Raw genomic sequence first — 57,671 nt, 5'->3', positions numbered from 1 at the left:
TAACATACATTTGGAGGGAGGGATATAGAATGGCAGAAATCAAAGTTGGTAAAAATGAATCCTTAGACAGCGCACTGCGCCGTTTCAAGCGTTCTTGCCAAAAAGCAGGTGTTCTTTCCGAAGTACGGAAACGTGAACACTATGAAAAACCGAGCGTACGGAGAAAGAAAAAATCTGAAGCAGCACGGAAACGGAAGTATAGAGCATAATCGCAAGGAATAGAAAGGTGATATCATGTCTCTGAAAGAAGAACTGCTTCAAGATATGAAGACGGCAATGAAAGCCAAAGAAGCTGGTAAAACAGCTCTTTCCGTCATCCGCATGGTCCGTAATTCCATCAGGAACACGGAAATCAATGGCAAGTGCGAACTGGATGATGCTGGCGTAGCCGCTGTCATTGCCAAAGAAATGAAACAGCGCAAAGAATCGCTGGCTGAGTTTGAAAAAGCTGGCCGCAGCGACCTGGCAGACCAGACAAAGGCTGAAATGGCCGTTCTGGAAAAGTACATGCCAAAACAGCTGACGGAAGATGAAGTTGCGCAGATTGTCCGCGACGCCATTGCCGGGCAGGATGTATCGTCTCTTAAAATGGGCGATGTCATGAAGCTCGTCATGCCGAAAGTCAAGGGCAGAGCCGACGGAAAGCTGGTTTCCCAGACCGTCAGAAAAATCTTACAAAGCAAGTAGTGAATTTATCATAAATCGCTTGACAAATCCGCTGATTGATTGTAATATTTAACCATGATTTAGACAACAAAATAAGTCATGAATCAAGTCAAAGAAGACTTCAAACCAAATTTTGGGGAGAAGTCTTTTTTTATTTGTTAAGGAGGAATTGGGTATGGTAAAAGAAGATTTAGTTTATGTCATTCCTGCAGGTCAGTATGGTAAAGAAGGGGTATTGGCCCTGCTCGAACAGCATCCGGAAATCAAATTTGTATCGCTCGTCGGCGTCGATCTGGCTGGCAATGATACAGATGAAAAGATTCCTATTTCTACGTTCTTTGATGACTATGATGATTTCTTCAATGCAACGGCCTTCCAGACAGATGGTTCTTCCGTCGTCCTGCCGGGCATTGCAACGCTTTCCAACGCCCGTGTCGATATCAAAGCCGATCCCGGTGTAAACTGGTTTGTTGATTATAACGATGGCAACATCGACTATGCAACGGGCAAGCCGGTAGGTACCCTGCGTATTCCCAGCTTCCTGCGCCATGCGACGGGCTATATTGATTCCCGTTCTATTCTCCGCAACACGCTGAATTATGTAAACGACGAACTCCTGGCAGTCATCAAAAAATACGGTATCAAAGGCCTGACAATTAATACCGACGATATTGAAAAAATCGTATTTACGACGGCAACGGAACTGGAATTCTGGGTCAAGACCCCGAGCCAGGAAGTAGCTACCCGCAGCCTTTCCGTTACCCAGAAATTGCAGGAATCGTACTGGCAGCGTACTCACGGCGTAGTCCGTACGGCTCTGGAACAGGCTGTCGAACGTCTCCGTCTCTATGGTCTTGAACCGGAAATGGGTCATAAAGAAGTCGGCGGCATCAAAGCCCAGATTGATGATTCCGGTAATCTGATCTACGTTCTCGAACAGCTGGAAATCGACTGGAAATACACAGGCGATCCGGTACAGACGGCTGATAATGAAATCCAGGCCCGTGTCATCGTACGTGAAGTATTCCGTGAAAACGGCCTCGAAGTTACCTTCCAGGCTAAACCAATCCAGGGCGTTGCCGGCAGTGGCGAACATACTCATATCGGCATTGGCGCTATCATGAAGAATGGCAAATTCGTCAACCTCTACAACCCTGATGATATGTCCCAGGAATTCCTTTCCTCCCTCGGCTATGGCGCTATCATGGGTATCCTGAAACATTACGAAGTCATTAATCCGTTCGTTTCTTCGACAAACGATGCTCTCAATCGTCTGAAACCGGGCTTCGAAGCTCCTGTCTGCATCGTAACGGCTCTTGGTGGCGAAACACCGGCTGTACAGTCCCGTAACCGTTCGGTCCTCATCGGCCTGATCCGCAACACGATGAAACCGGCTGCTACCCGTTTCGAATTGCGTGCACCGAATGCTTTCACCAATACATACATTGCCATTTCTCTGTTATATATTGCAGCTCTCGATGGCATCAAATATGCCCTGTCCAGTGGTAAGACACCGGCTGAATTATGTGCCGAACTTTCGAAGAAACCGGGCGATGACGCTGATTACCTCGAAAAAGACCGCGCATACCGCAGCGAAGTCGATGTATTCGAAGCCTTTACCGATGAAGAACGGGCTGACATGTTCGGCAAGGCTCCGAAGACGGTCTGGGAAAACTTCAAGGCTCTCGACGAATATCCGGAAAAACTGGCAGAAATTACTAAAGGTGCCTTTGAAAAACGCTTCGTAGAATCGTTCAAACTGGGGGCTCTCACCCGTTGGGCTCTGGAACTCCAGTATCGTATTATTCCTGATAACCTGGAAAAAGTCATTGCCTGCAAACAGCTCCATACAGAAGCCGATTCCAATCCGCTGGAAGTTGAACGTTGGAAGACCATCAACACGCTCCGGACGGAACTGGGCCGTGATACAGAAAAGAACCTGTCTATCTTTTCCAAGATTAAAAAAGCCCTGGCTGTCAAAGATTATGACACAGCTTCCGACCTGATGGTCGTCATGAACGACAAGATGGATGAATTGCTGAACCTGTACTATGAATACAGTCACAATGCATTCTAAGTATTTCCCTGAATGATAATTTTGCAGTAGATTAATTGGAACTGCCCCATATGGTTAATGCCATCATGGGGCAGTTTTTTTCAGCAACGCCGGTCATAGTTGCTTTTTACAGAACAGCTATTCTGAAAATACATACAGACGCAAAAATATAGCTTATACATTCGCAAGGAGTATCGATAACCTGTATTAAAGTACAGGTTATTTTTTTTTGGAATTTAGTATCCTATAAGTAGATAAAAAAACGAACTGTATGTAATTACGAAAAAGTTTGTAAAGAATCCATGTATAAAGGAGGTCATACTATGGGTTTGATTAAAGCAGCAATGGGTGCAGCAGGCGGTGTCCTGGCCGACCAGTGGAAAGAGTTTTTCTATTGTGACAGTATGCCCCCGGACGTTCTCATGATGAAAGGGCAAAAACGGATCAGTTCCCACGGCCGCAGTTCCAATACGGGCGGGGAAGACAATATCATTTCCAATGGCTCGAAGATTGCCGTTAACAACGGCCAGTGCATGATGATTGTCGAATCAGGCAAGGTCGTAGATCTCTGCAATGAACCGGGCGAATATATTTACGACCAATCTACGGAGCCATCCATTTTTACAGGTGAACTCAGGCAGGGCCTTAAAGACATGTGGGGTCAGATGAAAGAACGGTTTACATTTGGCGGCGATACCGGCAAGGACCAGCGGGTCTATTACTTCAACATGAAAGAGCTCATCGGCAACAAGTACGGCACGCCACAGGAAGTCCCGTTCAAGATGAAAGACCCCGATACGGGCCAGATCCTCTTGATCCGCCTGCGCTGTTTCGGTGAATACAGCTATCACATCGTCGACCCGGTCCTGTTCTATACTAACGTGGCGAGCAACGTCGCCGACCGCTATGAACGCAACCAGATTGACAGTCAGCTGAAGTCAGAGCTTCTCAATGCATTACAGCCGGCCTTCGCCAAACTCAGTGCCCAGCGCATCGACTACGTGGAACTGCCGGGGCGGACCTTTGAAATCGCCGACGCCCTGAATGAAGTCCTGTCCAAACGCTGGCGGGAACTGCGCGGTCTGGAAATAGTATTTTTTGGTATCAACAGCATCAAGGCCAATGAAGAAGATGAAGCGAAGATTCAGAAAGTTCAGATGAGCAAGACCCTGTCGGACCCGTCGCTGGCCATGGGTGCTATGGCCGATTCCACCAGTGACTCCCTGCGCATGGCGGCCCAGAATGAAGGCGGTGGCGGTGCGGCTTTTGGCTTCATGAACATGAATATGGCCGGCAATGCCGGTGCCGGCATGTATCAGCAGATGGCCCAGCAGCAAGAAATGATGAAGCGGCAGCAACTACTGATGGACCAGAAGCAGTTGGAAGCAGAAATGGCCCGAGTGAAGGCGGAAGCAGAACGGGTAGTGGCTGCGCAGGCAGGCGGAGCGACGGCGGCCGGTACGGCAGACGGCTGGACCTGCCCGCAATGCGGCACGGCTAACCAGGGCAAGTTCTGCTTGAACTGCGGCACGAAGAAACCGGAACCTAAGCCGGCAGATACATGGGACTGTGACTGCGGCCAGACGGGCAATACGGGGAAATTCTGTATGAACTGCGGCAAAGCCAGACCCGAAAGGAAAGGGCCGGAAGCGGGATGGACCTGCCCCCAGTGCGGGGCCGTCAATCAGGGCAAGTTCTGCATGGAATGTGGAACGAAAAAACCGGCCGATGCCCCACTTTTCAAGTGCGATAAATGTGGCTGGCAGCCACCTGATCCCCATCATCCTCCAAAATTCTGCCCTCAGTGCGGCGATCCCTTTGATGATAACGATAAACAATAGCCAATGAAATGAGGTGAGACTATGGCTAATACCTCTGTGGGCTATACATGCCCCAATTGTGGAGGCCCTCTGGAATTTTCTCCTGGTACAGCCAAGGTAACCTGTCCGTATTGCGATACGGAATTCGAAGTTGCCAAAATCGAAGAACTTTTTGCCAAACAGGAAAAGATGGCGGCAGAAGCCCAGGCAGCAAAGGAAGCTAAATGGGATACGGCAAATACCGGCAGTGAATGGGGCGAAGACGAAGCAGCCCAGATGCAGACCTTCACTTGTTCCTCCTGTGGCGCTGAGCTGGTCAGCGATGGCAATACGATGGCGACGGAATGTTGCTACTGCGGCAACCCGACCATGATCCCCAGCCGTTTTTCGGGGATGCTCAAGCCGGATTTCGTCATTCCTTTTACAAAGACAAAAGAAGACGCTGTGTCGGCATTGAACGCTTTTTATAAGGGAAAACGTCTCCTGCCCAAAGCCTTTACGGCAGACAACCGCGTCGAAGCCATCCAGCCCATGTACGTACCGTTCTGGCTCTTTGATTCAGCAGTGACGGCTTCGGCTGAATTCAAGGTCGAAACCGACACGGTCTATGAAACGAAAGACGAACGCATCACCGAAACCAGCGTCTATCGTTGTGACCGCAAAGGGACCATGCGCTTTCAGCGTATCCCCGTTGATGGCAGCCAAAAGATGGATGACACGTATATGGAAAGCATCGAGCCTTACGATTATGATGGCATGATGGCTTTCAGCAGTGTCTATTTGACGGGATGCCTTGCCGATAAATACGATGTTGATGCCGAAGCAGCTGTACCCCGGGCAGACGAACGGGTCCGCCAGAGCGCCATCGGTGTACTCGAAGATACCGTCGAAGGTTATGACCGGGTAGAACTCAAAGAAGATGTCATCAGCAAAGACGAAGGAGCTGTGTCCTACGCCATGGCGCCGGTATGGATCCTGACGACGCGTTACCAGAATCAGCCCTATACCTTCATGATGAATGGCCAGACCGGCAAGATGATCGGCAGCCTGCCCTATGACAAGCAGAAAGCTAATCTGTACTGGGCCGGCAGCTCTCTGATCCTGACAGTGGTTTTTTATTTCATTGCCAAGTTGTTCGTATAAGGAGGGATAGCCATGAAAGAATATGTAACGAAGAGTATGCTGTTCTTTATCAGCCTGTTCTTCCTGACCATGAACGCTCTGGCCGCCAATCCTTCCAGCCTTGCTGACGGAGCTCAGCTCTTAAAGGGAAGCGAACGCATTGCCGTGATGAATGAAATCGGCAGTGTCGAAAAGAAATATGACGTGCGCCTGGCTATTGTCACGGTCGCTTCGACGAATCAAGTGAAAATCGGTGATTATGCCAATCAAATTCTGGACAGTACCTATAAGGACGGAAAGAATGGCAATATGGTCCTGGTCCTGGCCATGGACACACGCGATTACTACATCGCTACGGATAAGGCCATGCGCCAGCGCATTACTGATAAAGGCGGCATCCCGGCACTGGAAGAACAATTCCTGCCACTGCTGAAAGAAAAAAAATATGCCGATGCTTTCAAAGCTTATGTACAAGGAGCAGGTGAACAGCTGGCTTATTATGAAGCTAATGGCAAGGCCTACGATCCCCATGACCAGTTCAGTGTTACGGCCCTGGCCATCGCCCTGGTCCTTGGTATAGGCGGTGGCTTCCTCATCCGGCGCTATCTCATCAGTACTATGAGCAATGTCGCTCCGGCTCTTGCGGCTTCGGCCTACCTTGATAAAGACAGTTTTGACCTTGTCGAGAAAGACGATACCTTCCTGTTCATGAATGTGTCCCGCATAGCCAAAGCCAAAAAATCGGAGCGGCATGACAGTACTGACGAGAAGCACGGCGGTGGCGGCGGGAAGTTCTAAGCCGGATTATGAGGAGGCCTTGTTATGAAATATGGGAAGCGAATACTACTCATGCTGATGGCAGCCTGCCTGATTGGCACCAGTGCCTCAGCCTGTGAAGAAGGGCATCACCGGTCCGTGCGCCTGGAGTCTGATGAAGCCCAGCAGATTCACGTTTTTACGCAATGTTGGGATACCATTTACCCGATGGACGGGAACCCCTTAAAGGAATTTGCCGTCACCGACCTAGACGGCAACGGCCTGCTGGAAATCCTGACGCGGGCCCAGAAGGAGGGAACTGTTCCCCTTGTCTATGAAGTGAACCCACAGCGTCAGGGGATAACCTTGAAAAGCAAGCAATGGTATTACCGTCACGTCTTCCAACATGACATCGCCTGGTTCGTCATGCATCCTGAAACGGCAGCCGGTCCCTGGGTGGGCCGTACGGAAACTGTCGAATGGATGCTCCAGGACAGCTATGACATCTATATGGGACGTAAGAATGCGTTTGGTTAAGAATGATTGGTATGGGGAAAATTTCTACGAAAGGCATCATTGTCTATGTATTGAAGGCCTATTGAGAAGGAGGGAATGGGATGGCTTTTGGCAGAAAATACTGGTTGGCCCTGGCTCTCTGCCTGGCCCTGCATGGGTCGGGCCAGGTCCGCGCCGACCTCGTCGTCTTACATACCAACGACGTCCACTGTGGTGTGGAAAATCACCTTGGCTATGCCAAGGTGGCTCAATATAAGAAGGACTTGATGAAGAACCCTGACGATACGGTGCAGCTCGTCGATGCTGGCGATGCCATCCAGGGCGAACCCCTGGGTAGCCTGACCCGGGGACAGGCCATTATCGACATCATGAATGTCGCCGGCTATGATTTCGCCATTCCCGGCAATCACGAATTCGACTACGGCATGGCGCGCTTCCTGGAACTGGCGCCGCAGCTGAACGGCGGCTATTACAGCTGCAACCTGATTGATCTGCGGACGGGGAAACCGGTCTTCCCACCGTATAAGATGGTGACTTATGACGGTGGGAAAAAGGCGGCCTTCATCGGCGTGACGACGCCGCAGACCCTGATTTCCTCGACGCCCCGCTACTTCCAGGACGATAAGGGGCAGTTCATTTACGGCTTTTCCGAAGATGCGACAGGACAGAAACTCTATGAACAGGTCCAAAAGGCCATTGACCAGGCCTGGGACGAAGGAGCCCGGACCATCATCCTGGTCACTCACCTGGGCCAGAATGGGTCGCTCCCGGTCTGGACCAGCGAGGCCCTGGCTGCACATACGCAGAAAGTGGCAGCCATCATCGACGGTCATTCCCATGAACGCTATGAACGGCTGGTCAAGAACCGCAAAGGCCAGCCTGTCCTCATCGCCCAGACGGGAACGAAATTCCAGTCCGTCGGCAAGCTGGTCATCGATGACTACGGCCACGTGCGGGGCGAATTAGTGACCCGGCTGGATGGGTCCGATGCGGCGACGGAAGCTGTCGTGCAGCGCGGGATGGCTGTCGTCCGGGAACGGCTCCAGCAGCCGGTCACCACGTCACCGGTGGATTTCGTGACCGACATCGAGGGCCAGCGGCGCGTCCGCAACGGAGAAACGAATCTGGCCGATTTAGCTGTCGATGCCATCCGTTACCGCCTGCATACCGATGTGGCGCTCCTGAACGGCGGCTCCTTCCGGGCTCCGCTATCAGCCGGTGTCGTGACCTATGAATCGCTGTACCGGGTCTTTCCCTTTTCCAATCAGCTCGTCGTCTGCAGCGTAACGGGCCAGCAGCTACTCGATGCCCTGGAAATGGGGGCTTCGCGGTATCCTCAGGAATTCGGCGGATTTTTACACGTGTCCGGCCTGACCTACCGCATCGATCCGATGATTCCCAGTTCCGTCGTCCTCGACGATAAAGGCCGCTTCGTCAAAGTGGCCGGTCCGCGGCGGGTCAAAGACGTCAAAGTCAACGGAAAGCCCATCGAGGCCGATGAAGACTACCGCGTCGGCGGTACGGCCTACGTCCTGCGAAATGGCGGTGACGGCCAGACCAGCCTGCAAGGCGGCATCCTGCTGGAAGACACGGGATTGTCCGATGTCGACGCCCTGGCAGACTATCTCCGCCATAAAGGAGATGCCCTGGCTGCTGACTACGGAAACCCGGCCGGACAGGGACGGATTACCCTTGGCCCGTAAATTTTTATATGACTCCTTCTACTAAAAAGGGTTTGTCGTGTTCGCCAAGCCCTTTTTTCGCCTTCTCTCAACTGTCCTGACAGTAGAAATATAAAATCATGTCATGCATCATGACAGATTCGCAAAAGTCGATGATGCGGCTTTAAATGCATGAGTGATTGCAAAATATACATGAATATACTGTAATAAATTACAGTGTGCTTCCTTTTCCTTTTCCATATAATGAAAGCAAGAAGTTATCTAAAAATATAGTTTAAGAATAAAGGAGGCGTACATCATGAAGAGACGTCATCATTGTAAAACATCCCAGGCCAAAGTGATGTTGGCCGTATTGGCTCTGTGCGGTGTAACAGCTTTCTGGGGCAGTGTTGCTTGGGCTGCTGATGCTGGGCAGGCTCCGGTTCTTGTCCAAGACGGCACCCATTATTTCAGTGTCAACCCTGAGAATGGTAACCGCGACAAAAATTACAATAATGACGGTGCGGTTGGGAAGAATTCCCTGGCCGTCGGAGCTGGGGCCTATGCGGACGGAACCATGGGAGCTACGGCTTTGGGCAATGATGCCGTAGCCGACGGCGAACGGGCACTGGCCGTAGGAAACGGTTCGAATGCTACTGGTCTCGACGCCATTGCCATCGGCACCGGGCCCCAGGGAGAAGCTAACGGTATCAATGCCATCGCCATTGGCGAACAGAGCCATGCCAAGGGGATGTATACGACAGCGGTAGGCAGTTATTCCGAAGCCACTGCCGAAGGGGCCGTGGCCCTGGGCCAGCAGGCTAAGAGCAAAGAAGAGTGCAGTACCAGCATCGGCATCATGGCCAATGGCATGGGTGAGGGCGGAACTGCTGGCAAACATGCAACTGCAGTCGGGGCCTATTCTGAATCCTCTGGACTGGCTTCCTCAGCCTTAGGTAGCTTCAGCAAAGCTACTGAGAAATTCGCGACGGCTTTGGGCTATAGCAGTGGAGCCGGCCTTAATGGCACGGCCGTGGGCGCTGCCAGTCAGGCCGGCGGTCAAGGTGGGACAGCGGTAGGTATCTTGAGCAGTGCTTCCGTCTATGGTTCTGTCGCTCTGGGCATGAGTTCCGTAGCCGACCGGGAAGCGGGCTGGCAGGGATACCATCCAGTCTATGGTCAGATAGTAGATGTTTCTCCTGCCTGGCAGTCCTCGTGGGGTGCTATTTCTGTCGGGGCTGGGCCTTCTCAGGATAAAAACGGCAGAGTGATTTCCCAGCGGACCCGGCAGATCATCAACCTAGCCGCTGGGACAGAAGACACTGATGCTGTAAACGTAGCCCAGCTGAAGGAAGCTATGAGCGATGCCCGGGTTTCTATCCATGCCGGAGAAGGCATCATCGTTGAGAAATTGGGATCGGAGTACACAATCAAAGCGAATCTGAACGGATTGAGCAATACTCATGGGGAAGTCCAGATTCTGTCCAATCCGGAAGAATTTCCACAAAACCCGGATCAACAGGAAATATCTCCCAATCAGCCCAGACAGGCATCTGGGATACAGTTAGCTCGTTCCGTAGCGGAACCGGAAAGGGACGACGGCGGGCCCATTCATGTAGGATATGTGTCTAATGAAGTAAATTTTGCCACTGATGACGGGAATACGGCCAAGCTCAACGACGGAGGCACCGTCAATGTGCTGGGCGGGGACAATATCCAGACCGCATCCAGCTCTACTAAGAACGATAACGAAGTGGTCACCGATACTATCCATATCAATCTGAAGCCGGACATCACCGTCGATAGCGTCCAGATTTCCCGGAACGGACCGAAACTGGATGGAACCGGACTCGATATGGCCAATCAATCCATCACCCAGCTGGCACCGGGAGAAATCTCTGAAACATCTACGGATGCCGTCAACGGCAGCCAGCTCTACGCGACCAACCAGATGGTTCAGGAAAATCAGCAGAATATTACCCAACTTGGAAATTCCCTGAATAAACTGGATAACCGCATCAACCGTGTCGGCGCTGGTGCAGCCGCTTTGGCAGCACTTCATCCGCTCGACTTTGATCCGGACAGCAAGTGGGATTTTGCTGCAGGTTATGGTAACTATCGCGATGCCAATGCAGCGGCTGTCGGACTCTACTACCGGCCCAATGAAGACACTATGTTCAGTGTCGGTGGCAGCTTCGGTGGTGGTGAAAATATGGTTAACGCCGGCGTTAGTCTCAAACTGGGACGCGGCAGCCATGTTTCGAATTCCCGCGTAGCTATGGCTAAAGAAATCCGCGATATGCGCAAGGCTATGGCTGAACAGGCAGCTGAAATTGCAGAGCTCAAGGCCATGCATCATCTGGCTATCGATCCCAATAAGAGCATGCTCTTCCCGGATGTAGCCGATAACCACTGGGCTTACGAATATGTCACGAAACTGGCTGGCAATGGCATTATCGAAGGCTACCCGGATGGACTCTTTAAAGGCAATCAGGTAATGACCCGCTATGAATTTGCAGCGATTGTCTACCACCTGATGGAAAAAGGCATGGGACATACCGATCCGGAAATGAACCGTCTGGCCCGTGAATTCAGCAATGAACTGTCGTATATCCGCATCGACACCGTCCATCAGGATAAAGACGGGACCCCGACGGTACAGCGCGTCCGCGTAAAAAAATAAAAACTGTCTGTTGAACTCCCGATGACTGCCACATCAAAAAAATCCTGCATCCCTGAGGTGACAGAAATGGTGATGTCAGATTCTGGATATTGAACAAAGCAGGCTGTAACAAAATGCTCCTTTAAAATCATCTTGTTACAGCCTTTTTTTGCCTGAAGCAAAGTATGTGATTCTTTTGCAATATACTAGTTCTATGTCGTGACAGCTGTCATGTACACATGGTATAATAAATATAACAAAAAAATCAAGATACGCAGTTGCAATCGGCAGGTGAGACGATGATCAGGAAAAAATGGCTGACCGCATGTTGGATGGTTGTATTCTGGCTTGTATCTATGATGAGTCAGGCCGTTTCTGTCTTATATGATAATACCTGGAGCGACGCCTATGGCCAGGTACTGGAACATACGATACATCATCTGGAGGAATGTACCGGATATGACACCTCCTTGATGGAACTCTTTACTGATACGGATGTAACGGCGATAGAAGCCTATGATATACAGGCCGCTGTCTTCCAAAAAAGTACTCTTGATCCGTATTACTGGTATCCCCAGTATATGGCCACGGTTATACTGGCTGTCAGTGATGACTGTCCTTATGACGTCACAGGCTGGCAGAGTCTGGTTACCATGCCTGTATCGGTCTGTATGATATCGGCACGACCACAGTATTCTTTTTCCGTTCAGGCCATGAGTTATGGGCTAGGCCGGGATGTATCCGGCTGGCCGGCTGTACAGGCATTGAAGAAAATCCATGAAGAGGGGAGGTTCCGCCTGGATACACTCACGGGATTCAACATGATGATGCCCTACAGAAACCGCCCGGCTGCACAGGTCTATGTTCTCTACGATTATCAGGCACGGCAATGGCAGCGGCGCGGGGCTCCTATCCACATCGTTGTCCCTGATGAGGGAACGCTGGCATTCCAGAAAGGGCTCTTATCGAAGATGCCACTGGTAGTGGATGATGCCGCACTGACTGATCGACTGGCTGATGCCGCTTACCGGACGGAGCCCATGGAAGGAGCCGTCCGGGTATCCGACCAGGAATCCTTTTTCATCGGATCCAGTTCAATCAGCCAGCAGATGATGCTCCATGTCTTTCGTGTGTATAAAAAGAATCTCCTCACTGGTACGAATCACATGCTATGGTATATGGCTGCGCTGTTTGTGACAATCCTCTGGGGCTGCCGCCTGCGCCACCATGTCATACAGCCCCGCCTGCGCAATGCCTACGCTTGTCTTACTCTTACTCTTTGTGGATGGATCCTGTTTCGTATATACAAATTGATGATGCCGGAATATGCCGTGGATTTGATCCGCTGGAGCTGGTACGGATACTATCTTTTTTTCGGCCTCCTTGTTTCCCTCATTGTATGGATCGGCTATATGGCATCACAATCAGACTGGTGCCCCGATTGTCCGCGATGGCTGCGCCTGTTGTTCGGTTACAACTTGATATTGGCCGTACTCGTATGTACGAATGATATACACCAATGGGCTTTTATCCTGCCGGACATTGCTGCTGATGCTGATTCCCGTCATGATTATGGGCCGCTGTATTATTTATTGGCATCGTCATATGGTATCGAATTCCTGGCTGTCAATTTCTGTCTCTGTTATGCATCGTGGAAGCAGCATGTACAGCGTTCATTCCGTCTTGTCCTGCCGTTCTTGTGCTGTCTGTTCTACGGGGCATATATCGTTGGCTATATGATGAAAATTCCCTTCTGCCATCTTTCTGAACTAACCCTTATGACCGTATTATGGACGCTTATCTGGCTGGAAGTAATCATGCGTATCCGGATCATCCCGACCAATGAAGGATATATCGAATTTTTCCGTCAGTCCCGGCTGGCCATACAGCTTTGTGATGATTCGGGCCGTGTCGCATATGCATCAAAGAATATAGATAATCTGCCGCTGGCCGATATGGAAATCCAGACTATGCCTATACGGGGAGGCTGGGTACGCTGGTATCGTGATGTCCGCCATCTGCGTCAGCAGAAGAGAAAACTCTCCCTCGTCGCGCAGGCACTGGAACGGTCGTACCATCTGCTATTGCAGGAAGAAGAAATCCGGCGCCAGGTCATCCATCAGGAAGTCAGCCGCCGTATTTATGCCGAACTGGAGCAAATCATCAGCAGCAAGCGGGAGCATATTGCAGCCTATATGAAATCGCTGCAGTCCATGAAGCCTGGAATCGAAGCCGATGCCATGGTCAGCCGGCTCAACGTCATGGTCTGCTATTTAAAGAAGCGCTGTGTTCTGCTGCTCCGGGGAAAAGAAAATGGGATGCTGGAAATTCGTGAATTATCCCTGGCAGTCAGCGAATCCCAGCACTATATGACGGTTGCAGGACTGCATGGCATGGCAACATTTCTTATTTCCGGGATCATACCGGATAGTGCAGCGCTTTCCTTGTATGATATGTTTGAAGAAATAGGTGAACAATCTATTGCCCATCAGGAATCTTACTGGATCTGCCATTTCTTTGAAACCGATACGTCCTGGTCCTTATCGGTAACGTGGGAAGACAGGCCAGATGAGCCAGACTGGATTCCAGGGACACTGTCAGACAGCACACTGTTTGAGAAATCTTCCTATGACCGGCTGGAATATGGGCGCCGTTTGACCGTATCTATCGGAAAGGAGACGTGCCATGATTAATATATACACCCTTTCCAGTACGTTCTACATCTTTTGCATGACTACAGCCATCATCCTATTTATTGCCAGCAGCCTGCTTTACTATTTTTTAATGCCTCAACAGGAATTCCGCCACTTGGGCCGTAAATGCCTGGAAGGGAGCAATCTCGTTGTCCTGCTGGCAATCGCAACCATCCTGCATGAAGTCTTTGAAGATGGGGCAAGTGGCATCCTGTACATAGAAGCCATGGATGTCTGGCGTTACGGTATCATATTGATTTCACTGATTTCTACCCTCTATATGATGTATGATCGTCATGCCGGTGGCCAGTACCTGCTCATGGCTTCATTTCTTCTTCTCCCGGAATTAGACACGTGGCTTCCCTGGTCATTGCTACTAGCATTGTCATGCATTGCTCTGCGTCTCATCCGGGTTTTCCCAGTAGCATACCGCCAATACCGGGAGCAGCTGACGGCCCGTTCCATCCAGTCTGCCGTCGATTTTCTGGAAGAAGGAGTCCTGCTCAGTCTGGAAAAAGGAGAACCCGTGCTGGTAAACTACGTCATGTATGATGTCATGGAAAAGCTACTGGGCACGGTTATCCGCAATGCGAATATTTTCTGGCATATCCTGGCAAACTGGAACAATACGGAACGCCTTACCATGGAACGACAAGGCCGGGATTTCCTGTTCCGACGTAATGATGGCGTGGCGTGGCTGATGCAGCGGCGATACATCCGCTTCAGGAACCGGTCAGGATGGCAGATTTCGGCACTGGATGTGACGAATCTGGACCGTGTGAACCGTGAACTGGACCAGAAAAACCAATTGCTGGAAAAACGCAATGAAAAAATGAAATACCTCCTCAATCATCTGGTCGATATGCAGACACAGCGGACGACAGAGGAAATGCGTTATAAAATCCACGACCTCATGGGACAGCGTATCACTATTCTGCAACAGCTACTGAATAATAAAAACATGACAAACTACGCCGCAATCCTGCCACTGGTAGAGAATGTCCTGGCAGATATGCGCCGCGAAACCGTAGATAATCCGGCAGAACGACTGAACGTACTCGTCCGTACCTATGGCAGCCTGGGCATCGAGGTCACTGTGACGGGCAATCTTCCGGCTAATCAGGAAATGGCGGCAAGACTGGTGGGCATTATCCGGGAAGCATTGACCAACGCTATCCTTCATGGTAAAGCCAGCCGTGTCTCTATAGAGCTTCCTCCAACGGGGAAACGGATACTGACAATCCGTGATAACGGCATCGGCTGCCACGGCACGATACAGTCCGGCAATGGACTGCAGGGCATTGAACGAAGGGTCAGAAAAATGGGCGCTACACTCCACCTGACAGGAACTCCCCATTTTGTTCTGTCCGTAGAAAGAGAGGATGACTATGATTCGCGTACTCATCATTGACGATCAAAAAATTCTGCTCGAAGGACTGGCAACAATTTTATCCCAATGTGGTGATGTGGAAATCGTCGGCACGATTCCCTTCTCGGAACTAGCCGAGTCTGCCTGTACCCTGACACATCCGGACGTCATTTTCATGGATATCTGTATGGAAGGGAAGAACAGCGGCATTGAACTGACAAGGCGGATAAAAGAAAAAAATCCCGGTCAGAAAATCATCATCATGACCGGGTTTCAGGATATCAGTTTTTTGGAAATGGCCCAGGATGCAGGAGCCGACAGCTTTATTTATAAGGAAAGTTCAGCAGCCGTTTTTATAGACTGTATGAAGCGGACAGTGGCAGGGGAACGGTTGTATCCCGATGTGCAGGGAACCGTGAAATTTGGTATCCATGGTGTCACCCTGACCCAGCGGGAATTGGATATCCTGCAGCTCATCTGCCGTAACCTGTCCTATCAGGAAATTGCCAGCGAGCTGGGAATCAGCAAGCGGACCGTCAGCTTTCACATCAGCAATATGCTTACCAAGACAGGGCACAAAAGCATCGTTGGCCTCGCCGTCGAAGCGACGGATAAAGGATACGCATCGGGGCCTTAGAAATATGCCGTCAGACTGGTGCCGAGGACATATTCATGGAATGAGCCGGCAAGAGATGCGTCCTGACGATTTTTCAGAGAAAAACCTTCTACAGCCCAGACAAGGCCCGGACGGAGAATATAGTCCAGACGAATTCCCCAGCCACGGAAGCCCATGCGGCGGAAAAACGTCGTGTCGGCATCCATCGTATGATAGAGGATAGTCGATGATGGCTGATTATAATAGCGTATCCACGCTTCATAAGAGCCTTGTTTCCGCTCATCCAGCTCGCCGTAGATGAGGGAGGCGACAAATCCCGTTTCGGACTGACTGTATTGGTCTGCTTCATGACGCACCCAGGCGTGCAGCAATTCCAGGCTGGCCCTGAAATCCGGCTGGAACTGATATAATCCGCGCCATTGTAAAATGCGCTGCCGGTCAAATCCCCGGCCAGCCCGTTCAGGGTATATCCCATAAGCCGCTAATGATGGGAATGCAGGTGGCAGGTGGCTGGCGTTGCGGAAATCCAAAAATACCGTATCGCTCTGGAAGCGGCCGTTACGTTTGCTGTGGAAGAGACTCCAGCCTATTTTCCGATGCTCATCATCAGCCCCAGTCGTCTGGCCGGCAAAGAGAGTGATGCTGCCGGGGGACGTTCCCTTCTGGCCGAGGCGGAACCGCAGACCGTCTACCTTTTTGTCTATGACATTGCCATCGAGCAGATAATAATTGAAACGCCCTGCTTCCAGTTTCATTCGTTCAGTTTCGTGCTGGATATATAATCGCCCCAGGTAGAGATGATGATCCTGATTATGGTCTTTGTCATTCCGGTTATCTTCCAGCTGGGTACGTATAGACGTATGTTCGTTCAGATGGATGAAAGGAAAAATCCGCAGTCTGCGCGTGGCCAGATATACCGCTTCGTCATGACGGCGGCGGCCTTTTCCCAGTTGCTCACTATATGCGGAAAAACGGCCTTTTCCCCAGAGCCAGCGGTAATCACCGTGCACTTCGACATAGGGATAGGTACTTTTCTGCGTCCTCGGAATTTCTTCGTCTTCTAATGGATCCGATTGTACATCATCAGGGACAATCACAGGCAAAGTGGAAGATCTGGCTGCCTGGCTGGAGCCGCAGAACATGGGAATGGCTGTCAGGATAAACAGGAGCAACACGCATTTCAGGTTCATGGGGTAGTTCCTTTCATATGCTTTTTCACAATCATATCACAATTAATACATGAAAGGAACAATAGATTCGCAATAATGAATACATAGTGTGCATAGGGATGGAATTTTTCTGCATAAACGAAAAAAATATAGAATTAAATTCTAAATTTCTTGACAGGTGGAAAAATATAGTGTATTATTTCGGTATACATTAAAAACCGACGAATCAGGAGGTACCGGATATGAACAGAATGGACTGTATGTGTACAAATTCATAGCGCAGGTCTGATACAACAGAATGCGCGTCATCAAGAGCAGCGGAGGGACTGGCCCGGTGAAGCTGCGGCAACCTGCCGGAAGGTAAGGTGCCAATTCCAGCAGGATTAAACCTGGAAGATGAAACTGGCTAGGGGAGCAGCATCTTTCAGGATGCTGATTTTTTTTTTAGAGGGATACATGGAAAAAAACAGAGGGGGAGCATCGGATCAGGAAAATGCACTGACCTATGCACTGGATTTAATACAACAGACCTGTTCCGGAGAGATTGCCCTGGTCATCCAGGATTCCCGGCTGATCCAGCTGGAGCGCAATGAACGCATCGTCCTTTGTCAGGGACAGGGAATTTGCCGGAAACCACCGGACCGGAAAGGGATAGAACAACAGATCCGCTCATCACTGGGAAATCTGCAATACGGAAAACTAGTCGTCGTCATCAAAAAACATGAAATTGTCCGCATCGAACGGACGGAGAAAAAGCTGATCAGAAAAGCTGAAGGCTGAATCACCTGGTACGTATGCCATCAAGGAAGGCGTACCGGGTGCATTCAGCTTTTTTTATTGCCAAAGGGGGAAATGTTATGAAAAAAATATCAATTCTGTTTATTGTACTCTGTTTTCTTGTTCTGGGACTGGCGGGCTGTGGCAGTCAGATACCACCTATCTTTGCTTCACTAAGCAATAATGGCGGGAATTTCAAAATCGTCGCTATACGAAAAGGATCAACCTTGGATCAGGAACTGATTACAGGCCCGAAAAGCAAAGCATCTATTCATACAGTCGCCGACCTGAAAGGGAAAAAAGTAGCTTATGTCAAATCTACGACAGCCCAGTATTTCCTTTTTAGGCACGGGCACTGATTGGCCGGCCGCGGGTACTGTTGCTCGATGAACCGCTCAGTGCTCTCGATGCACTGACCCGCCTGCAAATGCAGCGTCTGATTGAACGGCTCTGGCAGGAACTGGGGTTTACTCTGGTTCTTGTGACACACGATGTCAGCGAAGCCGTCTATCTGGCTGACCGGGTTGTTCTCATAGAAGACGGGCATATCCAGATGAATCAGCCAATCGAACTCGGCCGCCCCCATAGAAAAGGACCAGAAACGATTCAGTATGAAAAACACATTTTAGACGGCATTATGAAACCACAGAAAAAAATTGTATGATCTATTGAGGAGGAATTTCACATGAAAATCACACAAGTAGAAATATTTTACGTTACTACACGTCCGCAGTCGGGACAACGTCCAATTTTAGTCAAGGTATCGACGGATGAAGGGATATATGGAATCGGAGAAGCCGGAATGGCCTACGGAAAAGGCGGCAGCGGTGCTGTAGGAGCTATCCGGGATTTCAGTTCCCTGCTTATCGGACAGGACCCCTTTGCCACAGAGAAAATCTGGGAAACCTTATTCAAGAAAACATTTTGGGGCCAGGGTGGCGGCACGGTCATTTTTACGGCCATTTCCGCGCTGGATATAGCCTTGTGGGATATCAAAGGAAAGGCACTCGGAGTTCCCGTCTATCAGCTGCTGGGAGGAAAAACGCATTCCTCGTTGCGGGCATACGCATCGCAGCTGCAACTGGGCTGGGGACCAGAACGATACGCGCGGGGAAAAACAGAAGACTATGTGGCAGAAGCACAGCATGCCCTGGACGATGGATATGATGCTATAAAGGTAGACGTCCTTTCCTTTGACCGGGAAGGCAAAACCATTCCCCGGGTAGAAGGTCCTTTACCTCATTGGGTTATTGCGTTAGGCGAAGAACGGGTACAGGCAATCCGGGAAACGATTGGTCCGGATGTGGACATAATCATTGAAAATCATGGCCGTACGGATATTACTAGTGCCATTCAATTTGCAAGGGCAATCGAAAAATATAATATATATTTATATGAAGAAATCAATACACCCTTAAATCCATCACTGCTCCGGATTGCAAAACATGATATACATATCCCCCTGGCATCAGGAGAACGGATTTACTCCCGCTTTGGCTATCTGCCATATTTTACAGACCGGTCATTGGATGTTATACAGCCTGATCTGGGGTCATGCGGAGGATTTTCTGAATTCCGGAAAATTGCAGATATGGCCCATGCATATGAAATCACCGTACAAGCCCACGTTGCCGGTACGGGAGTAGCAGAAGCGGCAGCGATTCAGGCGGAAGCGGCTATTCCTAATTTTATCATTCATGAACATCACCAGAAAACCTTACTGAAGGAATACAGGGAACTGGTCCAATACGATTACCAGCCTGTAAACGGACAGTATGCCGTTCCGGATCTCCCGGGAATCGGGCAGGATATTACAGAAGAGGTATACAAACAATCGGAGTACTTCCTGGTTAACTCGTAGTATACTAAAAGAAATGACGGAAAGAGGAGATGATTTCAATGTTAGGAGATTGTGCCAATTGTAATTGTAATCATATGTGTGCCAAATTAGGAAAAAGTTGTACGGGTGTACAACCAGAAGAAGTACTGGCATTATATAATGAGGAAGAACGGCGCATCATGGATGCCGCGGCTTATGTAGAAGCTACATATTATATGAAATATACACGCCTGCAGGAAACGGCAGCTTTTGCCAGAAAAATGGGTTATACAAAAATTGGTATCGGCTTTTGTATTGGCATTGCCGAAGAAGCCCGTCTGTTTGCTGCTTACTTGTCCAAGGAGTTCGAAGTGTATTCTGTCTGCTGTAAAAATTGCGGTGTCGAAAAAGACGTCCTAGGTCTGAAAAAAGTAAATCCCCATGCCCCTGTGGAATGCATGTGTAATCCAAAAGGCCAGGCTGATTTTCTCAATAAGCAGAACTGCCAATTATTTGTATCGGCCGGTCTCTGCGTTGGTCATGACGCGCTTTTTGCCCAGACTTGCAAAGGTCCTGTCACGACGCTGGTAGTTAAAGACCGCGTACTGACTCATAACCCCATGTCGGTCGTCTATTCCGGCTATTGGAAAAAGAAACTTGGCCTAGAATAGCCTGTACTGATAAACTCTGCCCGGTCCCGACAGATGGGATTGGGCAGATTCTGTAAATATGTCTATTATGGGCAGCCTTTAAATATGATATAATAAAAGAAATAGTAGTATACAAGGTGATGCCCATGATAGTACATAATCTTATAATCCGATGGAAGAGATGCGGTGTCCCCTTTTGGGCGTGTCTCTATTTTCTTATGGCATTTCCTGCTGCGTTCTTGTTTCCGCCGTGGGCCGGCTGGGAAAATGGGCCGCTGGAGATGTTGCAGAATATCGTCCTGGCCGCCGGAGCGGTCTGTTGTATTGCTCTTTTCCGCAAAGCCCGTGGATGCTACCATCATAGTCTGTGGCTGGCTATAAGCCTCTATTTTCTCATCCTACTGGGCAGAGAACTGAGCTGGGGCCGTGTCTTTATGCTGAAAACGATGACCAATCACGGACCTGTATTTGTCAGTATGCATTCCCTGCCACATCATGTAGTTATCCATGGCATCATTGCCGTGATCATTATGGTGACTATGCTGGCATTCATTGTGCTCATGCCCTGGAGGAGAATTTTCCTGGAAATCCCCGTTCCTGTTCCGGCCTTCTTCTTAATTATAGCAGCCGCAATCGTAGCAGCAATCGCTGATAAAGGACTCCTGACAGGCGGACCTTTTGATGAAAATCTGGAAGAGGAAATGGAATTTCTGGTATATCTGCTTCAATTGTATTTCGTCCGCTGGTATTATCGTGGACTGGAGCATGGGACGCAACAGCCCCAATGAAGGAAAGAAGGCTTAAGTATGGACAAATTCAGAAAAGTGTCTATACTAATAGTTAATAAGCTAACTAATTATAAAGGGATGACAATGATGAAAATAGAAGCGTTTCCGACAAGGGAAGAACTGGAACAACATGCCAGCCTGATGCCTGAAATCAATCCTCCGGCAGTACTGGCCATGCTGCGCATCATGCAGGCTGCCGAAGAAATACGATGCGATATCAATGACGTCTTGGAAAAGAAATATCAACTCAGCGAAGGTAAACTGCGGGTCCTCATTGTCCTGCACCAGCATCCGGAAGGCATTGCACCGAGTTACCTGGCAGAAAAGACGGGAGTGACCAAAGCGACAATCAGTGTCATGTCACAGCGACTGGTACGGGATGGATTAGTAGAAGCCCGGTCGAGCCAGGAAGACCGGCGGACAAAGAAACTGTTGCTGACACCAGCCGGGAAGGCCTATACAGAAAAAGTACTGCCCGGTCACTATCTGCGCATTACGAAGCTCATGGGACGGCTCACGGAACAGGAACAAAACGAACTCATCGGCCTGCTGAAGAAACTGACAGGATAAGTCTGCCTGACAGGACCTGTGTGATATCGTACATAATTAGTTAGCTAGCTAAATATATAGACAGGAAGGACTGTTTAGTATGGACGGACAAAATATGATATGGCGCAGAAAAGCGATGCATATGGGGATATTCTTTATCATCGTCCTCATTGCCGGCGGAATTCTGCTGCTGTATAAGGGAAATGATGCCGTCGCTCAGGGCATCATCAAAAAAGATGGTATCGTCACGGCAGAGCAGGTAAAAGTATCCTTTCAATCAGTCAGTGGCAAACTGATCCGGGAAGCCGTGAAGGAATCGCAGGAAGTAAAAGCCGGCGATATCCTGATGGAACTTGACAGTACCGATGTAGACCTCGATATCGCCAAGACCCGGGCCCAGATTGCTCAGCTCGATGCACAGATACAATCCATGGAAGGGTCTATACAGATTGGCTTTGCCCAGACCAATACGACAGAACAGGAAAGCCGGCGCCAGATAGATCAGCAGCGTGCAGCTATCGATTCGGCCGCGGCCACACTGGTCAATGCTCAGAGGGATTACGACCGTAAAATGGCCCTGTATAGTCAGGGAGCCATCGCCAAATCCGATATGGACGACTCGGAAGCAGCTCTATCTGTAGCCCAGGCTGCCATGAACCAGCAGCAGGAAGGCCTGGCTAAATTACTGGGCGGAGCCGTGGATACCGGTGATACGAATACCATGGTACTGCCGCAGATTGAAGAACAGCGCCAGACTGTAGCCAATAAGGGACATGACAGGGAATCCCTGGTCCAGCAGCGCAACCAGCTACGCGTACAGCTGCAACAGCTGGAAGTACAAAAAGACCGCCTGACCCTGAGAGCGCCGGAGGATGGTAAAATACTGAAACTGCTGGCCAAGAAAGGAGAAATGATTCAGGCCGATACGCCGGTCATCCTCCTGGAAAGCAAACGGAAATATTATGATATCTATGTCAGTGAAAAACAGGCTGTACGCCTTCACGAAGGGCAGGACCTGTCCGGTACGGCCATAACGGATGGACATCGTGTAGCCGGTACAATACGGTTTATCACCCAGGCACCGGGCTTTGCCGACCTGAAGGGCACGAGAGAAAAAGGACAGGCCGACCTTACGGCTTTCCAAATCCGCGTCTACACCAATCCGGAAGAAAAAGTACTGCCGGGTCAGACAATCGAGGTGACCGATCATGAACTCCCTTAAACGTGAGCTGGCTTTTCTCTTTTCCGGTATGGGCATGCCTTATGAAAAAGTGGCTATGGTCGTAGCTGTGGTCTGTGCCGTGTTATTTACAGTGCTCCTGGGAAATAACTATATACAGGATGCCCCGGTCGCCGTCATCGATCTGGATAACTCCAAATACAGCCATCAGGTCATCGACGAAATGGATGCCTCCCCGTATATCCGCATCGATACGGTCCTTCATACAGCAGTCAATCCCAAATCACTGTTTTACCGGGACCGGTTCGCTGCCGTTGTCTATTTCCCAAAAGATCTGGAAAAGAACCGTTACAGCGATGCTGCCGGGACCATTGGCGTATTTTATGACAATACGAGCATTGCCCAGAACGCAGATATCATAGAAGGACTCAATGCCATCGTGGCGATAGAAAATGAAAAACTGGCGGCTCCCACAACATCCCGGGCAGAACGGGGCATTACCCTGCGCGACCGGCTCCTGTTCAATCCACAAGGTTCCGCAGCCAACAATGGGGAAGTCCAGGGATTCCTCTTTTTCTTTTCTTCCATGTTCTTTACCTTTGCCACCATCGGTATGATACCCAGACTGCGCATGACCGGGGAACTGGCCCGGATCCAGCAGGAGGGAACTCCGTTTGCCATACTCGTCCGTCTCGTTCCGTATTGTATCTGCCTCATGACGGCACTTACCGTCGGCATGGTCATCCTTCATTTCCTGAATGACATGGCTTTCGCAGGCAGCCTGCTCCTGTTTTTCCTGACCCAGTGCTTCTATATCCCGGCCGTCGGAATGATGAGCCTGCTCTTTGGGTGGAATGCAGCCAACCCCGGCGTAGCTGCCAGCCGCATGATACTCTTTATTCCTATGGGATTTATTCTTGGTGGTGCCACCAGCCCGATTATGCAGCAAAGCCTGTGGGTCCGCTACTTTGCCCATTTCTTTCCCCTTACCTGGGAATATGAATTTACAAGAGACATTACGATCCGCGGTGCCAGATTCTGGGATATTGCTCCGGAATTTGGCGGATTCCTGATTTATTTCGCCTGCATCCTTATCGTCTTCTGCCTGGTCTTTTACGGGACGAGACAGAAAGAATTGGCCCGTCAGAAGGAGGAATTGTCATGAATGAAGAATTACAGCATATACTGGTACCGGTCGATGGATCCGAACCATCGAGGCGGGCCCTGGAAAAAGCCGTCTATCTGGCACAAAAATGCGGCAGCAGCCTGACACTGCTGACCGTAGTAGATATGAATAAAGAAATCAATTCCTTTGAGCAAGTCAGCACCGGTGGATATATACCGGGAGAACTGAAAGAAAAAGGATACAAACTGCTTCTGAAACTCATGCCCCTCATTCCCGATACGATTCATGCCGAAGCCGTCGTCCAGATAGGGGACCCGGCACAAAACATCGTAGCATACAGCGAAGAACATCCGGTAGACCTCATCATCATCGGCAACCGCGGCCTGTCAGGCCTGAAAAAAATACTCCTTGGCAGTGTCAGCAACTACGTCCTCCTGCGCAGCCACGTACCGATCCTGATCATGAAATAGCTGGTTAATGTTCCGATATCCCTCTTGATTTTTAGAAAAAAACAAGTATACTAAAGGTAAGAACTGGTTATAGGTTTCTCCGTTGGGAGGAACTGATCTACAGGTTCTTGACAGAGATTATTTGCAGGAGCTCGTATCAGGTGTCTTTAAAAGAGGCACTGGAATACGAGCTCCTTTGCATTTATTTACCGTATTTTAACCAATCATAAATTCTTATTAAACGACGAAAACCTGTCTTAAAACTTGATTTTGTTGTTTTAGAAAATATATTAGGATTATTCTCAATAATTTTTTTCAAATGGTCATATAAGCTGTTTGCAGTAATATTTTTTTCAGGCAAAAAACATATTTCCATGTTGACTTTTTCCACTAAATCTAAATTCTTATAATCCAAATTATGTGTTAGATCAATAATTGTATGATGGGAATAATCTTTTCTTGAACGATTTTTCTTTATTGTTTGGCTCAAGAAGTCATCATAACAATTAATATTAGTCTTTTGTCGTATTTCAGGGTAATCATGAGATGCTTTTTTTAAATATTTAAATACTACAAGCTTTTGAACTTGTTTAATTATTTTAGGATAAGCATAGGTGAGAATTTCATCAGCGGTATTATGTATCGTATCCAATAAGATATCTTTATATAGTTCGTCCGCTTCAATTCCTGTTAACCCTTTTGGTCCAAGCTGATCAGGAGAAGCAATAGCTAGCACTAAGTCTTCATCATCCACTCTTACATCATTTATGCCAGCAACATACAGTTTTTGAGTTGGTGTACTAGAAAGTATAAAATTATAAAATTCATTTTTAAACATTCGTAGCATTTTAACAGGCAGTGCGGAACGTTTTTCTTTTAACGCCTCATATAAATCTGCATAATTTGACATAGTTATTTTAGTCATTGGAATGATAGTTCCATTAATATCCATAGAATACGGTGATATAGTAGTTGGCCCATTGTCTCTATCATATTCCACCACAATGAATCTATTTTCTAATTTTTTTAAATTTTCTGTTGAAAGACAATCGGCGATAGAAAAAATAATATTTCTTATATTCTTATCACTTATTGAATAACCAATGAAAATAATTGGATTTTCTAAAAAAATAGTTAATAATTTAGCAGTTAGATAAGAAGCTTTTCTGTTAAATTTATCATAATCACTACTGGTAATGATGATACTATCAGGATTTGAAATTGAACCATGGATTTTATAAATTTCAGCAATATTCTGTATAGAATTAAAAAGTAGTTCTTCCTGACCTACAAAGGTAATATAGTCAGGTGCAATAATATTTAAAAAATTATCGTAGTTTGTTGTTATAAACCCTGCAATATTTCTAGCGGTCAGTGATTTCAAAATATCAATTTCATCTTTATAGGCCAAGTTTAGTTTAGAATTTAAGTCAATATAAGAGGCTATTTCGGCTTTGAATGGAGAACAATTCTCTTGTGTAACTTTTTGCATTAATTCAAAAGGCAATGTACGTATCGATGAATCAGTAAACCATCTGGCATCAAAATCAGCTTTTAGAGCTTCCGCAATATCTGCATAATCTGGTCCGAAAGATTGATAATATTTTGCCCATCCAATTGAATCTTGATTCGTTACAATATTAATAAAGTGTGTTAATAACGTGCGCCAGTCAGGCAAATTAAAATATCGTCTTGAAATACCAGACCCCACAAATAAAAATGGCGTTGTAGGCAATGAACGAATAAAATTATGTAACTCTTGATTCATGATTTCTCCTGCCTTTCCCCAATAAATATATATTTATGTAATAATTCTGTATAGCATTCAATTAATAAATATATTATAACATAAAAATTACGGTCTGAAAAAATTGTATTCTATATCTCCATATCGCCGTGCGGACTTTTCTGTGTTTACGATGTACTAGAGTAGATTTGATGGTACCATAATCGCTCAAAAAACAAATCGTTTTCTCATACTGACAAACTATGGCGGGTGTGTTAAAATGAAACAAGCTACAAACTAGGAGGATTCTGGGAATGAACGGACATGGTGACGTCATGAAAACATCCATTTCTATAAAAAATAAATACAGCACCGTCGTGCTGCCTCTGTTGTGGGTCGTAATCGATTATATAGCTGTCCTGTTGGCAGAACAGCTGTCTTTTTCCCTGCGTAATGCGCTCATTACCAATTCTGCCCTGCATATTTCCTGGCTCAGTTTTCATGTAATTGGGCCAGCTATTTTTATCCTTTTCATGCAGGTTCAGTCTCTGTATACACGGCGCATGCAGTTCTGGCGCATCATTTCCCGTATTTTCAAAGCCAATCTGTATGCCGTCGGTGTGATGATATTTCTCATGTATGTTCTGGAAACGGCCTCCCATACGTCGCGGTTATTTATCGGATTCATCTGGATATTTGCCTTCTTCTTTCTCGTATTATTCCGCTTCATCAGCCGCAAACTATTGAACCGTCTCCATATGCTGCAGCTTCCGGTCCTCATCATGGGGGCAGGAAAGACAGCTGCTATTGTGCTGAAATATTTCAAGGACGATTCCGGTCTTGCCTTTGATTTCATCGGTTTCCTGGAAGATCATAAACCAGAACCGGAAGTCGCCAGACTTATGCCGCATCTGGGAACCTTTGCCGACGCCGAAGCCGTTATCGACCAGACCGGCGTCCAGCACGTCCTGGTCATCGCGCCAGGCCTGAGCAATGATAAAGTACAGGATATCATCTACCGTCTGCAGCCCAAAGTAAAAAACATCGCCTTCATTCCCGATATGGGCACCATGCCACTAGCTACCCTCGATATGGAAACCCTCATCGACGGTCACATCGTCGCCTTCCAGATCCGCAATAACATGGCCCGGCGGTACAATCGTATCATCAAGCGCCTGTTCGATATAGTCTGTACCTGTATCGGCATTATCTGTCTGAGCCCTGTATTCCTGGCTATTTCTCTATGGATATACAAAGACTCGCCGGGTCCTATCATATTCAAGCACCGCCGCGTCGGCCGTCATGGAAAGGAATTCAACTGTTACAAATTCCGCAGCATGTGCGTCGATGCCGATGTCAGGCTCAAAGAACTCCTGGCCAAAAATCCGGAAGCCCGCAAAGAATGGGAGAAAGAATTCAAACTCAAAGACGACCCGCGGATTACCCGTAGCGGTGCATTCCTGCGCAAAACCAGCCTGGACGAACTGCCCCAATTATTCAACGTCCTGAAAGGAGAAATGAGCCTTGTCGGTCCACGCCCCATCATACAGGCCGAAGTTCCCAAATACGGCAAATACATTGAAGACTTCTACATGGTCCGTCCCGGTGTCACCGGCATGTGGCAGACCAGCGGCCGCAGTGACACCACATACGACGAACGGGTCCAGATGGATACCTGGTACGTCCGCAACTGGGATGTCTGGTTCGACATCGTACTCATCTGGAGAACCATAGGAGTCGTATTGAGGCATAAAGGCGCGTATTAGATCTGAACCTTACACGCTAAAAGCCGTCCCCGTGAGGGGCCTTTTTGGCCCAGCAGGTATCGACCAAAGGAAGATGCAGGCTGGTTGCCCAAACGGACAGCAGAAATGAAGCTGGCGCCGTAGGCGTCTGAAGGGGGGTTACTCAAATATAAATTTTATCTTGAATCCTTATAAAATATAGGAGATGATCGGATGAATCAGCATTTTATTACAAGCATATATATCGATAAAATACGGCACTTACAAAATATCACCATTCCATTATCAGAAACGACGTGTAAACATCTGATTCTGACAGGGAAAAATGGCAGTGGCAAAACCAGCGTCATTGAGGCACTGAGTGCGTATTTGTCTATATATACAGAAGATGCCCGTACTATTAATACACTTGAGTATTGCAAAAAGCAGTTGTTGGCGGACAAAGAAAAAATCAAATCATTAGAATTTTTGGATACCCAATATAAAGAGATTTCAGAAAGGATAAAGCAAGACCAAGAGTATATCAATCGCTTTTACCGAGGGATAACTGTCCAATTCAATGACGTAGAAAGCATGCAGTCCAAGGTATATACGGGCGAATACATCTTTGCATACTATAAAGCTGAACGTGAATATACGGCACATAATGAAAAAAACGTATCGAAAGTAGATTTAAAAGAAAAATATGCTATCCATGAGCATCCGGGCCAGGAGTTTGTAAAATATATCCTAAATCTCAAAACAATTGGAGCTATGGCAGAAGTTAGTGGTAAAGCGGAAAGAGCTGCTGAAATCAAACAATGGTTTCATAATTTCGACCATGTTCTGCAAACCATTTTTGACAATGATCAGGCCCATTTGGATTTTAATATTGAAACGTTTGAATTTCATATTATCGTGCCAGGCAGAGAACCATTTACCTTTGACACATTATCCAGCGGATATGCAGCCGTCTTGGATATTGTCGTAGATTTGATGATGCGAATGGAAAAGAAAGCCGGGAAGCGTTACGATTTGGAAGGTGTTGTATTGATTGATGAAATCGAAACACATTTACATCTAGAACTTCAAAAGAAAATCTTACCGATTCTGACAGGTATTTTCCCTAATATCCAATTTATTGTGACGACCCATTCTCCCTTCATCCTAAACTCCATATCTAATGCTGTGATATATGACTTAGCTAATCATACATTAGTAGATAATCCGGAAGGATTGTCTAACATCCCTTACGACGGAATTGTGGAAGGGTATTTCAAAGCATCCATGCTTTCTAATGAGTTAAAGAAAAAATACGAAAGATACAAACAACTAGCTCATAAACAGAATTTAACTGACGATGATTATACAGAAATTGCAGATCTTGAATATTATCTCGATGAAATCCCTGATTACCTGGGATTAGACTTTATGACCGATTACAAAAAACTAAAATTGGAATTATCGCAGAAGGAGTAGGTAAGATGGTAAAATGTGATAAATCCCCGATTGCACCAGCATCTCTGGAAATTGAAAAAGCAAAAGGTAACAGTGGCTCATATCGTAACGATGATGTCGTAACACAGCTGAAGACAGATTTTCATGATAAATGCTATATTTGTGAACTGAAAGGGCTTCAAGATCCTGAAATCGAGCATTTGATTCCACATAAAGGAAATCTTGACTTAAAATTTGATTGGAATAACCTTTTCTGGAGCTGTGGACATTGTAATAGCATAAAAAATCAAAGAAAGTACGACGGCAACATTATTAATTGTTGCCAGGAAGACCCGGAAAAACACATAAAATGTGAATACAAGGACAGACAAGTTTCTATTACAGCTCTAGACAAAGAGCCAACGTCACGCTTGACAGCAGAATTAATTTATGAAGTATTTAATTTAAAAAATACAGGAATGCGAATAAATAAATCTGAATACAGATTCAAAGCTCTACAAAAGGAAATGAATATATTTTATAATGAGTTGCAAAACTACGAAGAACATAAAACTACCATGAATAAAAGACGAGTGATGGTCCGCTTAAAAAGAGATGCTGCATTTGCCGCATTCAAACGAACTTACATACGCAATAATACAAAATATGCTGAATTCCAAGATGCTGTCAGTTTATAATCCCAGCCTACAACGCTAAAAGCCGTCCCCGTGAGAGGCCTTTTGGGCCCGCAAGGTGCTGACTGTAAGAAAGCGCAAGGTGGTTTCCAAAACGGACAGCAGAGATGAAGGAGGGCCACGAAGTGGCGGCAGGGGCTTTACTCACAGATAGAGTCCATATGATGAGTCAAAAAAATTTTTCTATCTAGCAAGAATTATCGTAATCAAATGATAATTCTTGCTATTTTTTTGCTATACAAATACCCCTAAAAATAGCTTAGAGCATTCTCTTAGAACCAAATCCATGTTACAATAATACCTGATTGTAAAAATACTGTAATGTATTTGTTAGATGATTATAAATAAAAGAAATAGAAGTAAGAAAATGCAATAAGAGGTGTTTGTCCTAATGAAAAAATTATGTTTATCAGGTATTGTATTATGGCTTAGTTGGATATTGGCCGTTATATCGTATGGCGAAAAAGAATGGTGGATGTTTTTTCAAACGATACCAGAAATAGTATTATTACTAACCTTTTTGTATTTAATACGTGTTATAAAAAATAAGTGGAAATACGTTGGTCAAGGTATTCTATTTATTTTATGTATCGTTTACTTTATACAATGCATCTATTATTCCCAGGTTGGTGAATTTATGTCAATTTTGGCATTAGAAAACGCAGATCAAGCTTATTTACTTATTCGTCCGGCCTATATTATATGTTTGCTTGTGATTTTAGGTGTTAGCTTTGTACTGGTACAAGGCAGAAAACTCTATTTGTCCAAGCGAAATTTATTCATCTCGATAGTTATCAGTGTATTGTCGGCAGGTGGAGTTTATATCCAGAATACAAATTCACACTTTAATTGGCCGCTCATTCAAAATGTACATAGGGGGGGGACACCAATTGTCTCACTGTCTAAAAATATTGTCAAAAGTATCATTCCTCTTACAAAACAACAGAAAAAAATTGCTGGATATCCTTTTGAAAAAGATTGGATTTATAAAAATCAACTTCCGTTTCCTGTAAAATCTGACAAGCACGTAGAACAGCCTAATATTATCATTATTTTTACCGAAGGTACTTCTGCACGGTTGCTAGACTGTTATGATGGAAAATTAGGAGACGTGACTCCCAATATAGATGCCTTTGCAGAAAAGAGTATGGTAGTAGATCGATATTATAATCACACAGCAGCAACCTTTAGAGGGACTCACGGACAATTGACGTCTTGTTATCCCCGCTACGGAGGTAATGAAAAAGGTGGCTGGGTTGGTAATAAAGCAGGATCCGGCGTATCCAAACAGCTGGCTCAACGTGATTACCAGTCGTTGCCCAAATTGCTAAATGAAAGAGGATATGACACCAGCTTTATCAGCCCACATATGCAAGAGGACCCTTATACGGATTTATTGAATATGTTGGGATTTCATCAAGTCTATACTCGTGATAGCGCAACTGAATTTTTACCTTATAACCCAGAATTCTGGCACAGTTCTCTGACAGACCAGGATATGTATACAGAACTAGTTCAAATATTAGAACACCAAACGACTTCGCAGCCTTTCCTGATAGCTATGTACACATTTGAAACACATACTAATGTAGATACTCCCAATGATGGCATCAAATATAAAGACGGAAGCAATGAAACGTTAAACACATTGCATAATGTAGATAACGCATTCGGATCGTTTTGGAAATATTTTATGCATTCTCAATATAAAGATAATACGATTGTTATTTTTACAGCTGACCATTGTCATTACCATGATAAGCCATTTATGTCACTCGTTGCCAATGATACCGATTATGTAAAATGCTTTCATGACAGGATTCCCTTTATCATTTACGATCCTGTGCATTCCCTGCCTGAACGATATGATGCCCAAAATAACACCTCTTTGGCATTAACACCAACTATATGTCAGCTTTTAGGAATCAATAACGAAAAAAATAGCTTTATGGGTACTTCTATTTTTGAACCTATGGACGCACCACCTATTTTAGCGACAGGACTTGATTTTTATAGCATAGAGGATAATCACGTAATACGGCCTGAGCAACTTGCTGAAAATGATAAAAAGGCTGTTCAACAGCAAATCGAAAAAATATCACTTTTTTATGAATGTGAAAAAGCAAATCACGTATTTCATTAAAAATACTTAACCTTGAGTATAAGATAAGACAAGCTGTTTATTACAGTTTGTATACAATTGAATTGCTGACAGCATGCATTGAATGTGCTAAAATAAAGAAATGCAGTAATGCACTATTTATAGGAGCTGGTTGAGTATAAATTGTCATGAATAATATAGAAATTATCATTCCTACATATAACGCTGGAAAGAAATTCAATGAATTGGCAGGTATTCTGAAACAACAGAAAAATATTACACCGAATAATATCCGTATTATTGATTCATCTTCGACAGATGATACAGTACACATTGCAAAACAAGCTGGTTTCCATGTCCAAATTATTAAAAAAGAAGAATTTGGACACGGTAGGACGCGGAACATGGCAGCTACCCAATCGCAGGCTGATTACCTTGTCTTTCTGACACAAGATGCCATTCCAGCTGCACCTGACGCTATCTGGAAACTGTGCCTGCCATTGATAGAAAATCCGTCAATCGGTTTAACCTATGGCAGGCAATTACCTGTTTCAGGCATTGGCATACTGGGAAATCATGCCAGGTTATTCAACTATCCTGCTCAAAGTTTATTAAAAACAAAAAGAGACATTCCCCGATTAGGCGTCAAAACTATTTTTTGTTCAGATTCATTCGCTGCATATAACCGAAAAAAACTATTAGAGTCAGGAAATTTCCCCGATGTAGATTTTGGTGAAGATACCCTGATAGCAGCTAAATTTATCAAAGAAGGATATGCCGTTTATTACAATGCTGATGCCTGTGTGTATCATGCCCATTCCTTTACCTTATCTGAAGATTTTCAGCGTAGTGTAATTATTGGGAAATTACATCATGACAATCAACCCGTATTTGATTCTTTCGGTGCGGTAAACGGAGAGGGTGTAAAGTTTGTTAAATCTGAACTTTACACGCTGATTTCTCATAAATGCATAAAACTTCTGCCTGTAGCGTGTTTCCATAACCTCGTTAAATTTCTTGGATACCGTCTGGGGAAAAGCAATATTCTATAATCAAGGAGGTTTACCTGGGTGCCTGATTCGTGCTTAGTTACGGTGGTAATGGCTTTATACCATCCCAATTTAAAATGGCTGAAAGAAGAACTTGCCTCTATTGAAAACCAAACATTCAGGCAATTCCAGCTATATATATGGAATGATGATCCTCACGATGAATATCCATATGAAGCCTTTTTCTCACTTCATTTAAAACATATACCATTTAAACTATTTCATGGTCCGAATAATATGGGATCAAATAAAGTGTTCGAAACTTTGACCACATTGGTCCATACTCCGTATATTGCGTATTGTGACCAGGATGATGTCTGGCTGCCAGAAAAATTATCTACTTTAGTGAGTTTGATAGCTCATGAAAATGTGGTGTTGACGTTTAGTGATATGTATGTTATGGATGAAACATCTAAGATTATAGCCGATAGCATAACAGATATACGTCCACGACAAATTATCTATTCTGATGATAATTTAGTTTCCCAATTATTAGCGAAAAATTTCATCACAGGATGCACCATACTGATGCAGACCCAGATTGCTCAAAAGGCTGTTCCTTTCCCTGATATTTTCTTTCATGATTGGTGGCTTGCTGTATTTGCAGCGTTATCAGGCAAAATAGAAAAAGCAGACCGGCCATTGATGAATTATAGAGTATATAGAGGAAATCAGTCGAAACCATTAGCCGGAATCCATTCTAAAGCAGAATATCTCGAAAAATACATCAAGCAATATAAACAATTTATAGATTTATTATCACGGTATTTTGCTGGAGATAAGCGACTTCAGCCATATAAAAGATGGAGTGAAGCGCGTATCTCCTATTTTCAGCGTCCAACATGGAAAAATGCCAGCTATTTATGGAAAAGAAAAAACTGGGCGCCCTCTACGACTAAACTAGAATTGCTCTTACCATTTATTCCGTCATCTATTTTTTCACATTTTCTTCGAAAAATTCAGTCATCACAATAGTTTAAAGAATGGAATGGAAATTATGAATGTAAAGTTAGCAGGTGTCGTCATTCTATATCACCCAGATATCGATGTATGGCATAATATTCAAAGTTATATTTCATCAGTTGAGAAGCTGTACGTTTTAGATAATACAGAACAACCTGATTCATCCGTTGTAAACCAGCTAAAGGAAGACCCAAAGATACAATATATTGCATTTTACGAAAACAGAGGGATTGCATACGCCCTGAATTATGCTCTCACTAAAGCGCAATCTGATGGATATACTTTTTTATTGACGATGGATCAAGATAGTTCGTTTACACAAAGCAATATCTCTGCTTATATAAAAAGAATAAGAGCGTCCGAAAATACGATTAATACGATTGTTTCTTATGCTATTAATTATGGTCCTTTAGACAAATCTAAATTAGAAAATCAAATTATTACATATTATATCACATCAGGATCTGTCCTCAATGTTGATAAAGCTATAGCTTTAGGTATGTTTGATGAAAATTTATTTATAGACCAGGTTGATAGTGAATTTGCCTATCGAGCCAGAATAAGGAAACAGAAAATTATCACTTTTTTTGATATTTACATGCAGCATCAGCTGGGAAATACGAAATGGTATCATGTAGGTGCGTATCAGTTTGCGGTATTAAATCATAGCCCAGTACGAAAATATTATATTTTTCGTAACTTGATATATGTAATGAGAAAATATCCATTTCTTAAATACGCTTACATCAAATATATCCTTAAAGAACTTGTCAAAGTTCTTTTTTTTGAAAAAGATAAATGGAAGAAACTAAAATATATTTTTTCCGCTTTTCAAGATGCCCATAATGGGAAATTCGGAAAATGTACAATCAATGGCTGAGGTGGATCATGAACTGGATTTTAAAAAATAATTTATTTAAATATAAATGGTTGTTAGAAGAACTGGTCATTCGTGACTTAAAAATCAAATATCGCCGATCTGTTCTTGGCTATTTGTGGAGTGTATTAAATCCTTTGTTAATGATGTTAGTACTTACCGTAGTGTTCTCTACAGTTTTTCGTTTTGATATTCCTAATTATCCAGTATATTTATTGACAGGGCAATTACTATTCAATTTTTATAGTGAATCAACGACGATGGCAATGGATTCAATATTAAATGGAGCAGCCCTAATTAAGAAAGTATACCTTCCTAAATATATTTTTCCTTTATCCAGAGTATTATCTACGTTCACAACATTACTCTTTTCATTATTGGCATTATTTATTGTCATGGTAGTTACTAGCACCAGTTTCCACATTACGTTGATTTTATTACCTGTTGTTTTTATATATATGTTGATTTTCTCACTAGGTGTCAGCCTGATTTTAGCCGTGTCAGTTGTATATTTTCGCGATATAAAACATCTCTACGGGGTATTTTTATCAGCATTGAACTTTTTGACGCCTATTTTTTATCCCACCTCGATTTTGCCAGAATGGTTAAAATCATGGATGATTTTTAACCCATTATACGATTACATAGAATTTCTGAGAGATATATTGCTTTATGGTAAATGGCCAACATGGGAAGAAAATTTACTATGTATAGCTTGCTCACTTGGCTTTTTAGCCGTAGGCATGTGGGTTTTTGAAAAACATCAGAAGAATTTTATACTTTATATTTGATTTGAGCGAGGATAGCCATGGAGAATGCAGTAGAAATAAAAGACGTGTCTATGCGTTTTAACTTAGCAAAAGAACGAGTAGATAATATAAAAGAATGGGTCGTTAGAAAATTAAAGGGAAAAGGTGTATCGTTCGATGAATTTTGGGCGTTAAAAGATATTTCTCTAACTATCCCCAAAGGAGATTCGTTTGCTCTGATTGGATCAAACGGCAGCGGTAAAAGTACCTTATTAAAAATTATTAGTGGCGTATTGACACCTACCTACGGTACCGTAACATTAAATGGCAGTCTTGCTCCCCTCATTGAATTAGGAGCTGGATTTGATATGGATCTCAGTGGCAGAGAAAATGTGTTTCTAAATGGTGCTATCCTTGGTCATAGTAAAAAAATGATGGAAGAAAAGTATGACGAAATCATGGATTTCAGTGAGTTAAAAGATTTTGAAGATGTCCCTGTAAAAAATTATTCAAGTGGCATGATGGCACGGTTAGGTTTTTCCATTGCTACCCTCGTAAAACCAGATATTCTGATTGTAGATGAAATCTTGTCTGTTGGTGATCACTCTTTTCAGGAAAAATGCTCAAAAAGAATGGAAGAAATGATGAGTGGAGGAACAACTGTAATTTTAGTTTCACATGATGAATCAATGGTAAAAAAAATCTGTCGTCATGCTGCCTGGATTAACAAAGGACATTTAATGTTTGTAGGAGATAGTGAAGTGGCAGTAGAGCATTATCTCTCTAGTATTGGATAATTGATGAGGAGCTTCTAATGTTTGAGAAAATCAAAAAAATAAAAAAGTTATCTATTTACGATCCACAAGCTGTAACTGCACTATCCGTTTTCTTAAATGGTCCCCGTACTTCTTTAAGAAAAATGGTAATACTATCTTTTAACTTGCTATATCATTTCGGGAAAAAAGCAAAAAAATATAAACATCGAAAAGATTTTTATCGAAATCAACAATTGGTCGAAACATGCTGGCCTAAACTCGATTGTGCGCCTAAAAATCATGTAGCTGTTATTATAGCAGAATTATCTATCCCTCAATGTAAGATGTATAGGGTTGATAATAAAAAAATAATTTTAGAAAATCTAGGATATACTGTATATATTATTGATTGGCATGAGCAAAGTGAAGCTATTAGCTATCTTCAAATTGCTGATTATGTTATTTTTTATCGAGTACCATATACTTCGATAGTTGCCGACTATTATAAAGAAGCTGACCGACTTCATTTAACGAAATTTTATGATATTGATGATTTAATTTTTGATATTCCGCTGTATAAAAAGTATTTAAAACAAGCTAAAATTAAACTTAATCATTTACAATTAAAACAATTATTAGAAGGAGCGCAATATTATAGAGAAGCTATCCTTCATGCAGATGTATTTTTAACTAGTACAAAACAAATTTTAGATGTATATAACAGCATTAACGAACAAAAAAAATCTTTTTTACTACAGAATGGAATGGTTAAGGATATTTTTAAATTTAGAACTACTAAAAAGAATTTTACTAAAAAAGATATTCGTATTTTTTATGGAGCTGGAAGTAATACGCATGATGCAGACTTTGATATGATTCACTTGGCAATATCTGATATTTTAAAGCGATATCCTAACGTACATTTATATGTAATAGGACAACTAACATTAAATCCAGTTTTTATGCAATATAAGAATCAAATACACCGTATTTCAAGATTATCTGCAAAAAATTATTTTAGAGAAATTGCAAAATACGACATTGCATTAATGCCATTAACAGATACTTTTTTTAACAATTGTAAAAGCAATATTAAATTTATAGAAGCTTCAATTTTAAATATACCGTCAGTAGCTTCTGATTTAATTGAATTTAATAATGTTATAGTAGATGGTAAAAATGGCTTTTTGGCGAAAAATAATTATAATGAATGGTATACAAAAATAGAAAAGTTAGTACTTGATAAAAACCTAAGAAACGAATTAGCAAAAAATGCATTCCAAAGTTGTAAATCTTTATATGGAATTCAAAAACAAACAAAGACTATGGAGGAAATATTACGAAAATGTAAAATCCCTTTGATTGATTATGACAAAAAAAATAATTCTCAATTAAATATATTACAAGTTAATTTATATTTTGGATTAAACTCATTAGGTGGGGCAACTATAGTTGTAGAAAATATTGCTGAAGAAATGGCTAAGATAGAAAATACTATTGCTGCTGTCTCTGTTTTTACCATTCATCAATCAGATCCCGCGGGCATAGGAACTATACGCAAATATAAGTCACATGGAAGCATGGTTTATTCTTGCTCAGCCAATCTGAATGAGTTTACTGAAATTGACAACCCAATTATTGATGATGCATTTCGATTAACGCTTAAAACTGTCAAGCCAGACATTGTGCATTTACATGCTGTACAGGGATTTGGCTATGGTATAGGTAAAATTTGTTCAGAAAATAATATTCCATATGTTATGACATTGCATGATAGTTGGGCTCTTTGTCCTAAATTGTTTATGGTGGATGATGAAGGCAATCACTGTATTCAATATGGAGATTCTATAGATATTTGTGAAAATAGATGCCACTTAAATGCTGATTGGATTGCTACAAGAAGAAATTATTTATTTAAACTGCTTAAAAATGCTGCCCAACTATATGTGCCGTCTTTTTATGCACAAAAAACAATGCAAGAATTGATTCCAACATTTCAATATTTGGTTAATAAAAATGGCATAGAGAATTTTGACGGAAAGAATCATAGAGAATCCAGAACAAAAATTAAATTTTTATTTGTAGCTGGGGAGGCCAAAGTAAAAGGATTCAATCTAATTTACCAGGCTCTAATGAAGTTATTAGATTATGATTGGGAACTTGTTCTTATCATGCCCTTTGGCTCACCAAAAACAAAATGGCCTAAAGATCGAATTAAAATTTTAGGACGTCAAAATAGAGAGCAAATGAAACAGCTTTATAAAGATGTTGATGTATTATTATTCCCATCACTTGGGTATGAAAGTTTTGGACTTACTGTTAGAGAAGCTATTAGTTCCGATTGCTTTGTTATCGTCAGTGACTGTGGTGGACCTGCTGAAGCTGTTGTAAATGGAGAAAATGGTACAATTGTTCCTAGAGGTAATTTGAAAGCATTGAAAAATGCTATTGAAGAAATTTTACAAAATTCTAGTAAATATATAAATTATAAGACTCAAAATTATGGAGATATTAGAAGCTACAAGGAACAAGCTGAAGAATTAATTGAAATGTATATGAGGATAAATTAATTAGTAATTCAATAACTGGTTAAAGCTTGAGGTGAATTAGTTGAGACGATATGCACTTTACTCATTATTTAAATTTTTTCACAAGATGCATCTTACTTTGTTTTCAGAAGTTGTAGCATATTATATTATTAAATTAACAAATTTGTTTGATAATAATTATTATCGATGTCAAAGAGAGGATCTTTTTCACATCGATAAACCATTATGGCACTTTGTAAGACATGGATATAAAGAAGGATTATCTCCCTGTCCTCTTTTCGATTGTAAATTTTATACATCTAAATATCCAGATATAAATTGTTCTTTCATTAATCCGTTAATTCATTTTATATTGTTTGGAGATAAAGAATATCGAATTCCACATCCTCTCTTTGATACATTTTTTGTTTATAAAAAATATTCTCAATCTATACCAAAAGGCCAAACTTCATTGGAATATTATGTAAATGTTGGGATAAAAGAAGGAAAAATATGTTCTCCGATTCTGTCAGATTCTTTACATGTAGGAGATTCTGTTTTTATTAATCCATCTATCTTCAAAGATCAGGAATGTCAGGTACAATTATGTAAGATAAGAGAAGCTTTAAACGATAATAATATAGTAAAAGCTGTAGAACTTTTTGAAATGATGACTAAAGACAGTGTATATATTAGTCAACTGAAGAAAAAAGTTGTTAAAATCGATTATGCATATAATCATGGGAAAACATTATACAAGAAGAATAATAATTATAATGGACTGACCGACAGTTCTTTCACTTACCCCAGAGAATATATTAACTTATATAAAGATGTTTGTGTTATAGGTGGATCACGTTATATATATAAGGATAACATAATATTTCATGATGAATTATCCGAATTTACTTCTTCAGACTATGGTGTAAAAAGATGGCAAATATTAGAAAGAGTATATGACAATGAGGAAATAAAGGGATTATTGTTTAATGTCACTAAAAAAAAGAACAATGTAATAGACAAGGGCATATTAATATCATGTGATCATGACAACAACTACTTTCATTGGCTAAATGAAACTTTGCCAATGGTTGTATTCGCATTAGAACATGAAGAAATTTATAGAGATTTCCCTTTATTAATACCAAAAAAAATTCATTATAATTTTAAATGCGCATTGCATGTGCTGCTGTCTCAATTAAAAAATAATAAGAAAATAATTGAATTAGAAGAAAATGAAATTTATAAAGTAAAAAAGCTTGTCTTACCTTCAGATTTATCACGAATATTAGATAGATATCATGGGGATACAAAAATCGGTACTGATATTATACTCAATCCAATTTATATAAAGAAAGTCAAAGAATTATTACAATTATCAACAAATCCCCTGTCCCCATCCCGAAAAATTTATTTGACGCGGAGAAGTGGTACATATCGAAAAGTCTTAAACGAGGAACAAGTTGAGATTTGCATGCTAAAAAGAGGATTTGAAGTCATAGACTTAGCGGGAGTATCATTTGAATATCAACAAACAATTTTTGCTCAAGCTAAAATTGTTGTGTCGCCTACGGGAGCAACTATGACAAACATGATTCTTTCTCCAAAAAATTCTATATATGTTGTCCTTTTTTCAAACCATCCACAAGAATTGCCTCAGATATACAATGGGCACAATGTTGACTTATGGAGTCAATTAGCTGATATCTGCAATATACATTTGATTGAATTTTTTGGACACCGGGCATATCATCGAGAAGATTTACATGATGATTTTGTCATTGACATTCCTGAATTGGAAAAATTATTGGATAAATTGGAGGAAAATAGCTAAATGTTACCAGATATATCTGTTGTTTTAACAACTTATAACCAGGGAAAATTTATAAAAAAAGCAATAGATAGTATTTTAAGCCAATCATTTAATAATTTTGAATTAATTATCGTAGACGATGGTTCGATAGACGATACAAAAAGAAAAATCGACCAATACTCAGATTCTAGAATTAAAAAGGTATTTAAACAAAATGAAGGGCCAAGTAGTGCTTCCAATGTTGGGATTTCATTGGCTAAGGGAGCATGGATTGCATTAATGTCAGGAGATGATATTTCACTGCCAGATCGTTTACAGGTTCAATATGAATTTGCCAATTCATTTAATTATAAGATTTGTTTTGGTCTTCCTATAATAATTGATGATGAAGATAATATTATTCCTGATGAAGATTTTCCTGTATTTTTTTCAGATCATTCTTTCTCAAATAGAAAAGTGTTCAAAAGGTTATTTGAAAAAGGAAATTATTTTTGTGCGCCTACAGCTTTTTTTCAAAAGGATATCATCGAGGAAAAAAATCCCTTTCTTATCTCATCGCTACAGCTTCAGGATTTTGCATGCTGGTTAAGTTTGTCAAAAAAATATGATATGCCCATTATTAATAAGAGATTAATTAAATATCGAAGGCATGCCAATAATATTTCATCAAAAAATAATAATGGACGCATGGAATTTGAAATGAAGATGATTTATAAAAATATATTGAATAATATGACTTGGGAGCTGCTTCATGAGATTTTTCCTAATCAGTTTTCAGTTGCATCAATGAACGATAAGAGATGCTTTGAGATTGAAAAGTCTTTTTTACTGTTAAAGCAATCTATAAAATCTGTTCATGAAGTAGGTTGTGAAAAAATATGGAATTATATAAATGATGACGTAATGTGCTCAATACTAAGTACAAAATATAATTTTAATTATCTTGATTTTTTTATGGAAACTGGTAAATTTAATACAAATGAAAGGGATGAATCAAATGACTGATAATAAAACTATTAAATTATTGGACTTTAAAATTCACGGAGATAATAGGGGGGGATTAATAGCTTTAGAGGAGAACAAGGATATACCTTTTAATATTAAGAGAATCTACTATATATTTGATACAAAAAATAATGTCATTAGAGGAAAACATGCCCATAAGTCATTAGAGCAGGTTTTAATTTGTGTTCATGGCGAATGTAAGATTTTACTAGACAATGGTACCAAGCGAAAAACTGTTACATTAGATAAGCCGGATAAAGGATTGTATATCTCAAATGCCATTTGGAGAGAAATGTTTGACTTCACGAATGGTGCGGTTCTATTAGTTTTAGCATCAAAATTATACGATGAATCAGATTATATCCGACAATATGATGAATTTTTAAAATTTATACATAAAAAATAATTTTATTGAAAGTGGGGATTTTAAAATGAAAGTACCATTTGTCTCGTTTTTACCTATGGAACATGAATTAAATGATGATATTCATCGAGCTTTTGAAAGAGTTTTTGATTCTAGTTGGTATATTGAGGGAAAAGAAGATGAACAATTTGAAACTGCCTTTGCCAAATATTTAAACATAAATTACTGTATAGGTTGTGGAACCGGATTAGATGCCCTAATGTTGAGCCTAAAAGCTTTAGGTATCAAAGAAGGGGATGAAGTTTTAGTACCCTCTAATACTTTTATTGCTACTGCTTTAGCAGTTACATATTCAGGTGCTAAACCAGTTTTTGTTGAACCAGATATTAATACATTTAATATCAATCCTAATGAAATTGAAAGTAAAATTACATCCCATACTAAAGCAATAATTATAGTTCATTTATATGGACAACCATGTGACATGGATCCTATTCTAGAAATAGTTCAAAAATATCATCTACTTTTAGTAGAAGATTGTGCACAGGCACATGGAGCTACTTATAAAAATAAGAAAGTGGGTACATTCGGTAATGCAGCGGGATTCAGCTTCTATCCTGGAAAGAATTTAGGAGCCCTTGGCGATGCGGGTGCCATAGTTACGAATGACAAAATAACTGCTTCTAAAGTACGAGCATTGGGAAATTATGGATCAGATTATAAATATCACCATATTTATCAAGGAAATAACAGCAGATTGGATGAATTACAGGCAGCTTTCTTAAGTGTAAAATTACCACATTTAGACCGTATGAATAAAGAACGTCAACGCATTGCTAGCAGATATATTAATGAAATAAATAATCCTCAAGTTATTTTACCTCATGTAATAGAAAACGTTAATCCTGTTTGGCATATCTTTGCTATTCGCTGTGCTAAAAGAGACGAATTAGAAAAATATTTGAACGATAAAGGTATAGGAACCAATAAACACTATCCCATTCCAATGCATTTGCAAAAAGCTTATAGTAATTTAAATATAAAAAAAGGTGATTTGCCGATTGCAGAAGAAATTAGTTCGACTGAATTAAGCATTCCTATGTTTTATGGCATGACAGATGACCAGGTTTCTTATGTAATAAAAATGATAAATAGTTTTAATAAATAAAAATCAAGGAGAAGAATCGTGAATACAATAGATGAAACAGCAAAAATTTGTGATGATGTCATACTAGGAAATAACATTAAGATTGGAAAAAATGTCTATATTGATCACCGAGTTATCATAAGAGACAACGTAACAATTGGCGACGATTGCTTCATTGATGCAAATTGCATTCTTGGTGAATATCAAATGGATTTTTATCAAACTCATGATCTAGGCAAACACCCATTAATAATTGGAAACTCTTCAATAATTCGGAGTGGCACAATTATTTATGGGGATACAACAATTGGAAATCATTTTTCAACCGGACATAACGTTACCATTCGTGAAAAGTCATCAATTGGTCATCATTGCAGTTTAGGAACTTTAGATGATATTCAAGGACATTGTACGATTGGCAACTACGTACGTATGCATAGTAATGTACATATTGGTCAACAATCGACTATAGAAGATTTTGTTTGGATTTTTCCGTATGTAGTATTGACAAATGATCCTACACCTCCATCTGAAGTAATGAAAGGTGTTACTGTTAAAAAGTTTGCAGTTATTGCTACTCAAAGTGTAATATTACCTGGAGTTGTTATAGAGAGCGATAGCTTAATTGCTGCTGGTGCAGTAGTTACAAAAAATGTTAATCCATTTGAAGTAGTGGGTGGCAATCCTGCTAAAGTTATTTCCGATATTCGCAAAATAAAAGATAGAAAAACTGGAAAACCCGTTTACCCTTGGAGATATTCTTTTAAAAAATATATGCCATGGGAAGATACTGACTATGATGCATGGATAAATAGCTTAAATAGGTAGTATAACATGCGCTTTTATTAATTATTCATTAATAAAAGCGCATGTATGATATTTATAGTAGAAAAATTTATATTTAAAGATTATTTGCTATTTTTTTACAATTGTTGTGTTTTTATAAATTTATAATTAAAGTTTTTACAGTAATGAATAACAAGTAAGTTTGCTCATATCGACACACTCTGTATTGTAATCAAACGAGGTTTATGAATGAATGATTCAAGCTATAATAAAAGTAAACAGAGAATTTATGCTTTTGATTTTATTAAAGCTGCTTCTGCATTAGGAATTATCTGTTTTCATTTCGGATGTCATGCTCAAAATTTAAATTGGTTAGTTTCCCTGCCTAACTATACTGGTAGTTGGGGGAGCGTTCTAGTTGCTGTTTTTTTCTTGACTTCTGGAGCGCTCTTATATTTACATCATAATAAAATCGACTCTGTATGGAGATTTTACAAAAGAAGATGGATAGCTATATTCCCTGCATTTTATTTAGCTTATTTATTTATATTTTTAGAAAGTCCAATACTTCATAATGCCACAATAGCGTTAAGACACCCTATAAAATATTATTTTTTTACATTTATAGGTATGGATGGGTACTTATTTGCATGGTTACAATTTCATACTTTTTATATTTTAGGAGAATGGTTTCTTGGTGCAATTATTATAGCCTATTTGACTTATCCAGTATTACTGGGGATAATAAATAAAAGTGAATTTTTTTCCTCAATGATAATTGTAACACTGTTTGTTGCAACTTATACATGGAACATGTTTTCTCAAGATCCATTTCGTAATGTTTTTAGTGTTATTTTTAGCTTTTATCTTGGTATGTTAATCATGAAGCATCAGATATTCTTAAGAGAATGGATATCTATTGTATCACTTGTTTTTTTGTTATTACTTCTTTTTATACCCGCTCAACGAGATAGTACGATTAGTGCACAAGCAGATGGATTATTACTTTTTTTCGTTTTTTATAGTATCGGTTCCAAGATTACAACGAATTCTATTTTGAAAAAAATTATAGTTTGGCTTAGCAATATATCTTATGAAATCTTTCTTCTACAACATGTTGTTATTTTATATATGTTAGAAATTTGGAATCCAAAAAATGTCTACTATGCGTTGGGATTATTAGGATTAACCATAGTAAGGATTGTCTTTGCTGCTTTTATTTTGCATTATGTAGTTAAGCAAATAGTATTTTTAGTAAATACGTATATAACTCCAAGAATATATCGTCGAATTAATTTAAATAAATAACATTATTTTAATTTAGTTAAGGAGTGATTTTTTTGAAAGGTATTGTATTAGCTGGTGGTAGTGGCACGCGTTTGTATCCGCTGACGATGGTGACATCTAAGCAGTTGTTGCCTGTGTATGACAAACCTATGATTTTTTATCCTTTATCGACGTTGATGCTGGCGGGTATCCGGGATATCCTGATTATTTCTACTCCGGTGGATCTGCCGAATTTTGAACGGCTCCTAGGAGATGGATCCCGCTATGGTATTCATCTGAGTTATAAGGTGCAGCCATCGCCAGACGGACTGGCTCAGGCCTTTATTCTCGGTGAAGCGTTCATAAATGGGGAATCGTGTGCCATGATTCTGGGAGATAATATTTTCTACGGTGCCGGACTGACAAAGCATTTGAGAAAGGCTGCTTCTAATACAGAGGGAGCTACGGTATTCGGGTATTACGTCGAGGATCCTGAACGGTTTGGCGTTATCGAGTTTGATCAAAATGGTAAGGCCATTTCTATTGAAGAAAAGCCTGAGAAGCCGAAGACCAACTATGCTGTTACTGGGCTCTATTTTTATGATGAAAATGTCTGCGACTATGCAAAGCAGGTCAAACCTTCTGCCCGTGGGGAACTGGAAATTACCGATTTAAATAAAATATATCTGGAAAAAGGCAATCTCAATGTCGTCACACTGGGACGCGGGTATGCCTGGCTGGACACGGGTACAATGGAAAGCCTGAGCGTAGCCGGGGAATTTGTCCGGGCCGTCGAAAACCGGGCAGGCATCCACATAGCAGCACTGGAAGAAATTGCCTATGGACACGGCTGGATCGACAAAGCCACACTCATGGAAAGTGCCATCAAATACGGCAAGAGCCCATATGGACAATACCTGAAAAAAGTAGCTGAAGGGAAGATTTTACCGGATTGATTTAATAGTGGCCAGTGGTTAGTGAACAGTGGTCAGAGAATAAAATGGTTGATGAAGGACATCCAGAGAATGTAGAGAGTTATAGTACTTGTAGGTAGATTGTTACCATGTATGTACTCGATACTGAATCCAGAGAGGTGATTGATATTTCCTTGAGATGTTTTCAAGATTTGATTGTTTGGCAGGAATCTATGCAATTGGCAAAAGAAATTTACAAATTAGTAAAGCTACTTCCGTCAGAAGAGCGATATGCACTGTCTGATCAAATGCGACGAGCTGCCGTTTCTATTCCATCAAATATTGCGGAAGGACAAGCAAGAAACTCGACCAAAGAATTTATTCAATTTCTTTATATTGCAAAAGGCTCTAATGCAGAATTGTTAACTCAGCTATTGTTATGTGCTGATTTTTCTTATGTAACGAATGAACAAACAGCAGAAGCAATCCTGTTAAGTAAAAAAGTTAATAGACTTCTAACTGGCTTAATACGTAGTTTAAAGAATAAATAATTTTTGTATTTACTGACCACTAATCACTAACCACCAACCACCGATTACACACCACTTGAAATACCGATAATGACTTATAATGGAGGAACCCTAGCATGAATATAATAATAACCGGCGGTGCCGGGTTTATTGGTTCGAATTTTGTATTTCATATGTTGAAGTTTCATCCGGAGTATCGGATTGTGTGTCTGGATAAGTTGACGTATGCGGGGAATTTGTCTACGTTGGCACCTGTTATGGATCAGCCAAATTTCCGGTTCGTCCGGGCGGATATATGCGATCGTAATGCTGTATATCAGCTCTTTGAGGAAGAGCATCCTGATGTGCTCGTCAATTTTGCTGCCGAATCCCATGTGGATCGGTCTATTGAAAATCCGTCGATTTTCCTGGAAACGAATATCATGGGCACGGCCGTACTCATGGATGCCTGCCGCAAGTACGGTATCCAGCGGTATCATCAGGTATCGACGGATGAAGTCTATGGAGACCTGCCTTTGGAACGACCGGATTTGTTCTTTACGGAAACGACACCGATTCATACGTCCAGTCCATACAGTTCCTCAAAGGCCTCGGCAGACCTCTTGGTACTGGCCTATCACCGGACCTATGGTCTGCCAGTAACCATCAGCCGCTGTTCCAATAACTACGGGCCCTATCATTTCCCAGAAAAACTGATTCCCCTTATGATTATCAATGCCCTTCATGACAAGCCTCTGCCTGTCTATGGAGATGGACTCAACGTGCGGGATTGGCTCTACGTAGAAGACCATTGCCGGGCCATCGACCTCATTCTCCAGAACGGTCGAGTCGGGGAAGTATATAACGTTGGTGGTCACAATGAAATGAAGAACATTGATATCGTCAAACTGATTTGCAAAGAACTGGGTAAGCCGGAAAGCCTAATCCATCACGTAACCGACCGCAAAGGCCATGACCGCCGCTACGCCATTGACCCGACGAAAATCCATAACGAACTGGGCTGGCTGCCAGAAACGAAATTCGCTGACGGCATCAAAAAGACCATCCAGTGGTACCTGGACCACGAAGACTGGTGGCAACCTATCATTTCCGGTGAATACCAGCAGTATTACCAGAAAATGTATGAGAACCGGGGATGAAGCCCCGGCGCAGGTCGCAGGGGTGAGCTGTCAGCAGCCAGTTGCGTCCATGGGCTTGCAGTCTCTGATGCTGAAAAATTAAGCAGGTGAATTGTCAGCGACGAATTTCTAGTTGCTAAAAAAGGGGGAGGTTTTAAGCAAACCTGGAATATGCTGTATTCTAGATAGGAGTTTACATGACGTTACGTTGTTACGAAGATTATACAATATGGCAGAAAGCGATGGATTTAGCTGAGGCTGTTTATGAGGTTACGTTAAAGTTGCCCGTTGAAGAACGCTTTGGTCTTTCAGATCAGTTGCGCAGAGCAGCGGTTTCGGTCCCCTCAAATATTGCAGAAGGACAGGCAAGACGAACTGATAGGGAGTTTTCTTATTTTTTGCATATTTCCAAAGGTTCTATTGCTGAAATTGAAACACAACTAAGATTGTGTGTACGATTTCATTATGTAGGAAAAGATGCAATAAGTGATTCCATGGAACTTTGCATGGAAGTAGGAAAGATGATTAATTCGTTGGTTTATAAGCTGAATAGATGAATTTGATAAATTACAGCGAGCCAAAGGCAATGCGCGCAGTGCAATTATTGGCTGCTGGCGGCTGACTGCTGGCGGCTGTTTTTAGGAGGAAAAGGCATGAAAATATTTGTAACCGGTGTCAATGGCCAGTTGGGGCATGATGTGATGAATGAGCTGGCATCCCGCGGCCATGAAGGGGTAGGCAGTGATTTGGCACCGCTCTATAGCGGGATAGCCGATGGAACAGCCGTAACCAGGATGCCCTACGTATCTTTGGATATTACTGATGCATCGGCAGTAAAACGAGTTTTAGAAGAAGTACATCCTGATGCCGTCGTACACTGCGCAGCCTGGACGGCTGTGGACATGGCAGAGGATGATGAAAATGTGGCCAAAGTCCGGGCAGTAAATGCTGGTGGTACACAGAATATTGCTGATATCTGCAAAGAGCTGGATTGCAAGATGCTGTATCTGAGTACGGATTATGTCTTTGATGGACAGGGTACCGAACCGTGGCAGCCAGATTGCAAAGAGTATAAACCACTAAATGTCTATGGACAGACAAAATTGGAAGGGGAACTGGCTGTTTCCGGCACGTTGGATAAGTATTTTATTGTCCGCATTGCCTGGGTATTTGGCAAAAATGGGAAAAACTTTGTCAAAACTATGCTTAATGTAGGAAAAACACATGATACCGTGCGTGTCGTCAATGATCAGATTGGAACGCCGACATATACATTTGATTTAGCCCGTCTGTTGGTCGATATGATTGAAAGCGATAAGTATGGCTATTATCATGCAACCAATGAAGGCGACTATATTTCGTGGTATGATTTTACCTGTGAAATCTATCGGCAGGCTGGATATACAACGAAGGTAGTACCGGTAACAACAGCAGAATATGGCCTGTCTAAAGCCAAACGGCCGTTCAATTCGAGACTAGATAAAAGTAAACTTATCACCAACGGATTCAAACCGTTACCAGACTGGAAAGACGCCTTGCGGAGGTATTTGAAGGAACAAGGCTGAAACCTTGTTTGCAGACCGCAGTTTGCAGATTGTTAGTCGTAGGTAGTTCGTCGTAGGTCGAAGGGCATGATACGTTATGAATACCATGCTTCGTGAAAATGATTAACGGCTTTTAACAAAAAATCGATGAACGATGAACGACCTACGAAGAACGACAACTTTGACGAACGAACTACGATAAACGGATTTTATGAAGGGAGATAATACAATGGGTCAGATACAAGTTGAAAAGAATGTAGGTGGAATAGACGGACTATGCGTCATTACGCCAACAGTACATGGTGATGCACGTGGTTATTTCATGGAAACCTATAATCAAAAAGATATGGAAGACGCAGGATTTCATATCAATTTTGTTCAGGATAATCAATCTATGTCTACAAAAGGCGTACTGAGGGGACTTCATTTCCAGAAACACTTTCCTCAGTGCAAACTCGTCCGTGCCGTCCGGGGCAGTGTATTTGACGTGGCCGTTGATTTGCGCCAGCACTCACAGACCTATGGAAAATGGTATGGCGTGGAACTGACCGATGAAAACAAAAAGCAATTCCTCATTCCTGAAGGCTTTGCCCATGGTTTTCTGGTCCTCAGCGATGTAGCTGAATTCTGCTACAAAGTCAACGATTTCTGGCATCCCAACGACGAAGGCGGCATGGCCTGGAATGACCCCGAAATTGGCATCCAGTGGCCCCATGTAAAAGGCATTTACAAAGGAAACTGCTCTGCAGAAGGGTATACCCTGGACGATGGCACGCCGCTGAATCTCAGTGATAAAGACCAGCAGTGGCTGGGCCTGAAAGACACATTTAAATTCTGATATACGGTAGAATACGGCCTAAGACGAAAAGACCTGGGCCCATCATTCCGCGAATACCTAAAAGAGCTATAGGCATATAACATTCCAACCATATATCAAACATAAACCAAAGCCCCTGCTGCCAGATTTCCCATAACTCTGACTGGTAGGGGCTGATTCATAGCCAGCATAGTTGAATATTCAACTTATGCTGCATCTATCGTAGCGGGCTGATGAGTTATATGGGGAGATTGGAAATAACCGGGAATTTCTTCACATTAACCAACTCCCGATTTATTTATGCAATTATCATACAATTGTGGTATAATAAAAACAATATATATTTGCTTATTGGGATAATTCTCTCTGTGATTTTTCTTGGGTTAAGTATCACTCTTGATATAAAAATTCCTTTTTGTAAAAATATTTTATTAGATTTACAATTGAATTTAAAGGAGTGTGTTGCCTTTATGACAATTTTTCCCTTTACTCTTTTGGTGGGAAATGGTGTATGCGGGTGTGATTTCAACCATTTTAGAGATGCATGGAGAATTTCCTTTTGAATATAAGGTATACACGCCATTGGGTTCAAATCCCTACACACCCACCGCTTATTTATCTGAAAGATTGCAATTCTGCATGAGTTGTAGTTTTTCAGATTTTTTTCTGATATGTTTATGTATTTTCAGTAAAAAATTGTATCACGATCTTATATCTTCATAAATGGTTGATAGGAAAATGTAAACTAATCAAGGAGTTTAATTTGATTATTTTATATGAACTAATATGTTTATTGAAATATTAGTTATATGATTTTAGTATTTTCATTAGATCCAGTACCAATTTAATCGGATTGCTGTTAGTAGTTTTGTTCTTGGCTGAAATAAAGTATTTATACAATTATATGTAACAGCTAAAAACAGCTGTCAGTTCATATAAATAATGACTGAAAGCAATAGGCAAAAATTTTTATTATAGTTATGGTACATATGTGGAGAAACTAAAAATGAAAAAATATTATCAGTATTATCTGGATATAACAGAAGACAAGCTGTTTGAAGGCCTTTTAGGATATGGCATGTTTTCAAATCGATTGCCGCCTATTTTTTCTTCTGTTGATTTTTTCGAGAAAAGCAGTAAAATTGAACAATATTTACAATCAGATAAAAAATGTCATGATTATTTAAATTTTAATGTATTAAGAAATACTGGCGATTATAGAACAATTAATATACCTAACCCGATTGCTTATTATCATCTATGCTGCTTTTTACGGAAAAACTGGAATAAAATTCAGAATTACTTTAGAGAAACTACCAAAGATCAAAATATTAATATCAGTCAAATTCATTTACAGTATAGGGGTAATAAGAAAAGCCTTTTCGAAATGAAATCATATGAAGCAAAGTGTGAGTTAGATTCTGAAGATAGTTTGATAGTTGGGAAAAGATATTGTGTAACCGCTGATATTTCTTCTTGTTTTCCTAGTATTTATACTCATGCAATTCCTTGGGCATTAATTGGAAAAACCAACGCGAAGAAGGAAAGAAACGATGGCTGCTGGTATAATGGTCTGGATAAATGGTGTAGAAACGTTACTAATGGAGAGACGCATGGAATATTAATTGGACCACATTATTCGAATTTGATTTCAGAAATTGTTCTCACGAAAATAGATAAAAAAATCATATCCGACAAATGGCAGTTTGTTCGATACATTGATGATTTTCATTGCTATACAAAAAATGAAAATGATGCAAATGCATTTTTAATTCAATTATATAAAGCATTACAAGAATTTGGTTTAACATTGAATAGGAAAAAGATTTCAATTACAAGATTACCTCAAATTAATAAGGATGATTGGATTTCAGTACTTAACTCTGATGAAATTGTGGAGAATAAAGAGATAAATAGTTGTCGTAAATTAAAAGCTTTTTTTAATAAAACATTGAAATTACTTAATGAAAATGATGATAATATAGCCATACTTAATTATGCAATAAAAATTATATCTAGCAAAAAATTAGCATCTAAAGTGGAAAAATATTTTATTGAATATGTATTTCATTTAATTTTTATTTATCCCTATTTAATTACTATATTAAATAAATGTGTGTTAAAGAAGTATAAAATATCACAAATAAAACTAGAAAATTATATATCATTATTGTATAGTGAAGGAAGAGAGCAGGGCAATATTGAGGAACAATGTTATGCGATTTATTATGCTATTATTTATAACGTGCAAATAATTTCTCTTGAAGAATTATTTAAAAATATTCATGTGGAAATGAGTAAAGAATTAGATGAAGATAATAATGGGATACTTAATTTATTGATATGGTGTTATTTTAAAAACAAGAAACGAAATAATGCAATAAAAACAATAGAAGACTATGCAGCTACACTGGCAAATGAAAGGGTGGGGAATATAGACGATAATTGGCTGTTTCTTTATGAAATATTACCTGCAAATAAATTAAATCAACCTTATAAGGCTATGAAAAACGAATCTATTTCTTTTTTATCCCCTGAATTAAAGGAATATATAGATAACACGGGTACATAATTCTATCAAAAATAAAAAAATGCAGGACGCAAACGTTTCTTTATAAGCAACTGATAGATTCTGACAATAAAACGTATGTTAATTTGGAATTAGAACCGAAGATTAAGAATATGTCAAAGCTAAACCATATTTCTTATTGAGTCCTTAAAATTTTTAAAAAAATTGAGATGAACCTTAATGATCAGATGAATATTTTGTTGGTGAAAACGAAGTGGGGAAGAGTACTGTTTTAAATGCTATTAAGCTCGTATTGAATCAAGATTATTGATATGTAAGCCGTTCTTAAAGACCTGTTCAATGACCATGGGAAACGGGCTATTGAAGACCATTTCGACACCAATGTAGAACTAGAGCATGCCTTGTACCAAAAAGGGAAAGATCAGATGCTAAAGATGGTACAGGATATTTCGGCAATCAACATTCATTATATCCATCAAAAACATGTCCGTGGCCTGGGAGACGCCATCCTTTGTGCTAAATCATTCATTGACCATGATCTATTTGCCATCCTTCTCGGCGATGATATGATGTATAATGATCAGAATCCTGCACTACAGCAACTATTACAAGCCTATGAAAAAACAGGAACAACCATCATAGGATGTCAGCCAATGACGGAAGAACAACTGATACCCGTAGATGTTCTGGAGGGAAGCCAATGTGCCGATAGTGGACTCATACTTGTTCACAACATACAAGAACTGCACAAAGCACCTGAAGACAACCAAACCTACAATTGCCTGGGAAGATACATCTTTACCCCGGATATCTTTGAAATCCTGAACCGGGTAGAACCAAGGGAAGACGGAGAAATCCACTTGCACGATGCCCTGCGCCTCATGCTGGACCGACAGACTATATACGCCTGCCCAATACAAGGCAAACGATACGACACAGCCAACAAACTGGACTACCTAAAAGCAACGGTAGAATACGCCCTAAGACGAAAAGACTTGGGCCCATCTTTTCGCGAATACCTGAAAGAGCTATAGGCGCATAACATTCCAACCATATATCAAATATAAACCAAAACCCCTGTCACCAGATTTCCATGAGTCTGACTGGCAGGGGCCAGCTTTTAGATAGTATAGTTGAACATTCAACTATACTATCTAAAAAATTGTGTAAAGGCGGATGTGGAAATAACTTAATGTAAGATATTTTAGTTCAATCTATCAAAATAAAGCATAAAAACAATAAATTGTCCCAATATTGAAAAAAATGTCCCAGTAAGCTATAATATCATAAGAGATAGTAACTGTCATAAAACATAAGGAGCTGGAGTGTGATGAAAAAGAAAGATATTGTGAATTTAATTAAGTGTCATGCAGAAGGAAATGATGCCGGATTTAGAGCTACTGCTTATCAAATCGCTAAAGAATTCGATCAAGATGGAGATACCCAATTAGGTCTTTACCTCATGTCACTTTTATCAGATGCTAATACTTTTGTACCACAAGTGCAGGAAAGTAAAGAAAATTACAAAGGATTACAGTATTTTGATAAGGTTTCTGGTTGTGAAGAAATGCTGCTTTTACCTGATGTAATTATGAATGATGTCTTAGGGATTGTGAATGCTATTAATCATCATATGGGGATTCATCGTTTTTTATTTGAAGGATCTCCGGGCACAGGAAAAACAGAAGCAGTAAAACAACTTGGCAGAATCTTAAATAGAGACGTTTATATGGTGAATTTCTCTGAGCTTATTGATAGTAGGTTAGGGCAAACTGCTAAAAATATAATGGCATTATTTGAAGAAATGAATGGAATTTATCAAAAATACAATATGATTTTCTTATTTGATGAAATTGATGCATTGGCTTTAGATAGAACGAATAATAATGATTTGCGGGAAATGGGAAGAGCTACTTCCACTTTATTGAAATGTCTTGACTCACTGGATAAGGATATTATTTTAGTTGCTACAACCAATCTTTATTCTTATTTTGACAAAGCTTTAATTAGAAGGTTTGATTCAGTAATTAGTTTTAATCGGTATACCCAAGATGATCTGTTGGACATTGCTGAAAAAATATTAAACCGATACTTGGATCAATTGCATTTAAAAAATCGGGATATTCGGCTATTTCGTAAGATTATGAAACTAATAGATTACCTGCCTTATCCAGGTGATTTAAAGAATATGATTCGCACAGCGATAGCTTTTAGCAATCCTAATGATGAGTTTGATTACTTTAGGCGATTATATAGTACGGTTTGTGGAAAAACTCCAGAAAATTTAATTGAATTAAAAAGACAAAAATTTACAGTAAGAGAGATAGCTATACTAACAAACAAATCTAAGAGTACTATTGATAGAGAACTTAAGGAGGCATTATAAATGAATAACATATTGGAGTTAAAGGGGGTATTTCAACATAAACCAAATCAATCTCGAGGAGGAAGTATCTCACTAAAAAAAGGTCAAGTTGTCAAAGCAGAGCATATACTGACGCTGGCCAATGATTTGAAAAAAATAGCTGATTATTGGTCAGTACATTCTGAAATTGAAGGTGCTTTAGTTAGTGCTCATTATGTTCGTATTGTTCCTAAGTCAAGTCGCTTGCAATTTTTACTTTCATGTACTCGTGAATCACCAAACGATTTTATAGTAGGTGCAAAATTTGAGACTAATATTGGCTCGGATAATAAGAAGCATCATGTCTTTACATATTTTATCCCATTAGAAGCACTTTTTCGGACCATACATTCCTTAAAAGAGGCTTATGATGTTTTGATAAAACAATATCAAGGTAAGATTTCATATGAAGAATTTGAAGAATTAAAAAGAAAAAAAATCAAGTGTAATGGTTTATCTAAGACTGAATTTCGACAAATAATTGTAGATAGTTCTAATCTTCAATATTTTCGGATTGATAAATTGGAAAAGGATATTCATGAAGCATGCATTATAACAATTTACAAAACTAAGGTAAAAACACAGGAGTTATTGGGAAGATTTGGTATTTCAATTCCAGAAAGCAGAATACTTAATCAACTTACTATTCAAATGAATCCAGAAGAAATACACATGTTACTGGATAAAGCTCCATATCTAGTAGCCATGGGAGTAAATGATTTAACTCAATATATTCCTGAACACTTGACTGAATCCTCGGAAATTCCCAAACTTATTCCATCTCCTAAAAATGAACCTGTTATTGGTGTTATTGATACTCCTTTCAATAAAGATGTCTATTTTCATGAATGGGTAGATTATACAAATTGTTTGTCTGAGAATATCCCAATTGGGCCAATGGATTATGAACATGGAACAGCTGTTAGTTCAATTATTGTAGATGGCCCTAGAGGAAATCCAAACTTAGATGATGGATGTGGTCGTTTTAGAGTTCGACATTTCGGAGTTGCTGTTGCTGGTACATTTAGTTCCTTTTCAATTATTAAGCAGATTGGGAATATTGTACGACTAAATCGTGATATTAAGGTGTGGAATCTTTCTTTAGGTTCTGTATTAGAGATTAATGACAATTTTATTTCGCCAGAAGCTGCTGAACTAGATCGCTTGCAGAATGAATACGATATTGTTTTTATAGTAGCGGGAACTAATTTATCTTCTAAGCATGAAAAAAAATATAAAATTGGTGCTCCAGCAGATTCTTTAAATTCTATTGTTGTGAATTCTGTTAATTTTCAGAATCAAAGTGCATCGTATTCTCGAAGTGGACCTGTATTGTCTTTCTTTGTAAAACCAGATATCAGCTATTATGGCGGGGATAGGCAAAAGCATGAATATATAACGGTATGCAACAATGCGTTGGGTGCAAAGCAGGCAGCTGGCACTTCTTTTGCCGCTCCTTGGATTGCAAGGAAGATGGCATACTTGATTTATATTATGGGATTTACTCGGGAAGTTGCTAAAGCGTTGCTGATAGATTCAGCAACGGGCTGGTATTGTAGGCCAGATATAAAAAAGGGATATGGCATAGTACCTGTATCTATTCAAGATATTTTGCAATCTCCTGATGATGAAATTAAATTTATCATTTATGGAAAAACTAAGAATTATTGCACGTATACATATCAACTGCCTGTCCCAGTTGTAGAGAATAAGCACCCTTATCTTGCAAAAGCTACTTTGGTCTATTTTCCGTTGTGTAATCGTAATCAAGGCGTTGATTATACTGACACGGAATTAGATTTGCATTTTGGACGATTAAAGATTGATAAAGCACAACATTTACAAATAAAATCCATTAATGGAAATTTACAAGCCGAATCGGGTCAGCATTCTATCTATGAAGAGGATGCTAGAAATGATTATCGGAAATGGGATAACGTAAAAATAGTTGCTGACCCAATATATAATAATATGAAACCTCGTAAAGCTTACGAAAAAGGACTTTGGGGTATCAAATTATATTGCAAGGAGAGATTAAATAAGCATGCTCGACAAGAAGTTCCATTTGGTTTGATTATCACGTTAAAAGAGATAAAGGGAATAAATCGGATTGAATTATTCAAGCAATTATGTCAAGTTAGAGGATGGATTGTAAATGATGTCAGTGTAGAAAATAGAGTTCAGGTATATTTGAAAGGGGAAGAAACTATTCGATTAGATTAAATAGAAGAAATCGGAAATTATGTAATAACTAAGGTAGCGTCAAGCTTTTTAAATAGTTACCGTAAGACGATTGCAAGGAGAAAAAGACATCTCCTAGACCACAATCGCTGTTAGTAAGAACTGCACAAAGCACCTGAAGACAACCAAACCTACAATTGCCTG

The 57,671-nt window shown here is 41.4% G+C and carries 50 protein-coding genes and 1 riboswitch; of the genes, 48 read left to right on the top strand and 2 right to left on the bottom strand.

The annotated features are described in order from the left end of the window. Positions 1-29: 29 nt before the first annotated feature. The 12 genes from rpsU to DW949_RS04940 all read left to right on the top strand — a co-directional run bounded on the left by rpsU (position 30) and on the right by DW949_RS04940 (position 15,958). Positions 30-209 carry a 30S ribosomal protein S21 gene (gene rpsU / locus DW949_RS04995; RefSeq protein ID WP_059077465.1) on the top strand — a complete coding sequence of 60 codons (180 nt, stop codon included), beginning with the start codon at positions 30-32 and terminating at the stop codon, positions 207-209. 25 nt (positions 210-234) lie between these two features. Beyond that, on the top strand, positions 235-687 hold the full coding sequence (locus DW949_RS04990; protein ID WP_118022146.1) for a GatB/YqeY domain-containing protein: 453 nt from the start codon (positions 235-237) through the stop codon (positions 685-687). 154 nt (positions 688-841) lie between these two features. After that, positions 842-2,743, top strand: coding sequence for a glutamine synthetase (locus tag DW949_RS04985; protein WP_118022145.1), 1,902 nt, complete (start codon positions 842-844; stop codon positions 2,741-2,743). A gap of 302 nt (positions 2,744-3,045) precedes the next feature. Then, a complete protein-coding gene (locus DW949_RS04980; RefSeq protein WP_118022144.1) occupies positions 3,046-4,563 on the top strand; it encodes an SPFH domain-containing protein in 1,518 nt (505 codons plus the stop codon). A 21-nt stretch (positions 4,564-4,584) separates the two neighbouring features. Continuing rightward, positions 4,585-5,685 (top strand): IBR domain-containing protein, encoded by a 1,101-nt coding sequence (locus DW949_RS04975; RefSeq protein ID WP_118022143.1) that lies wholly within the window; start codon positions 4,585-4,587, stop codon positions 5,683-5,685. 12 nt (positions 5,686-5,697) lie between these two features. Then, the gene (locus DW949_RS04970; protein WP_118022142.1) at positions 5,698-6,462 is read left to right on the top strand and encodes a YgcG family protein; all 765 of its coding nucleotides are present in this window, start codon (positions 5,698-5,700) and stop codon (positions 6,460-6,462) included. A gap of 24 nt (positions 6,463-6,486) precedes the next feature. Continuing rightward, positions 6,487-6,957: a hypothetical protein gene (locus DW949_RS04965; protein WP_118022141.1), complete on the top strand. Its 471-nt coding sequence runs from the start codon at positions 6,487-6,489 to the stop codon at positions 6,955-6,957. Between the two features lie 80 nt (positions 6,958-7,037). After that, positions 7,038-8,639, top strand: coding sequence for a bifunctional UDP-sugar hydrolase/5'-nucleotidase (locus tag DW949_RS04960; RefSeq protein WP_118022140.1), 1,602 nt, complete (start codon positions 7,038-7,040; stop codon positions 8,637-8,639). 277 nt (positions 8,640-8,916) lie between these two features. Beyond that, a complete protein-coding gene (locus tag DW949_RS04955) occupies positions 8,917-11,280 on the top strand; it encodes an S-layer homology domain-containing protein (protein WP_118022139.1) in 2,364 nt (787 codons plus the stop codon). 278 nt (positions 11,281-11,558) lie between these two features. Further along, a complete protein-coding gene (locus tag DW949_RS04950) occupies positions 11,559-13,952 on the top strand; it encodes a hypothetical protein (RefSeq protein WP_118022138.1) in 2,394 nt (797 codons plus the stop codon). Then, positions 13,945-15,363, top strand: coding sequence for a histidine kinase (locus DW949_RS04945; protein ID WP_118022137.1), 1,419 nt, complete (start codon positions 13,945-13,947; stop codon positions 15,361-15,363). Before DW949_RS04950 ends, DW949_RS04945 begins: the two co-directional genes overlap by 8 nt. Further along, the gene (locus DW949_RS04940; RefSeq protein ID WP_118022136.1) at positions 15,341-15,958 is read left to right on the top strand and encodes a response regulator transcription factor; all 618 of its coding nucleotides are present in this window, start codon (positions 15,341-15,343) and stop codon (positions 15,956-15,958) included. Before DW949_RS04945 ends, DW949_RS04940 begins: the two co-directional genes overlap by 23 nt. Here the strand turns inward: DW949_RS04940 and DW949_RS04935 are convergent. Continuing rightward, positions 15,955-17,127, bottom strand: coding sequence for a hypothetical protein (locus DW949_RS04935; RefSeq protein ID WP_118022135.1), 1,173 nt, complete (start codon positions 17,125-17,127; stop codon positions 15,955-15,957). The genes DW949_RS04940 and DW949_RS04935 overlap by 4 nt on opposite strands. A gap of 281 nt (positions 17,128-17,408) precedes the next feature. Next, a riboswitch (SAM riboswitch) is annotated at positions 17,409-17,509 on the top strand. A 53-nt stretch (positions 17,510-17,562) separates the two neighbouring features. Between DW949_RS04935 and DW949_RS04930 the strand changes: the two genes are divergently transcribed. The 10 genes from DW949_RS04930 (at position 17,563) to DW949_RS04885 (ending at position 24,465) form a co-directional block, all read left to right on the top strand. Beyond that, complete coding sequence (locus tag DW949_RS04930) at positions 17,563-17,886, top strand: DUF2292 domain-containing protein (protein WP_158570639.1); 324 nt, start codon at positions 17,563-17,565, stop codon at positions 17,884-17,886. A 77-nt stretch (positions 17,887-17,963) separates the two neighbouring features. Continuing rightward, complete coding sequence (locus DW949_RS04925) at positions 17,964-18,242, top strand: hypothetical protein (RefSeq protein ID WP_147349046.1); 279 nt, start codon at positions 17,964-17,966, stop codon at positions 18,240-18,242. Positions 18,243-18,262: 20 nt separating this feature from the next. Further along, positions 18,263-18,547 (top strand): hypothetical protein, encoded by a 285-nt coding sequence (locus DW949_RS04920; protein ID WP_199595752.1) that lies wholly within the window; start codon positions 18,263-18,265, stop codon positions 18,545-18,547. Between the two features lie 21 nt (positions 18,548-18,568). Then, on the top strand, positions 18,569-19,744 hold the full coding sequence (locus DW949_RS04915; protein WP_118022133.1) for a mandelate racemase/muconate lactonizing enzyme family protein: 1,176 nt from the start codon (positions 18,569-18,571) through the stop codon (positions 19,742-19,744). A 38-nt stretch (positions 19,745-19,782) separates the two neighbouring features. After that, on the top strand, positions 19,783-20,373 hold the full coding sequence (locus tag DW949_RS04910; protein ID WP_118022132.1) for a DUF1847 domain-containing protein: 591 nt from the start codon (positions 19,783-19,785) through the stop codon (positions 20,371-20,373). A gap of 260 nt (positions 20,374-20,633) precedes the next feature. Continuing rightward, on the top strand, positions 20,634-21,140 hold the full coding sequence (locus DW949_RS04905) for a hypothetical protein (protein WP_147349045.1): 507 nt from the start codon (positions 20,634-20,636) through the stop codon (positions 21,138-21,140). A gap of 84 nt (positions 21,141-21,224) precedes the next feature. Beyond that, the gene (locus DW949_RS04900) at positions 21,225-21,710 is read left to right on the top strand and encodes a MarR family winged helix-turn-helix transcriptional regulator (RefSeq protein ID WP_233539498.1); all 486 of its coding nucleotides are present in this window, start codon (positions 21,225-21,227) and stop codon (positions 21,708-21,710) included. A 79-nt stretch (positions 21,711-21,789) separates the two neighbouring features. Continuing rightward, positions 21,790-22,911, top strand: a complete 1,122-nt coding sequence (locus tag DW949_RS04895) for an HlyD family secretion protein (protein WP_233539497.1) — start codon at positions 21,790-21,792, stop codon at positions 22,909-22,911. Continuing rightward, the gene (locus DW949_RS04890; RefSeq protein WP_118022129.1) at positions 22,898-24,034 is read left to right on the top strand and encodes an ABC transporter permease; all 1,137 of its coding nucleotides are present in this window, start codon (positions 22,898-22,900) and stop codon (positions 24,032-24,034) included. Before DW949_RS04895 ends, DW949_RS04890 begins: the two co-directional genes overlap by 14 nt. Beyond that, positions 24,031-24,465 carry a universal stress protein gene (locus DW949_RS04885; protein ID WP_118022128.1) on the top strand — a complete coding sequence of 145 codons (435 nt, stop codon included), beginning with the start codon at positions 24,031-24,033 and terminating at the stop codon, positions 24,463-24,465. The genes DW949_RS04890 and DW949_RS04885 overlap by 4 nt, the downstream gene beginning before the upstream one ends. A 181-nt stretch (positions 24,466-24,646) precedes the next feature. Here the strand turns inward: DW949_RS04885 and DW949_RS04880 are convergent, their stop codons facing one another. Then, complete coding sequence (locus tag DW949_RS04880) at positions 24,647-26,212, bottom strand: SIR2 family protein (protein WP_118022127.1); 1,566 nt, start codon at positions 26,210-26,212, stop codon at positions 24,647-24,649. A 272-nt stretch (positions 26,213-26,484) separates the two neighbouring features. On the opposite strand from DW949_RS04880, the gene wbaP reads away from it, so the two are divergent. From wbaP to DW949_RS04745, 26 genes are all read left to right on the top strand, one after another. After that, positions 26,485-27,936, top strand: coding sequence for an undecaprenyl-phosphate galactose phosphotransferase WbaP (wbaP, locus tag DW949_RS04875; protein ID WP_233539496.1), 1,452 nt, complete (start codon positions 26,485-26,487; stop codon positions 27,934-27,936). Positions 27,937-28,128: 192 nt separating this feature from the next. After that, on the top strand, positions 28,129-29,373 hold the full coding sequence (locus DW949_RS04870) for an AAA family ATPase (RefSeq protein WP_118022126.1): 1,245 nt from the start codon (positions 28,129-28,131) through the stop codon (positions 29,371-29,373). A gap of 5 nt (positions 29,374-29,378) precedes the next feature. Continuing rightward, the gene (locus DW949_RS04865) at positions 29,379-30,029 is read left to right on the top strand and encodes an HNH endonuclease (protein WP_118022125.1); all 651 of its coding nucleotides are present in this window, start codon (positions 29,379-29,381) and stop codon (positions 30,027-30,029) included. Positions 30,030-30,417: 388 nt separating this feature from the next. After that, a complete protein-coding gene (locus tag DW949_RS04860; protein WP_118022124.1) occupies positions 30,418-32,169 on the top strand; it encodes an LTA synthase family protein in 1,752 nt (583 codons plus the stop codon). A gap of 146 nt (positions 32,170-32,315) precedes the next feature. Beyond that, positions 32,316-33,179, top strand: coding sequence for a glycosyltransferase family 2 protein (locus DW949_RS04855; protein ID WP_118022123.1), 864 nt, complete (start codon positions 32,316-32,318; stop codon positions 33,177-33,179). Positions 33,180-33,197: 18 nt separating this feature from the next. Beyond that, positions 33,198-34,151: a glycosyltransferase gene (locus tag DW949_RS04850; RefSeq protein ID WP_118022122.1), complete on the top strand. Its 954-nt coding sequence runs from the start codon at positions 33,198-33,200 to the stop codon at positions 34,149-34,151. A gap of 22 nt (positions 34,152-34,173) precedes the next feature. After that, entirely contained in the window at positions 34,174-35,019 is an 846-nt protein-coding gene (locus tag DW949_RS04845) for a glycosyltransferase (protein WP_158570638.1), read from the top strand. An 8-nt stretch (positions 35,020-35,027) separates the two neighbouring features. Next, positions 35,028-35,807 carry an ABC transporter permease gene (locus DW949_RS04840; protein ID WP_118022169.1) on the top strand — a complete coding sequence of 260 codons (780 nt, stop codon included), beginning with the start codon at positions 35,028-35,030 and terminating at the stop codon, positions 35,805-35,807. 17 nt (positions 35,808-35,824) lie between these two features. Continuing rightward, complete coding sequence (locus DW949_RS04835) at positions 35,825-36,562, top strand: ABC transporter ATP-binding protein (RefSeq protein ID WP_118022120.1); 738 nt, start codon at positions 35,825-35,827, stop codon at positions 36,560-36,562. Positions 36,563-36,579: 17 nt separating this feature from the next. After that, on the top strand, positions 36,580-39,090 hold the full coding sequence (locus tag DW949_RS04830; protein WP_118022119.1) for a glycosyltransferase: 2,511 nt from the start codon (positions 36,580-36,582) through the stop codon (positions 39,088-39,090). A 97-nt stretch (positions 39,091-39,187) separates the two neighbouring features. Next, a complete protein-coding gene (locus tag DW949_RS04825; RefSeq protein ID WP_158570637.1) occupies positions 39,188-40,882 on the top strand; it encodes a DUF563 domain-containing protein in 1,695 nt (564 codons plus the stop codon). Then, the gene (locus tag DW949_RS04820; RefSeq protein ID WP_118022117.1) at positions 40,883-41,866 is read left to right on the top strand and encodes a glycosyltransferase family 2 protein; all 984 of its coding nucleotides are present in this window, start codon (positions 40,883-40,885) and stop codon (positions 41,864-41,866) included. Continuing rightward, the gene (locus DW949_RS04815; RefSeq protein ID WP_118022116.1) at positions 41,859-42,272 is read left to right on the top strand and encodes an FdtA/QdtA family cupin domain-containing protein; all 414 of its coding nucleotides are present in this window, start codon (positions 41,859-41,861) and stop codon (positions 42,270-42,272) included. The genes DW949_RS04820 and DW949_RS04815 overlap by 8 nt, the downstream gene beginning before the upstream one ends. Before the next feature lie 25 nt (positions 42,273-42,297). Beyond that, complete coding sequence (locus DW949_RS04810; RefSeq protein ID WP_118022115.1) at positions 42,298-43,398, top strand: DegT/DnrJ/EryC1/StrS aminotransferase family protein; 1,101 nt, start codon at positions 42,298-42,300, stop codon at positions 43,396-43,398. A gap of 18 nt (positions 43,399-43,416) precedes the next feature. Further along, positions 43,417-44,205, top strand: coding sequence for an N-acetyltransferase (locus DW949_RS04805; protein ID WP_199595750.1), 789 nt, complete (start codon positions 43,417-43,419; stop codon positions 44,203-44,205). A gap of 207 nt (positions 44,206-44,412) precedes the next feature. Then, positions 44,413-45,471 (top strand): acyltransferase, encoded by a 1,059-nt coding sequence (locus DW949_RS04800; protein ID WP_118022113.1) that lies wholly within the window; start codon positions 44,413-44,415, stop codon positions 45,469-45,471. Between the two features lie 32 nt (positions 45,472-45,503). Beyond that, complete coding sequence (gene rfbA / locus DW949_RS04795) at positions 45,504-46,385, top strand: glucose-1-phosphate thymidylyltransferase RfbA (protein WP_118022112.1); 882 nt, start codon at positions 45,504-45,506, stop codon at positions 46,383-46,385. A 107-nt stretch (positions 46,386-46,492) separates the two neighbouring features. Then, positions 46,493-46,894 (top strand): four helix bundle protein, encoded by a 402-nt coding sequence (locus DW949_RS04790; RefSeq protein WP_199595748.1) that lies wholly within the window; start codon positions 46,493-46,495, stop codon positions 46,892-46,894. Between the two features lie 95 nt (positions 46,895-46,989). Continuing rightward, a complete protein-coding gene (gene rfbB, locus DW949_RS04785) occupies positions 46,990-48,012 on the top strand; it encodes a dTDP-glucose 4,6-dehydratase (protein WP_118022111.1) in 1,023 nt (340 codons plus the stop codon). A 176-nt stretch (positions 48,013-48,188) separates the two neighbouring features. After that, positions 48,189-48,548, top strand: a complete 360-nt coding sequence (locus tag DW949_RS04780; RefSeq protein ID WP_118022110.1) for a four helix bundle protein — start codon at positions 48,189-48,191, stop codon at positions 48,546-48,548. 96 nt (positions 48,549-48,644) lie between these two features. Next, complete coding sequence (gene rfbD, locus DW949_RS04775) at positions 48,645-49,556, top strand: dTDP-4-dehydrorhamnose reductase (protein WP_118022109.1); 912 nt, start codon at positions 48,645-48,647, stop codon at positions 49,554-49,556. A gap of 208 nt (positions 49,557-49,764) precedes the next feature. Then, positions 49,765-50,373, top strand: coding sequence for a dTDP-4-dehydrorhamnose 3,5-epimerase (gene rfbC / locus DW949_RS04770; protein ID WP_118022108.1), 609 nt, complete (start codon positions 49,765-49,767; stop codon positions 50,371-50,373). A gap of 985 nt (positions 50,374-51,358) precedes the next feature. Continuing rightward, complete coding sequence (locus DW949_RS04760; RefSeq protein WP_118022106.1) at positions 51,359-52,924, top strand: RNA-directed DNA polymerase; 1,566 nt, start codon at positions 51,359-51,361, stop codon at positions 52,922-52,924. Between the two features lie 383 nt (positions 52,925-53,307). Then, the gene (locus tag DW949_RS04755) at positions 53,308-53,916 is read left to right on the top strand and encodes a sugar phosphate nucleotidyltransferase (protein WP_118022105.1); all 609 of its coding nucleotides are present in this window, start codon (positions 53,308-53,310) and stop codon (positions 53,914-53,916) included. A 296-nt stretch (positions 53,917-54,212) separates the two neighbouring features. Then, positions 54,213-55,268: an ATP-binding protein gene (locus tag DW949_RS04750; RefSeq protein WP_118022104.1), complete on the top strand. Its 1,056-nt coding sequence runs from the start codon at positions 54,213-54,215 to the stop codon at positions 55,266-55,268. Continuing rightward, on the top strand, positions 55,269-57,509 hold the full coding sequence (locus tag DW949_RS04745) for a S8 family peptidase (protein ID WP_118022103.1): 2,241 nt from the start codon (positions 55,269-55,271) through the stop codon (positions 57,507-57,509). The last annotated feature ends 162 nt before the right edge of the window (positions 57,510-57,671 follow it).

It is taken from the genome of Megasphaera sp. AM44-1BH (assembly GCF_003467125.1).
Classification (GTDB): Bacteria; Bacillota; Negativicutes; order Veillonellales; family Megasphaeraceae; genus Megasphaera.
Note: the sequence above shows the minus strand (reverse complement) of the source record. Positions and strands in the feature narration are given on the sequence as shown.

Coding starts and splice junctions, on each gene's coding strand:
- rpsU (WP_059077465.1), top strand. CDS start 30: ATGGCAGAAATCAAAGTTGGTAAAAATGAATCCTTAGACAGCGCACTG.
- DW949_RS04990 (WP_118022146.1), top strand. CDS start 235: ATGTCTCTGAAAGAAGAACTGCTTCAAGATATGAAGACGGCAATGAAA.
- DW949_RS04985 (WP_118022145.1), top strand. CDS start 842: ATGGTAAAAGAAGATTTAGTTTATGTCATTCCTGCAGGTCAGTATGGT.
- DW949_RS04980 (WP_118022144.1), top strand. CDS start 3,046: ATGGGTTTGATTAAAGCAGCAATGGGTGCAGCAGGCGGTGTCCTGGCC.
- DW949_RS04975 (WP_118022143.1), top strand. CDS start 4,585: ATGGCTAATACCTCTGTGGGCTATACATGCCCCAATTGTGGAGGCCCT.
- DW949_RS04970 (WP_118022142.1), top strand. CDS start 5,698: ATGAAAGAATATGTAACGAAGAGTATGCTGTTCTTTATCAGCCTGTTC.
- DW949_RS04965 (WP_118022141.1), top strand. CDS start 6,487: ATGAAATATGGGAAGCGAATACTACTCATGCTGATGGCAGCCTGCCTG.
- DW949_RS04960 (WP_118022140.1), top strand. CDS start 7,038: ATGGCTTTTGGCAGAAAATACTGGTTGGCCCTGGCTCTCTGCCTGGCC.
- DW949_RS04955 (WP_118022139.1), top strand. CDS start 8,917: ATGAAGAGACGTCATCATTGTAAAACATCCCAGGCCAAAGTGATGTTG.
- DW949_RS04950 (WP_118022138.1), top strand. CDS start 11,559: ATGATCAGGAAAAAATGGCTGACCGCATGTTGGATGGTTGTATTCTGG.
- DW949_RS04945 (WP_118022137.1), top strand. CDS start 13,945: ATGATTAATATATACACCCTTTCCAGTACGTTCTACATCTTTTGCATG.
- DW949_RS04940 (WP_118022136.1), top strand. CDS start 15,341: ATGATTCGCGTACTCATCATTGACGATCAAAAAATTCTGCTCGAAGGA.
- DW949_RS04935 (WP_118022135.1), bottom strand. CDS start 17,127: ATGAACCTGAAATGCGTGTTGCTCCTGTTTATCCTGACAGCCATTCCC.
- DW949_RS04930 (WP_158570639.1), top strand. CDS start 17,563: ATGGAAAAAAACAGAGGGGGAGCATCGGATCAGGAAAATGCACTGACC.
- DW949_RS04925 (WP_147349046.1), top strand. CDS start 17,964: ATGAAAAAAATATCAATTCTGTTTATTGTACTCTGTTTTCTTGTTCTG.
- DW949_RS04915 (WP_118022133.1), top strand. CDS start 18,569: ATGAAAATCACACAAGTAGAAATATTTTACGTTACTACACGTCCGCAG.
- DW949_RS04910 (WP_118022132.1), top strand. CDS start 19,783: ATGTTAGGAGATTGTGCCAATTGTAATTGTAATCATATGTGTGCCAAA.
- DW949_RS04905 (WP_147349045.1), top strand. CDS start 20,634: ATGTTGCAGAATATCGTCCTGGCCGCCGGAGCGGTCTGTTGTATTGCT.
- DW949_RS04900 (WP_233539498.1), top strand. CDS start 21,225: ATGATGAAAATAGAAGCGTTTCCGACAAGGGAAGAACTGGAACAACAT.
- DW949_RS04895 (WP_233539497.1), top strand. CDS start 21,790: ATGGACGGACAAAATATGATATGGCGCAGAAAAGCGATGCATATGGGG.
- DW949_RS04890 (WP_118022129.1), top strand. CDS start 22,898: ATGAACTCCCTTAAACGTGAGCTGGCTTTTCTCTTTTCCGGTATGGGC.
- DW949_RS04885 (WP_118022128.1), top strand. CDS start 24,031: ATGAATGAAGAATTACAGCATATACTGGTACCGGTCGATGGATCCGAA.
- DW949_RS04880 (WP_118022127.1), bottom strand. CDS start 26,212: ATGAATCAAGAGTTACATAATTTTATTCGTTCATTGCCTACAACGCCA.
- wbaP (WP_233539496.1), top strand. CDS start 26,485: ATGAACGGACATGGTGACGTCATGAAAACATCCATTTCTATAAAAAAT.
- DW949_RS04870 (WP_118022126.1), top strand. CDS start 28,129: ATGAATCAGCATTTTATTACAAGCATATATATCGATAAAATACGGCAC.
- DW949_RS04865 (WP_118022125.1), top strand. CDS start 29,379: ATGGTAAAATGTGATAAATCCCCGATTGCACCAGCATCTCTGGAAATT.
- DW949_RS04860 (WP_118022124.1), top strand. CDS start 30,418: ATGAAAAAATTATGTTTATCAGGTATTGTATTATGGCTTAGTTGGATA.
- DW949_RS04855 (WP_118022123.1), top strand. CDS start 32,316: ATGAATAATATAGAAATTATCATTCCTACATATAACGCTGGAAAGAAA.
- DW949_RS04845 (WP_158570638.1), top strand. CDS start 34,174: ATGAATGTAAAGTTAGCAGGTGTCGTCATTCTATATCACCCAGATATC.
- DW949_RS04840 (WP_118022169.1), top strand. CDS start 35,028: ATGAACTGGATTTTAAAAAATAATTTATTTAAATATAAATGGTTGTTA.
- DW949_RS04835 (WP_118022120.1), top strand. CDS start 35,825: ATGGAGAATGCAGTAGAAATAAAAGACGTGTCTATGCGTTTTAACTTA.
- DW949_RS04830 (WP_118022119.1), top strand. CDS start 36,580: ATGTTTGAGAAAATCAAAAAAATAAAAAAGTTATCTATTTACGATCCA.
- DW949_RS04820 (WP_118022117.1), top strand. CDS start 40,883: ATGTTACCAGATATATCTGTTGTTTTAACAACTTATAACCAGGGAAAA.
- DW949_RS04815 (WP_118022116.1), top strand. CDS start 41,859: ATGACTGATAATAAAACTATTAAATTATTGGACTTTAAAATTCACGGA.
- DW949_RS04810 (WP_118022115.1), top strand. CDS start 42,298: ATGAAAGTACCATTTGTCTCGTTTTTACCTATGGAACATGAATTAAAT.
- DW949_RS04800 (WP_118022113.1), top strand. CDS start 44,413: ATGAATGATTCAAGCTATAATAAAAGTAAACAGAGAATTTATGCTTTT.
- DW949_RS04790 (WP_199595748.1), top strand. CDS start 46,493: ATGTATGTACTCGATACTGAATCCAGAGAGGTGATTGATATTTCCTTG.
- rfbB (WP_118022111.1), top strand. CDS start 46,990: ATGAATATAATAATAACCGGCGGTGCCGGGTTTATTGGTTCGAATTTT.
- DW949_RS04780 (WP_118022110.1), top strand. CDS start 48,189: ATGACGTTACGTTGTTACGAAGATTATACAATATGGCAGAAAGCGATG.
- rfbD (WP_118022109.1), top strand. CDS start 48,645: ATGAAAATATTTGTAACCGGTGTCAATGGCCAGTTGGGGCATGATGTG.
- rfbC (WP_118022108.1), top strand. CDS start 49,765: ATGGGTCAGATACAAGTTGAAAAGAATGTAGGTGGAATAGACGGACTA.
- DW949_RS04760 (WP_118022106.1), top strand. CDS start 51,359: ATGAAAAAATATTATCAGTATTATCTGGATATAACAGAAGACAAGCTG.
- DW949_RS04755 (WP_118022105.1), top strand. CDS start 53,308: ATGCTAAAGATGGTACAGGATATTTCGGCAATCAACATTCATTATATC.
- DW949_RS04750 (WP_118022104.1), top strand. CDS start 54,213: ATGAAAAAGAAAGATATTGTGAATTTAATTAAGTGTCATGCAGAAGGA.
- DW949_RS04745 (WP_118022103.1), top strand. CDS start 55,269: ATGAATAACATATTGGAGTTAAAGGGGGTATTTCAACATAAACCAAAT.